Origin of the sequence: Paenibacillus terrigena DSM 21567 (assembly GCF_000374845.1) — a bacterium.
GTDB classification, from domain to species: domain Bacteria; phylum Bacillota; class Bacilli; order Paenibacillales; family Paenibacillaceae; genus Paenibacillus_K; species Paenibacillus_K terrigena.
Map to the genome: position 1 here is coordinate 1 of NZ_KB895422.1, position 57,671 is coordinate 57,671.

Below are 57,671 nucleotides of genomic sequence, written 5' to 3' on the forward strand. Positions count from 1 at the left end.
GGAGAAGCCATTGCTCTCCGGGCGGATGTTCGTGATTCACACCAATTTACAAAGCTCGTAGACGCTACTTTAGAAGCTTTTAAGAAAATTGATATATTGATCAGCAACGCGAATATGAGTTTCACTGCGAAGCCCTTTGCCGAAATGAATTGGCAGGAGTTCTCTCAGAAATTAAACGATGAACTAAAAGCAGCATTCGTGACGACTAAATCCGTTATTCCATTCATGATCGAACAAAAGTTCGGACGTATCATTTATGTATCCAGCAGTTTAGGTAAGGATCCCTCGCCTTACATGATCGCTCATGGAACGGCAAAAGGAGGGTTGAATACCTTTTCCGACTATATTGCCCAAGAATTCGGTCCACAAGGGATTTCAGCCAACGTGGTTGCACCCGGATTAGTGCAAACCGATGCGACGGCCTTTTTGTCAGAGGAAGAGAAACAAACCATTAGTAGCTTCACACCACTGAGGCGTGTGGCGGAACCTGATGATATTGCAGGTGTTATTTCGTTCTTGGCAAGCGACGATTCGCGTTTTGTTACCGGATCGTATACCCCTGTTACTGGGGGGCTGTAACTGGAGCTCAGTGTCATCTGATACTACCAATGCCAAAGTACGTTTATGAGACACCCGAGAGAATTTGATAAAGTTAGTTAGCTAATCAACAGTTATTACGCTAACGGAGAACGATAGTTGAATAAAACTTATTGTTGAGTAGGCTACCGCAGTCTGCTCAAACTACCTGCGTACACTGTTGTTAGATCCTATTATGAGATTCGGAGACTTGGCACTGACAGAGGAGATCGACCCGTTTATGCTTTGAGCAAGAGCTGCTTAAGGAAGGCATGCCAAGCGAAGTTTTACATGTGCTGGGGTATATGATCAACTTAAAAAGCGAGATATCTACGACACAAAAGTTGTCTGTTAAACTAACATGTCCCCGCTTCAATCCGCGGGGGATTCATCTTCCCTATTCGCGCTACTCATGACGACACGTCTTAAATATCCGATCTAATACCTCCCTCAACCTACCACTTGGATCAACTTCAATGTCGATCATTATTTCTTTTTCTTGATTCCAGTGAAATGACAAAAGAAAGTCTTTTGAAAAAGTCAATACAAGCGAATTACTTCTTAAAGAATACGAAAGCTCGGTTGTCATGTGTCCATACTTTTGGTCTTCTGCCTCAATGTACACTGCATCCGGACTTTCAAACGCATCTCTCGATACAGCAATATACCTTGGCGGATCACTATCAACCCGCTTTCACCAAATCATCGCCTTGTCTACAAAGAGCAGTAATTTCGGAAGTGGAATCTGAAAGCTGCAATGCCATCTCTCCTGTTCTATTTGATTATTGTTTTTTGACTTTCATCAAAAATGATTGCGCTCCTCAACTGCTAATCCAATTCTGAAATTCTAGAGCAAGTTCATTTCTGTTCAATCGAGCAATCCAATCACATTCTAGAGCATTCGTAGCATCCGAAACAGTAAAGACCAGTACCCCCGATTCGTTCAAATCGAAGAAAAAGCCTTCTTCGTTCAGCGAATCAAGCGCTGCCACGCAACACTCATATACTTTTTCTTTAAACTGCCTGACGCGTGCCACCGATTTCATGCCCTTCACTTCGTTAAACAATAGAGATGATATTTCCGCAAAATATTCAGCACCTTCAAATTCATGATCCCATTCCCCTGGACTCCAGCGATAATAAATTGCATCTTCTGGATCGCCAGCAATCATGTTGTTCAAGTTATCGGTTGAGTTTACCGCCGGACAAACAGTGATTGCATCTGCATCGGAATACAAGGCGTAACCACAAAAACTTTGCCCAGGATATTGGTTTCTAACCCGTTCGAATGCGTCCATGGCGGCCGCTTTGATTTTTGCTTGAAGCAGTTGAAAATCCAAATCCATATCTCTCCTTTGTCCCTCGTATTTCCGTGGGCTCTCCTATTTCTTTCTAGAACTCCGATAGGAAGTGAAGTCACTATGATATTCTCCAACAAAGTCTAAAGTTTTGAGATTTCTAAGTATTGTTCTATGATAAACTTGATGCGATTATTTGATTCGAGCGATGGTATGGGACAGTGTCCCTTACGCTTACACAATTTAGAGAACAGTATACCTAAGGAGTGGTAGAAATGGCGCGTGTGTTATTTATTAATGGCGGATCAGAGGGACATATCAATCCAACGATTGGAGTTGTGCAAGAGCTTATTTCCCGTGGAGAAGAGGTCGTGTACTTTTGTATAGAAGCTTTTAGGGAGCGTATTGAGAAGACGGGAGCAACAGTTCGAACATTTGACGATCAAAAATTTATAAAAGCCTTTATCTCAGGTGGAAGAGATTATTTACTCGAAAGAGTTAACGGTCTTTTACTTACGTCAGATATCGTCATACCAAGCGTTCTTGAACAGATCAAAGGAGAGCATTTTGATTACATCATCCATGATTCCATGTTTGGTTGTGGACGATTACTTGCTCATATTCTTAAGCTTCCTGCAATCAACTCTTGTACTTCTTTTGCGCAGTCAAAAGATTCATTCGATAACATGTTAGAACAATTTTCTACCGAAGTCCCTCCAGAAATCGTTAAACCCATCAACGAAAAATTTCAAAGCCTGACGGCAATGGTGAAGGAAAAATATGATGTGGAGATCCAATCTCATTACGAAGTGTTTTGTAATCCAGCACCACTGACAATCGTATATACAACAAGAGAATTTCAACCTGATGGAGAAGCATTCGACCAATCTTATAAATTTGTAGGTCCATCCATCTCTTCACGATTAACACAAGAAAACTTCGACTTTACTGCCATCCAGGGGAGTAACCCCATTTACATTTCACTGGGTACAGTCTTTAACCAAGCAATGGATTTCTATAAGCTTTGTTATGAGGCATTTGGGAACACAGATCATACGATTGTTATGTCTATTGGGTATAGAGCCCAAATATCTGATTTAGGGGAAATTCCTAAGAACTTCATCGTAAAAAATTATGTTCAACAAACGGATGTACTGCAATACACGAAATTATTTATTACACATGGTGGAATGAACAGCACCCATGAAGGTCTCTATTACGGGGTTCCGCTAATTGTCATCCCACAAAGCGCGGATCAGCCGATCATTGCGGAGCAAGTCGCCAATATCGGAGCTGGCATTCAATTACAAATGCAAAGCTTGACTGCAAATCAACTACGTGAAGCCGTAGATCATGTGTTAAGCCTCTCATCTTTCAAGAACGCTGTAGCAAATATTGGTGAATCCTTTCGAAAATCAGGGGGGTATCATCAAGCTGTTGATGAGATATTCGAATTTTATTATCAATGAACAACTGCTCCATCTATCTCATGAAAAAAATCGCTTTTCCTCCCCCTTACAATCGGGAAAGAAAAGCGATTTTTCTCAAAAGATGTACCTCTTACAAATCTTCATCATCCTCATGCTCCATCCACTTCTTCTGGGACCAAGCCCACTGGAAGAAGTATACGAACGCGATGCCACCGACTAGGGCAGCAAAGACCATAGGCCACGCCCCACTCATTAGCAGCAATGGCAGCCATAAGATGATCGCGAGGGCAAGATGCGTCCGCCGTGCGACCTTCACAACCGCCTTTTTACGAAAATGATAAGGGATTGGATAGATCGACGCCCAGAACGAGTAACGATGGAACCGCCTGATTGCGGTCAGCTGTGTTCCTATGATCAACAGCATGAAGGCATAGAGCGGAAGTGCCCAATTCGAGCTACGTACCCAATATAAGATCAACATGCCGAGCGCGGTCAGACGAAGGACCATGCCGAGCACATCACTGCGCAGCAATGTTTTCAAATATAAATATTCGTAAGCAGAATCCTGCTGAAAACGAATCCGCCTGCCAAGTACGTTCAGCCATGTACGCTTATACACCTTCTGCGGCATGGACGGCACATCGACGAACCAGTTCAAGAAGATCATGAACCGTCCGCGCTGATCTCGCTCTGTTGCAATAAGCAATTCCCACGGTACGGCATGTTTACGCGGTACACGGAGAGCAACCACATATGTAATAATAACAATCAAGCTGAAGATCACGGCTTTCCAAGTCGGCTGCCACAGCCATACGGCGAGCAGCACTATCGATATCAGACAACGTGTCAGACGATAACTCCACCGTACTCCAGGCCGGCTCATGCGGCGCTCCTGCCAGCTGCCATAACTGTTCATAATATTGAGCGCCAACAACACGCCCCATAAGAGCAAGAACGGCTTCGGATCTTGATCCGCTCGAACATAGAGCAGCCATAGAATGCCGTATACTATACTTAAAAGGATAAGCTTTGGCTTGACGCTATACCCGATGCTTTTTCGAAAATATTCCTTCATCCTCGGTTCTACCCGAAGCAAATAGACTAGGTCCGCAGGCTGAAGGAACGTCCGAAAGCTGCTCCACAGGATAAACGGCAGCAGTACGATAAGGCTCACCGTTCGAATTGGGAAATCCGCCGGGATCCGCCCTAGAAATCCGACATACCCCGCAGCACCACCGATGAAGATGAATCCAAGGAACAATAGAAATCCGCTCTGTCCCACATAGCGGAAGTACGGGAAGACTTCCTGCCAGAAGGCGTTTTTTCGCCGTCGCCATAAGGATTGAAGATCCATCATCTACGCCCCGCCTTTAACGAGCTGATAGAAAATATTCTCCAGCGATGTATCGCCAAGATAGCGGTGCTGCTGTCTTAGTTCCTCCAACGTCCCTTGTGCAATCACACGCCCATGATGAAGCACGATGAATCGATCACAATAGTTCTCGATCGTCGATAGAATATGGGAGCTTAGTAGAATCGAAGCGCCGCGTGATTTCAGTTCCACCATGAAATCCAGCAAGTTCCTGATCCCAAGCGGATCAAGTCCTAGAAAAGGCTCATCGATCATATAGAGCGGCGGATGAACGAGAAATGCGCTCATGATCATGACCTTCTGCTTCATCCCTTTGGACAGATGCATGGAGAAGGTATTGTATTTGTCGTTCATCTGGAACAGTGTCAACAAATGCTCTACGCGTTCCTCATAGTCCTTCTTCTCGACGCCATACGCCATCGCCGCCAGCTCAAGATGCTCCTTCACGGTCAGTTCCTCATAGAGCATCGGTGTCTCAGGAACGAATGCTAACGACCCGCGGTACACTTCGGGTGCTTCCGCTAATGTCTTCCCTTGCAGCGTAACATCGCCCTTATGCGGCTGCATCAGGCCTAGGATATGCTTCATCGTCGTGCTCTTGCCCGCGCCGTTCAATCCGATCAAGCCCACCATCTCGCCTGCCTTAACATCAAAATTCACATCATGAAGCACTGGCTTTCCAGTGCTGTAGCCGCCCGTTAATTGATTGACCTGCAATATCGTCTTCATGGCCTGTCTCACCTCTACCCTTATTATAGCGAAGCGATGAGGAAGTTGCGAATGGGATGTATGACGACCACAGGATCCATTCACCCTCGAACATCACCCACGTTGAACAAAGGAATTTCGTGCGACGCGACAAAAGCAACCGCCACCATCACTAGGATGATAACCAAGAAGAAGCCATCACGGCTCGTAACCGATGTCTTATAATAATAGGTCCGTGTGGCTGTACTGGACTGAGCTGCGAACCGCTTGGATTCCATCGCGACGGCGACCCGCTGCGCACGGCGAATACTCTGCGCAAGCAGCGGAACCGCATAATTCAGCAGCCGTTCCTTCCATCCTCGAATGGAATGCGCCGAGCGCACACCACGTACGGCTAGGGCCTGCTGCCGAATCTGGAGCTCTTCCCACAGCATGGGAAGCATTCGGAAGGAAGCCATAAATGCGTAGGCGTATTTGGGCGGCAGGCGCAGCTGCTGCATCATCGCGTAGAACAGTAGGGTGGGACGCGTCGTTAACGCAAATAACAATCCCGTTGCCGCACAACTTAATGTTTTGAACCCGATGTGAATACCTCGGAAGAAGCTCTCCTCCGTGATGCGGAAGAGTCCCCAAGACCACCATAAGGTCTCCCCTTTGCCGAATAGAATCATGGTCATGGAAGACGATACGAAGATAAAGATGAACGGCAGTGTCATTAACATTAATTTACGCAAGGTATACCCACTGCTCAGGAACAACAAGGCGGCATACCCGAGGAACTGATAGAGAATAAAATCCAACCGATGCGTAAATAAAATGATGATGAACAGGCCAATAAAGACAAGGAACTTGATCGCCGGATTCACGCGATGCATCCATGTCACCCTTTTCGGCGAGAACCAGTTGTTCATACGTTCACCACCATCTTCCTCTCGGTCCGGGTCGTTATTGCCGTGTCGACACCATGCCCTTGTTCAATACGCCAGATTCTCGTAGCAAAATGCTCCGCAATCCATCGATCATGGGTGACCATCACAATCGCCATCCCGCGCTGCCGCCATTGTTCAATCATCTCGAGCATCGCGAATGTGCTGCGTGCATCGAGCCCGAACGTAGGTTCATCCAGCAGCAATAACGGGCGCTGATGAATCAGCGCCGTGGCTACGCTCAACCTGCGTTTCTGCCCCATCGACAGTTGATACGGGTGACGATTGCGTTCTGACTCCAGCTGAATGTGACGCAGCATCTCGCATACCCGAGGGTCCTCAGCCGCAGTAGCCGCATCTGACTTGTTCAGTCCGATTGACAGACCCAGCTCTTCCTGGACCGAATTCGTCACGAATTGCAGCTCCGGATTCTGAAATACGAATGCCATTTGATCCGAGAGCACTTCCCCTCGCCGAAGTTGTACATCCTTTCCTTGTAAGCGATAGATGCCCTCCGTCTTCAGCAATTGCATCAGGGAAAGCAGCAAGGTACTTTTCCCCGCACCGTTCTCGCCGAGTAATGCAATCCACTCGCCCGATCGGATCTCTGCATGCTGAATCAATATTCGACTTTCTTTTCCCCGTTTGCCCTGAAAATTCCGTAATTCAACCAAGGGTGCTGCATCGTCATGTCGTTGAGCTATTGCGTACATGTCATCCTCGTCCATAAGATTCCGATAGCGAGATGAGGCGACATATTCATCCCATACGCCCGGATACCAGATGCCATATTCGATTAACCGAGACTTCTCTTCACGGAACAGCATCTCAGGCGCGCCATCGGCGATAATCTGACCCTGATCATCGAACATGACAACCCGATCAATGAGTTCCAACACGTGATCCAGCTTATGCTCTACAATCAGGAGCGTTCGATTCGCCCCGATCTGATGGATTGCATCCCATATTTGTACCGTGCCTTCCGGATCGAGCAGCGCGGAAGGTTCGTCGAGCAACAGCACATCTGGTTCGAGGAGCAGCACCGCCGCAAGCGCTAGACGCTGCTTCATCCCTTGGGACATGCTATGGATCGGCGTATGGAGGTCACCCAATTGGAGCCCTACTTCCGCCAACACCCGCTTCATCCGCGCCTCCATTTCCTCGCGTGGAACGCATTGATTCTCCATGACAAAAGCTAACTCTTCGTCGACAAAAGGCATCCCGAACTGCGTATCCGGATCTTGAAACACCATCCCCCAAGACGATGGTAATCGCAAGGATTCGGATTGCATTGGAACTTCAATCGAGGTCGGTATAATCCCGCATAACACCTGAAGGAGCGTCGATTTCCCGCATCCGCTCGGACCGAGCAGCAGCACCTTTTGCCCCTTTTTCACAGAAAAGGAGAGATCCTTGAACTGTAGATTCGGCTCTCCTGGGAATTTCAATCGGAGTCCGGTCACCCCCAGAACTTCTTCTGCTTCCGCCTTGTCTATCATCGGTCTCTCTCCTTTTTCACTGCTCATTCTATTTGTTCAACGCATCATATTCGGATTTCGATACAGGTCTTACTAGATTCGTCACGCCTGTCGCTTCAAGTGCTCTGACCAAGTAATATGCGAATAAGCCCGTAATCACGACCCCACTGACGCAGCGCAGACCATATTTCACGAAGAACATCCAAGGCTCGTAATCCGCAATATAGCCATATACATAATCGACCCCCATGGAACCAAGCGCAACAGCGAGCCCCGCCAATGCCGCCGTTCCGGCAGAATAGCTGCGATAGCGGAATAAGGCAAAGATAATTTCAGCGCAGAGACCTTGAATAAGGCCATATAAGAACAGTTGAATCCCCCATTCGGCCCCGAACAGCAACGAGACGTGCGCCGCCGCAAGCTCTGCCAATAAGGCTACCCCAGGTTTACGAATTAGCAGGAACGCAACTGTAGCCGCAATGAACCACATCCCGTACACCAACTCATCCGCTTGAAAGAACAGAGGTTTGAATACATCGTATACGCTGCCCCACAACTTATAGATGACCCCAAACACCAACGCGAGTAAAATCGTGATGAGAATGTCTGAAAACTTCAATCTCAACTTGCCCTGCACAACCATCAACTCCCCATCCTAAATGATCTAGAGCAACAAAAAAACCGCCTGGCAGCATGCACAGACGGTGAGAAAAGTCTCGATCGTAGTTGATTCGATGATATACGTCATAAGCTAGGGTATTTGATCGCCAAATAGATTAGTCTGTTTCGCTACATTGAAACATAAACTCCATCTATTGTGGTCAGAAAAGGTCCCTATTCATCGATTAGATTCTCTCCGCTGGCATTATCCAGATCAGATTAACGGTCAGTAGTGGTGGTGAACGACTACAATCTCAGCCTGACTCCTCAAGCCCCCGTATCCCATATTCGGTTTTTTCATTTACAATATCTTCACAATACAATACACGGCCAATTGTTTCAAGAGAATTCTCGTTCAACCATCAAGGTCTAGGATCGAGATCCTCTTCGAACATTTCCTCAATCCCCCGTTGCTTTTTCCCTCCGAATAGCAGCTTCACGCCGCCGCCAATGAAGAGTACCGCAATGACAAGCGTCTGGAAGTATTGCTGCACTTGATAGCGAACAATCCAATTCGGGAAGTAGTTCTCAAGCATCGGAAGTGCAATCTGATCGAACATATAGTAGGCTCCGATGACAATTAATCCGAATCCCATCCAACGGTTATGTGTTGGCAGCCATCTGACAATCGGCGTATCGCGTAACAAGTCTCCGCGGCTATACCGGTTCAATTGCTGCAGCGTATCAAAGAAGCTGAAGCACCAGATGAGTGGGATGAAGAAGAAGAACAACGACAGTCGCATAAAATCAAGGATATAAATGGAGCCGAGGAACCCCACCATCAATTGTAACCCGCGCTTTTGTAACCCAAGATACATATGCCCGGCTCCTGGCAGGAGCGATAAGACCATGGCCAACATCTTGCTGCGTCTGCCGTCTTCACGGAATGAATCAAAATCATCGAATAATGTACGATCCAGCAGCAAATCGCCTTGCTGCTTGCGATGAGCCGCCTGCACCGCATCGAACATACAATAGAGCCAAATAATCGGCAATAATCCTAAGAACACCGCAAATCCGCCTTGATTCGTAACGGCTGTCACGAAGATCAGCATCGTCCCTAATCCGAAGAAAGCAATTAGGAATGACAACCCACGATGCATCAGTCCAAGATAGAAATGGCCCAACCCGGGAACGAAGGACAAGAGAATCGTGAAGAATCGCTCTGATTCCTGTCTTGGCGTTGGTTGCATGGGACCATGCGGTCCGTAAGGGCCGTATCCCCCAAGACCTGCATCTTGCAGGAATTGTTCGCCATATGTGCTTGGAATGTAAGGCGTACGAACTAAATAAAAGATCATATCCAGCATGTTAATGCTGCCGACGACAAATGCGACAATAACTCCCGAGACAAACGGTGCATCATCGTTGGTCGCGATAGACCCCAATACGCCAAGCCCGAGCGCTCCGAAGAATAACATCACGTACAAGACTGCTCTGACCTTTTTGCCCACATAATAATGACCTAATCCAGGGATAAAGCTCGCGAAGAACGCGATCCCTTTACTACGATATGGTTGCAATGCATATCCACTCCTTTACAATATTTCCGATTTATCATTTCAAGGCATCGAGCCAACTAAAAGCTTTCTGAATAATGGAATCCGTAAATGATCCGCTCGGCTGATCGAGCAGCGCATGGGATCCGCCCGACAAGTTCTGGAATACACCACTTATCAATAGGATAAAGGTGATGGATGCCGCAATCGAATAGTGGAACATCGGATGCTCATACCAATACTTGCTACGCGGCTGTACCCTATCCTTCGGAGAATGCTGAACTGGCTTTCCGTACAATTGCTGCATCATTCGATCTGTAAAAGCATCGTGATCTTCGGGTTCAGGGAGCTCCCCTTCAAGCCCATCCATCGCGAGCAAATACTGCTCCATCGCTTCTTCGGATTGCAACAACAGCTCTTCCATTTCAAGTTGTTCCTCTTCACCCAGCGTTCCTTGAATGTATGCCACCCAATATTCCAGGTTGTACTTCTTCATCGCCAATCTTCCTCCTTCCAGTGGGTTCGAAGCCATTGTCTAGCACGGTATAAGCGAGATTCAACCGTCTTTAGCGAAATGTCACATTCCAGCGCAATTTGGTCGTAGCTTTTTTCCTCCAAATAAAACGATTCGATCATTTGGCGATGCAGCTCGGGAATGTGCTCGAGTTGTTCCCGAATTCGCGCCTGGCGATCCCGGTGAATAACCTCCGATAAGACGTCGCTCTCCATACTGCTGGCCACGAACGGACGATTACCTTCCACCACCTCGACATCTTCCACAACGTCCTCCCGCCTTCGATTCAACTTCCGTTTATAATCAATTGCCTTATTCATCGCAATTCGGGATATCCATGTCTTCAATCCTTTGGACTCATATTGGGGGAGAGACCGGTGGATCTGAATGAATACATTCTGCGCGATATCTTCTGCATCCGTGCGATCACGAACGACGGAATACGCGATTTGAAATATATGTCCGTGATATCGGTCGATCAGCTGACGGAATGCAGCTGAATCGCCTCGCCGAATTCGCATCACGAGTTCTTCATCTTCGATGTGACTCTCCCCCCTCCTGCCTATATAGACGCATGTATGATCATTACCCCCTGCACATTCTAACCTACTTTTTTCAATAAAAAAACAGAGACACTGTCATATGTCTCTGCTAATGTATGGTAGATTTATAAGACTTCTTCATTATCTGCGCTCCGGCTCCGATCTGATACCTCGTACGCCAGTATGGATCCAGCATCTCATCTACTCTGACGCAGGCATACCCCTGCAGCCTTACTTCCTTCAATACGGCATCCAGACCTGCTATCATCTGCAGCGGTGCATCCACGTCAGCGCCAAATGTCTCGCCTGAATCATGCAATACAACGATAGCGCCTGGCGTGATTCGTCGCATCAGCTTGCTTCTCAGCCTTTCTGCCGTCGTGGATCGCTTCCAATCCCCGACCATGACCGACCACAGCACGATGCGATAGCCGCTGCGCGAGCGGAAGCTGAAGAGATCGCCTAAATTCAGAATCCCCCATGGCGGCCGATAGCACGTAGGCCGTTCGCCAATAATCCGTTCTACAATGTCTGCCGACATGTCAACCTGCTCCCGCTTCACTTCGCCCGGTGTCATGACCCAGTTCGTGGTATGCGTATAATTATGAATGCCGATTTGATGACCTTCCTGGTGCATTCGCTGAATGATGTCCGGATATTTCTCAGCCTCACTACCGAGTACGAAGAAGGTTGCTTTCACCCCATGTGCTTGCAGCAAATCCAGCAATCTAGGCGTATACGTCGGGTTAGGCCCGTCATCAAAGGTAAAAGCCACCTGGCGAGTCGCCTTTCCTCTGCGCACAACGACGAGTCCGCATATTCTAGTGATCACAAACGGTGCCAGCATATAGATTACAATAAATAGTATGACAAGTTGCAAGGCTATCATTAACATGATGTGCGCCCCTCCTCAGCTACAAATGACTCTTAAAATGTGTGTTCAAAAAGTCGGCTTTTCAGCACCGAGAAGGTTGCGAGAATCCGAAGAAGGAGGAACGGAGTTTAGGCAAAACCTAAATGAGTACCGGACTTCAAGGGTGAACGCTAGATTCGATGTTGAAATATGCTACTTGAAATACTTCGTGATCAAAAGACGACTTTTTGAACAACCTCTTAAATGTAAATCGTTCTTAGATCCTTATCCTTTTCCTTATCTTCCACTGTCCAACGGTCGAATAGCGCTTGCTTCGAAATAACGAGCATCCTGGGCTCTAACTTCTCCCCCGCTTGCTTCACGCGCTGCTTCCCTTCAGGATGCAATATACGAAGCAAGTAACTGAGATAGATCTTCGCAAATCCCTTTGCCCATTTCGAGGGAAGCGGATGCTGTTCGAATCCTAATCCATGAATAATCCCGCGATGGAGAAGCGTAATCCCCGTGATGGCTTGAACTTTCACAAGCTCTGGTGATGTCTGCATGGCATGGCTAATCTGCTTCATCCCACGGCGCAGCATACGTGCTGTCATGATCCCCGCTCGGTCCGCTCCGACGGCACGTGAAAGCTCTATCACTTGTTGATTATCTAGATGAAGCTCTCCGATCCAATCCCCATTCGCGATCTGGTGACCGTCGTGGCATGCAATGGTTTTACCATTATGTCTTCGGATCACTAATTTACATATCCCAAATCGCCAGATGGATTCACTACGAAATCGCGTAAATAGATCAAAGATATTCTCCCACACCATCCACATGGATTGTGCAACGATCTTCGCATACGAAGTTCCCATATCCATCCCACCTCTCGCTAGCTTAATTGATATCGATCTGATCGATTTTTCGAATGGCCATGTATCCAATCGCCGCACCAGCAAATGCTAGTAGAATAGGAATGATAATAAAGTCATTCAAGTTAAAACCACCACCATTATTCGAACAGGTCAACATTACGATGATGACAGAAGATACAATGGTCGTCGGAAGTGAATATTTACGCATGCCAAAGTAAAGCGGAATAAGTGCCATAAAGCATGCAGATAAGGCATTGAAACCGAGTTTAACGACCTGCTGCATCACCAGCGTCATGGTCAGTTCCCCAGGTACAAAGTGCGTAAACGCGTTAACGATGAGAAACACTGTACTCAAGAATGCCATGGAAATTACAATACATATGAATGTGAAAATGATAACGACCATAAGTTTGGCAGCAATGATTTTTTGACGTTTGATCGGGTACATGAACAAGACGGTAATGGTCTTATGATTGAATTCATCAATCACGAACCGCCCCAGCAAGACGGCGGCGAATATAATAAACGTCCCTCTCGTAAATACATCGATCATTGAGAACACGGTGCTATAGTCTCGAAAAACTGTCGTACCATCCAGCTCCGGCGTATAGCTCATCAGCATCATGAACCCAAAAATAATCACATTGGCGATAGCGGCCCCTCGAATATATCCCATGATCTTGAATTTTCTCAGCTCTAGCTTCATTAGTTTAATCACGTACTCCGCCTCCGTTCAGCACTTGCATGAAGTAATCCTCTAACGAGCTGCTCCGCTTATGAATCGAGTCAATCACAACATCGTTCAGGACCAATGTCTTGGTGATTTCACTTTGCGCAATATGCTGGTCATAAATCCGTACGAATTGATTATCGATCACCTTGATATTGTTCAGTTGAAGTTTGTCGGTCAATACGTAAGCTGCTTTGCTACAGTCGGATGTGATAATCTCAATGTAATTCGTCGTCTCTTCATGAATTTCGGCCATCGTAATTTCCCGCAGCAATCGTCCGCTCTGAATGACGCCAATCGTATCCGCAATTTGTTCAATTTCGCCCAGAATATGGCTGGAGATCAATAAGGTCGTTCCATATTCCTTGCACAGCATGCGGAACACATCTCGTAATTCTTTAATCCCTAATGGATCTAACCCATTAATCGGTTCGTCGAAAATAAGCAGCTCCGGCTTCGTCGTAATCGCACGGGCGATACCCAAACGTTGTTTCATCCCGAGGGAAAAACTCTTTACTTTCTTCTTCCCTGTATCGATTAGATTCACGAGCTCCAACGCTTCATCAATCGATTTCTTATTGTAATAGCCCATATAATCACAATGAAGTTCCAAGTTCTCGCGGGCTGTAAGCTTATCATAAAATACGGGGTATTCAATAATCGTCCCCATCCGCCCTAAGAAATGATAGGAATCTGGCGTTAACTTCTCCCCGAAAATCTCGATTTCACCACTCGTGGGCTTAACGAGATTCGTCATCATCTTCATCATCGTCGTTTTCCCTGCACCATTAGGCCCGAGAAAACCATAAATTTCGCCTTTCCTAATATTCATGCTGACATTTGAGACGACTTCTTGTCCTTGAAAAGCTTTGGTTAATCGATTCGTTCGTACAATATGCTCCATGTCTTCTTCCCCTCTCGCTCTCTCTTATAACTCTATCTTACAAGACGTCATTTTCTTTTTTCTTACTTCAATCTTACGAAATTCTTAAGCTAATTCCGTGCACCCGCTTTCCGTGCACCCGCTTGCTCAAGAAAAAACCCATGAAATGTGAGCGTTCATCATTCCATGAGTTAGTACTTCACCTTTTTCAATTGTACGGTAAACACCGTAAGCTCATATGGCTTACTGCGAAGATGGATCGATCCGCCCATACTCTCAACTAATCGCTTGGTGATCGTCAGCCCGAGCCCGCTGCCTTGATACGATTTATTACGCGAATCTTCCAGCGTATACATGCGTTCGAATACATGATCAATATGCATCGCATCAATGCCTTTCCCCCGATCCCATATGTCCACATAGACGGATGCGTCATCTTCTCGCAGGGTCAAACCGAGCTGCTTGCCAAGACTTCCATATTGAATGCTATTCGAGATCAGATTATTAAGTACACGATGCAGCGCCTCATCATTCCCAAATCCATAGATCGGATGCTCCGGAATCTCAATATGAACTTGATAGCCTTGCTCGGTAAGGATATCGTAATAGTCCAGAATCGTGGTACTGCATCGTTCATTCATCAGGATCCTTGCCATCGGAATCTCTTTATCCCCTGATTCCAGCTTGGCCAAGTCGAAGAAATCATGGATTAACGCTAGTGTCTCTTTGGTTTTGGCATGAACCTTATCTAATAGACGCTGACGTTCATCCGCTTGCATATTCGGATCAAGATGAAGTATTTCTATATAACCGAGTACGACGGTTAACGGTGTCTTCAGATCATGCGAAATATTCGATACCATTTTCTTCATCGACATTTCCATTTTGGCATAGTCCGAATACATCTGGTGCTGCGCCTCCAATAGCCGATTCATCTCCATTAGTAACGATTGAAGCTCGCGATCATCCGTCATGAGCAGTAGCTTCTCATTGGTAGCAAGCGAAGAAATACGTTCGATCTCGGAACGCAAGTGCCGCAGTTGCTTGCTGTGGCTCCTTCGGGAGTGAAATTGAAAGAAAATGACTCCGACTAAAATGACGATAACAACCGAAAGGGCAAGAATCATATTAACCGCCTTCCCACTTGTAGCCGATGCCCCACAACGTCTTAATATATCGCGGTTCAGACGGGTTATCTTCAATTTTGTCTCGTAGTCTGCTCATATGTACATTAATAACATTCTCGTCTCCGTAGTAGTCGTCATTCCATACCTGACTGTAAATATGCGCCTTCGTATAGACGCGATTCGGGTGCGCGGCGAACAGCTTGAGAATTTCAAATTCTTTGGAAGTCAGCTTGATCGGCTTATGATTCTTGAAGACCGCATAATTATTCAAATCGATCCGCAAATCGCCCATCATGAGCATCTGCTGCTCAGGCTCCGCCTTGGGCTCGATGCTCGCATACTGGGTCGCACGCCGAATAATCGCTTTAATTCTCGCAGACAATTCAATCATCGAGAAAGGCTTCGCAATATAATCGTCAGCTCCGAACCCTAATCCTAACGCCTTATCAATATCGCCATCCTTCGCGGACATAATGAGAATAGGAACGAGGCTATTAACCCGAATCCGCCTGATCACTTCCATACCATCAACCTTTGGCATCATGAGATCCACCAGTACTAGATCAAATTCCCCCTGAGCTTGCTCGAATTTCGCTAACCCTTCTTCCCCATCCCCAGCAACGGTAACGGTATAACCTTCCTTGATCAAATAATTCTCGACCATCTCCACAATCGCTTGGTCATCTTCAATAATAAATACAGAATGCTTCATCGCGAACGACCCTCTCTACTCCATGCTAATCTTATCCATTCATTAAGTATAGCAAAATAACCCACAAAGTGGAGCTTTGGCTTCGAGACGAAAACATCTGAAATCTTATCTAACAAAAAAACAGGGACATGTCATAATCAACATGTCCCTGCTATTTATCATGAAATCTTATAATACTTCCGCAATTTCCGGGAATGATTCTTGTACAAAACGCTCAATCTCTTCAGCCGTCTGCATATCAAGAGCTTTTGCTGCTACTTCCTTCGCATCAGCCAAGGAAATCTTGTTCATCAATACCCGTGCAGGCAATATGGAGCTTGCACTCATTGAGAACTCATCAAGCCCAAGTCCGAGCAAGAGCGGAACCGCGACCGGATTCCCTGCCATCTCGCCGCACATGCCAACCCATTTGCCTTCTCGATGTGCATTCTCGATGACCATACGGATTAGGCGAAGCACCGAAGGATTCATCGGCTGCGTCAAATGCGATACCTTCTCGTTCATCCGGTCAGCTGCCATCGTATATTGCACGAGGTCATTCGTACCGATACTGAAGAAATCTGCTTCTTTCGCGAGTTGATCCGATACGAGTACAGCTGCAGGAATTTCGATCATAATACCAACTTCAAGCTCTTTATTATAAGCAACACCTGCTGCATCGAGTTCTGCCTTCACTTCTGCCAAAATCGCATTCGCTGCACGAAGTTCAACGATCGTCGCAATCATCGGATACATGATCTTCACATTACCGAAGGCACTCGCACGAAGAATAGCACGAAGCTGGGTCTTGAACATTTCATGTTCATCCAAGCACAAGCGAATCGCACGGTAACCTAAGAATGGATTCATTTCCTTCGGCAGTTCAAGATAATCAAGCTCTTTATCTCCACCGATATCAAGCGTTCGAATCACAATGGGATGATCCTTGCCGAATGTCTCAGCGACTTCTTTATAGGCTGCGAATTGCTCTTCTTCTGTCGGGAAGTTCTGGCGGCCCATGTACAAAAATTCGGTACGGAACAAGCCGATGCCTTCTGCGCCATTCTTATGCGCATTGTGTGCATCCCCGGGGTTCCCGATATTCGCAACAAGCTCAACTTGATGACCATCAGATGTTACTGAAGCTGCATTCAGATAGTTCTTGAATTCGGATTTACGCTTCTCGAAGTTCACTTTCTTCGCTTCGTATTCTGCGATTTGCTCCGCCGTCGGCTTCACAATCATATCACCTGTCGTACCGTCAAGAATGACCATATCTCCGTCTTGAAGACGTTCCGTAACATCCTTCAAGCCAACAACCGCAGGAATTTCCATCGATCTCGCCATAATCGCGGAGTGTGATGTTCTTCCTCCGATGTTCGTTGCGAATCCTGCAACACGATCGCGGTCCAATTGTGCGGAATCGGAAGGCGTCAAGTCATCCGTAATGAGGACCACCGGCTCTTCGAAATCCGATAACGATGTCTGCTTCACACCGGTTAACAGGTTGAGCAATCGTCTGCTGAGATCGCGGAAATCGGCTGCGCGCTCATTCATATACTCATTATCCATACTTTCGAAGAAGGTTACGAGCTCTTCTGTCACTTCAGCAAGGGATGCTTCCGCATTGATCGATTTCTCTTCGATCAATTCTTTGGTACGACCTACAAATTCATCATCATGCAGGACAAGAATGTGCGATTCGAAGATCTCAGCTTGCTCTTCGCCCATCTTGACGCGTGCTTGCTCTTGAATTTCTTTGACTTGTTCGATCGCTTGTTTGACAATTTCCGAGAAACGTACGACCTCTGCCTTTGCTTCTGCTGCCGATAATGTTCTACGCTCGATTTTGACACCGGTGTCTTTCATAACGAACGCAGGCCCGATTGCGTAGCCAGGTGCTGCAGCAATACCTTTTAAATTCATTGCTATTTCCCCTTTTCAGGCTTATTCAAAAACAGTCTCGAGCACTTCGCCTACAGCTTGCAATGCTTCAACTTCGCCGTCTCCATCGGTAATCACTGTCACTTGATCGTTTTGTTTAAGTCCCAATTTCAGAAGTCCTACCATCCCTTTAGCACTTACGCGTGTGCCGTCAGCTTTCTCAATCTCAACTTTGCAAGCAAATTGGCTTGCTTTCTTCAAGATCGCGCCAGCGGGTCTTGCGTGAACACCTGTAGAGTTTTTGATTGTAAATGTTTGTTGTTGCATATTGTTCCACTCCTTTTATGTTTAAGTCCACATGTTGTTTTCTCTTTTTATTTACAAGCCAAGGGTGATCAGCAAGCTTAGAGGCTAACGGAATCACCCATGATTTATCCTATTGTATGGTTTCTCTGATGTGGCTTGTTCACTATTCTACAGTTTATTGATTTCATCTTTCAACATTTCGGACTGCGTCCCAAATACGACCTGAACGGCACCGCCGCCAAGACGCATAACACCTGCTGCCCCTAATTTCTTGAGTTCAGCATCGTTCACTTGTTTATCATCTTTTACGACAAGACGTAGACGCGTGATACAAGCATCCGTGCTGACAATGTTCTCTTTACCGCCAAGATTGCCCAGAACTTTTACAGCTTTTTCAGACAATGGCGTCTTGCCGCTTACTGGCGCATCCGCATCTCCTGCTTCTGTACCATCGTCATCTTCGCGGCCAGGTGTCTTCAAGTTTAACTTCACGATCAAGATGCGGAACAAGAAGTAGTACACCAGGAAGAATACGATACCGACTGGAATTAAACGCAATGGATTCGTGGACAACTGGTAGTTAACTAAATAGTCGATCAATCCGGCTGAGAAACCGAATCCAAGCTTCACATCAAGCATGTACATCACGACACCGGCTACACCAGACAGAATGGCATGCACAACATATAGAACTGGCGCAATGAACATAAATGCGAACTCAATCGGCTCTGTAATCCCTGTCAAGAATGAAGCAAAAGCAAGTCCTACGAATGTAGAAGCAACGAGTTTTCTTTTCTCCGGTTTTGCTGTGTGAATAAACGCTAGGGCAGCACCCGGAAGTGCGAACATCATGATTGGGAAGAAGCCTGTCATGAACATCCCTGCTGTTTTGTCTCCTGCGAAGAAGCGGTGCAAGTCACCACGAACAACTTCGCCCGCTGCGTTCGTAAAGTCACCGATCTGGAACCATACGATGGAGTTGATAATATGGTGTAATCCGAATGGTACAAGCAACCGGTTCGCTAGACCATATACGCCTGCGCCTATTGCTCCAAGGCTAACGATCCAACGCCCAAAATCATCAAGTGCAAGCTGAACAGGTCCCCAGATAAGACCAAATACAATACCCACGATAACCATCGTAAGCGATGTAATAATTGGAACGAACCGCTTACCGCTGAAGAATCCTAACCAGTCCGGTAGTTTAATGTTGTGGTATTTGTTATAGAAGTACGCTGCGATACCCCCGGCGATAATACCGCCGATAACACCCATATCGAGCTTCGTATCTTTACCGATGAACGTGAATGCTCCTGGCATTTTGGTTAGAACATTCGTAAGTACAAGGTGCGAAATAACCGCAGCGAGCGCAGCAACCGCGTCGCCTGCAAAGCCGATCGCTACCCCAATCGCGAAGATGAGCGGCAAGTTATCAAAAATCGCTGAGCCGCCGGCCGCGAGGAAAGGAGCAATGTATTGGTTAATGAATCCCCCAACCGAGTCTCCCATATGGAAATCTTTAATGTAATCGACATTACCGAACCGAAGTAAAATGGCTGCAGCTGGAAGCGTTGCCACCGGTAGCATCAAGGACTTACCGATTCTTTGTAAGAATGCAAGCATGAAACGTAACCTCCTGAAAATTAAAATTTTAAGGCTGTGCTTTGTTACTTCTTCACTTCAACATCTAGAACCGTGTTGTCCCCTGCTTTTACTTCCCCCGTATGCTTCGTCACTTGCTCGACTACTTCACCGTTCGCCATAATCACAGGCGTAATCACGGGATACCCTTTGGATTCAATAAACGCCATATCGAACTCGATCAAAGGCTGTCCTTGCTTGACAACATCCCCTGTCTTGATCAATGGCTTGAATCCTTCGCCTTTCAATTGCACCGTATTAACACCGATGTGCATAAGCACCTCTACACCTGAATCATGACCGACAATGCACGCATGATGCGTATCAATCAAATGTGCAACGATACCGTCACATGGTGACACGAGAACACCATTTGTTGGCTTTATAGCAACGCCGTCACCTAGAAGCGCTTCAGCAAATGCCGGATCCGGCACTTCACTTAGTGACACCGATGTTCCTGTTAATGGAGAAACCAAAGATACAATTGTTTTTTTCTTTTTGAAAAACATAAAATCCACCTCTTAAAATAATTTTAGGTCCTTGTGTAGCATGCCCCAAAAAGAGCACAAAAAAAGCATGAGTTAAGGAGAAAGAGGGTATTAGAACACTCTTGTCTCACTTAGCTCATGCCTATCACTAGTCGCACGCTAAATAACACAATATTATGGACTTGGGAAGTAAGAATGCTTCGAATTCAAATGATTCCGCTTACTTCTCGTTATAGTCTGTATTATAGGACAGGATTCTGAAACCGTCAACGACAAAACTCGATCCATTATCTTACAATTCGTCATAAATCGTCATTAAACGACAATATTCATAGAGTTTATCATTGAATCGGATTTCCATAATGCTGAAATAAACGGTACAAATGCATTACCAAGTATCCGATTTCATCCTCTGATACGGTTACACCAAGATTCGCTTCCATCATGAGCGCAATTTTTTTCCCTAAGGTATACTCATCCTTCAGTGTTTCACGAAGTTGGGTCGCAAATGGATTCGGTGACTTCTGCCCTACGGTTAGCCGTTCAATCGCAAAGCGCAGATGAGTAATCAGTCTTATGTAATCGAGACTATCACGAGGCACCTTAAATCCACGTTCCGCTTCAATCATGGCAACAGCTTCTTGGATCAAATGGGTCCATTTCACAATATTGCCGACCGATATATGACATACGGCGGACTGAATGTGCATGGCTAGAAATCCAACTTCGGTCTCAGGGATCTCGATATTGAACTTCTTCTCGATCAAGACTGCTGCTTTCTTCGCCAAGGCGAATTCTCGCGAATGCAGCGCTTGAATCTCATAAATAAATGGATTTGCAATATCGATGTTATTCTCAAGTCGATACAGCGCAAATTGAATATGACTCGGGAGCGCAATGAAAATTTGCTCATTCAGCGAGGTGTCGAATTCGTCTCCGACCATGGAGATGATTTCTTGTGAGACGTCAAGCACTTTGGGATCAACTTGTTCCGTTAATGCTCTGAATTGATTGCGCGAATCGGAACCGGCGAGATTAAATTTCTTCTCGATGCGAGGGTCTGAAGGAAGCACTAACATGCCGGCTTTTGCACCAAATCCGAGCCCTTTGCCCATGAGGACGAGCTCACTATCGGATTTCTCTATGGATACCAATATGGCGTTGTTACTAATCACCCGTTGAATGAGATATGCGGCTGATTCGCTCATTATTTCCTTCACCCTTTTTCGATCATCATTTATTTGTCCTCATTGTAGGGTCGATCCCACACCTGCGTCAATGGAATATTATTTCGGATCCGATTTGGCCTTCAGCCATTTCGGTGCTCCCGCATTCTTACGATCACGATCACGGTCTTGTTTAGGCTTAGATAAGAGCGGCTTAACAGGCGGTTTCACCGCTGCCTTTTTCACAGGTGCCTTCGTTTTCGTTACCGGATATTGGCGATTTGATGTCTCCATTGAACTCGCTGCTTCCGGATTGAATACTTTCCCTTGATACATCGATTGGGGTTCAATTACAATATCCAACTGACGCATGAATTTCTCTATAATGAACATTTCACGAGGGGTAACAATTGAAATTGCGAGCCCTTTTTGCCCCATACGCCCAGTACGCCCAACGCGATGCACATAATGCTCACTGCTAATTGGCAGATCAAAGTTAATGACCATCGGGAGCTCTTTAATATCCAAACCACGCGCAGCCACATCCGTTGCGAGCAGTAACTGAATCCGCCCTTCCCGGAAACGGCGCAGTACATTCATCCGCTCTTGTTTGTTCGCTTCTCCGTAGAGCGGCTCAACAGACAATCCCACAAACTGCAGCTTCGCAATCCACTCCGCAATCGATTCGATCTCGTTCACGAATACAATCGCGGATTTGGGCTTGTATGATCTAACAATCCGGCGAAGCGTGTCAATCTTATTCCGTTCTTCCGTCTCAAAATAGAAGTGGGACAAAGTCGACGAAGTCTTCTGCTCCGGCTTAATCCCGATCTCTATGGGTTCATTCATCCATGCGTCCGCAATATTCCGTACTTCTTCTGGCATCGTTGCTGAGAAGAACAGTAATTGTCGATCACGAAGGGCCGACTTGAATATGGCTTCCGTATCGCCGGCTGCACCAAGCTTGAACATTTGATCCACTTCATCGACCGTAATTGTACGGACTTCGTGCATTTTGAGCTTGCGCATCCCAATGAGTTCAAGCACGCGCCCTGGCGTTCCGACAACAAATTGCGGATGGAGTCTTAATTTCTCGATCTGTCTTTTGCTTGCTGCCCCGCCGATTAGAGATTGTACCGTAATGCCAAGCGACTCTCCGTACATCTCGGCTTCGCGGAAAATTTGCATTGCGAGCTCCTGTGTTGGGGCAAGAACAAGGGCTTGTACCTGTTTGAGCGCTGGATCAATCCGCTGCAACATAGGCAGCAAATAAGCAAGGGTCTTACCTGTTCCTGTCTGGGACTGCGCGATCAAGTCTTTACCTTCAAGGGCAACTGGAATTGCCTCTTGTTGGATGGGTGAAGGCGTCTCGATTCGTTCTGCGAGCAATCGCTCGACGAGCCTAGCGTCAATATGTAAATCTGTAAATGAAGTTGTCATGGTCTAGCATTTCCTTTCTTTGGCCCATTGGGCATTTGTATGGTACACTGAGATGCAGTTATTATCATTTATTGGAAAGGGGGTTCTATCGATGGATCAAGCCTTTATGGAACAGTTCGATGGCCTACTTGAAAAATACGCAGAACTGCTATTAGGTGATAACTCACCAGAACAAGTGGAGAAGATTAAAATTTGGGCCCTCTACAGCCATATGCATAAGACGATGCCGAACCTTACACAACACTGGACAGCGAGTCATCCTGAGGCTAAAGCGACTGTTCGCGCGCTCTTCGAAGAAGTGAAGCAGTTGAATGAGGCGCACCGAGCTAAGGCAAAGCCGAAGCAGGAACCTTAGGGCTTCTGCTTCGTTACCGTTATTTCTTGTTGATTAGCCGGTAAGCCAATTTATCCGCAAGCCTTGGGAACAGTTGATACAGCTTAATCCCGATGGCTGCGGCGAACGGTAAATTCACTTCCGCTTTTCGCTTCACGATAGCTGTTATTATTGTGTTCACGACTTGCTCCGGTTTTAACAAGAACATTTTAACATTATTGACGTAAGTCCCGCTCGGGTCTGCCTTCTCAAAAAACGGGGTATCAATAGGTCCCGGATTAATCGCCGTTACACCTATGTTCTTGCCGACCATTTCTTGCCGCAGCGCATTCGTTAAGCCTAGTACGGCATGCTTTGTCGCGTTGTAGGCGCTTGATTTGGCTGTACCGATCTTGCCTGCAAGTGATGCGATATTCACAATATGACCTTGCCCTGCGGTCAACATATGCGGGAGCACGGCTTTGGTACAACGGACGATCCCCATATAATTGACATCCATCATCGCATTGAACTCCGCTGTATCCGTATCCAGGAAAGTTTGAAACACACCGTATCCAGCATTATTAATCAAGATATCGATGCGTCCAAATTCAGAGATGATCGATTCCACCGCGTCATTCACTTGTTGCTCATCCGTTACATCCATCGGGATCACATGACATCGTCCTGAGATTTGTGACCGCAGCGCCATAAGGCGTTCTGTAGAGCGTGCCGTTAAGATCGGAATGGCTCCGAGATCCGCAAGCTTCTGTGCGGTTAATGCACCAATCCCACTGGAAGCTCCTGTAATCAGCACGATTTTGTCTTGGTACGTATACACCGTAACACTCTCCTTCTATGTTGCGATGATTTGAAAACTCCCCACAAAACTTTCTTTACGAAAAAAGAATAGCCCCGTAAGCGGAGCTATATCGATTCGAAATTCATTATGTATTCACGAAGCTGCATCGTTGCTACTTCTGTTATCCAACAAGTACCTGAATATCTAAATGCCCGATCCCTTCCATCATGAGCGGAACCGTTAAGGCCTGTTTAGCTTTGAATTGTCCTGCAGCTGATTGTACCACTTTCGGCGGGGTAATATCAACTTTTACACCTTGGTTAAATAAAATCGTGCTTGCATTGCCGCTAATCATATTCCCGAGTTCCGAGATCGCACTATGTCCCATCTCACCCAGCTCCGTCATGACGAAGCCACCCATCATCGCTGAGACGATCTTCAGGGCTACAGACTCATGTAGACCAAAGACAATATTCCCATTCATCTGTCCTGTCATCCCGATTTCAATCCATATATATTGATCGAAGAACTGAACTTCTTTTATTTGAAGTTGGCCAGTCGTGGGGCGAATCTGTATCAATTGTTCAATTACATTACGAGCTGCATCCAAAAACGGATTAATATATTCCGCTTTCATGAATAGATTCTCCTCTATAATTCGACATATATTTATTTCATTCGACATTATTCATTCTAATTCTACGATAAATGATTGACTACATTATACGTCATGCGTCTTAAAAAATCACCTCAAAAATATACTTTTTTTGGTATTTCCGAACGATACCTCCTTCATCTCCTAGTCATTTGGGCCGATACACGTACAAATTCAACTAGTTCTATACGATTATATCGGTATTCGGTACAATAATTTTATACTTAGGAAGAAAGTTTCATAGTGTAACATTTGTGCAGAAGGATGTGCGAAATCTTGCCTAACATTTGGACTCATTTTATTTTTGGTGAAGAAGTATTGAAAGATGCTGATCTTACAGCGATGATCACACGCCCCGAGGATCTTCGAATGTTCCGTATGGGCTGTCAGGGCCCGGATTTTCTGTTCTATCATCACTTTTTGCCGTGGCAAAAAGATAAGACGATGAATGATATCGGTTCTGTGATGCATAACGAGCATTGCGGTCCGGTGATTATGGATCTGATCGAAGGTGTCGCCCATCGGGCGCTGCAAGATCCCGCCGTTATTTATGTTCTTGGCTTTGTCCTGCACCATGTACTCGATCGGAATATGCACCCTTATGTATTCTATCGTTCGGGATTCAAGAAATGGGACCATCAGCGGTTCGAGATCTGGATGGATACACTGGTCGTACAGAACAAGCTAGGGCTTGAGACATGGCGGACGCCGGTATGGAAGGAGTTCGAGACTGGCGGGAAGTTCCCGGATGGCATTGTCGATTTGTTCGAGCAAGTCACGGTGCGTTATTACCCCGAGCTTGCGAAGCGTGTTCGCCGTGAAGCGTGGGAAGAAGCCAATCGGCACATGACGGCTGCGCAGCGGCTCTTCCATGATCCAACAGGGCTCAAACGGCTGCTGACCTTCGGTCAGATTGAGCCGTTCGTCTTCAAGCGGCCAAGCAAGCCGCTTGATATCTTGAACGAGTCGCGCAAGCCATGGCGCGACCCAACAGGCCGAGACGCCTCGTATACGACGAGCGTCTGGGACATGTGGGCCGCTGCCCGCGAAGACGCGGCGGCTGTGGTTGGCGCTGCTGCCGCCTATTGGGCGGCTGTGCGCGAAGACGGCGCCGCGAGCGCAGCTGCGGCGCAGGCGCGAGAGCGATTGGCCATCGTCGTGGCCAACCGCTCTTATGAACATGGCGAGCCGTGTGACAGCGGCTTGCAAATTATCGTGGCAGACCCCATCATCTGATGGGGGGCTGTCCACGACACACCAAGGGCTGCCTCCATTCGGGGCAGCCCTCATCCTTATGCCTTGGCTTCGTTAAGTCCCTTCACCAGGTTCACCCGCGTCAGCATGATGATGCCGACGATGAAGAAGACCAGCAAGGACAGAATTGCGAGACGCGCGGAGCCTGTGAGCAGTGTGACAAGTCCGAACAGCGCCGGACCAAGCGATGCAGATACTTTATCCGAGAGGCTCAGAAAGCCGAAGAACTCCGATGTACGGCCCGCCGGAACCAGCTTGCTGTAAATGGATCGAGCAATCGACTGGCTTCCTCCCTGCACCATCCCTACGACGAATGCGAGCACATAGAAATGCAATGCATTCGTCATGAAATAGCCTAGGAACACAACCAATACATAAATACATAATGACATATAGAGTGCACGCTTCGAACCGATCTTCGAAGCCATTTTACCGAATAAGAACGTAAATGGAATTCCTACAAATTGCGTAATCAGCAACGCAATGATTAAATGACTCGTGCCAATTCCAATCGTCTTCCCATAGATCGTCGCCATACTGATAATGGTCGAGATCCCATCATTGAAGAACCAAAATGCGACTAAATATTTGAGCAGTTCCGGGTATTGCCGAATGTGTCTGAACGTCGTAAAGACACGGCGGAACCCTTCTTTTGCATAGAAGCTCACGGGCTGCTTGCGCTCTGCTCCCTTATCCTTCACATGGCGGAAGATAGGTAACGAGAAGAGAAACCACCAGAGTGCTACCGTCACGAACACCGCTTGCGTAGCTACGAGTTTATTGGGGAAGCCGACTTTGTCCCACATCTCGAGCATCACGATGTTGACCGCGAGCAGTACGCCGCCTCCAATATATCCGAACATATAGCCTTTTGCAGAAATTTCATCTCGCTGATCCAGCGGGGCAACATCGGTCAAGATCGAATCATAGAACGTATTACCGCCGGAGAATCCGATCACCCCGAGAATATAGCAGACCGAGACGAATAGATACGTCCCATTTCCCGTAAAAGCCATCAATAAACATGCAAGTACGCCCATATAGGCGAATACGCGAAGAAACCGAACCTTACTTCGAGAAGAATCCGCAATCGCGCCAAGAATTGGCGAGATCACAGCCACGATTATCATTGCAATCGTCTGGGTGAAGCCCCAGTAGCTTGTTGCAAGATGTTCCGGCAGATTGCTAGCAGCGACCGTTAAATAATAGATCGGAAGCACCGCGGCCATCATCGTTGTCGCAAATGCTGAGTTGGCCCAATCATACATCATCCAACTGCGCACAATTTTTCGATTCAAATAAGAACCCTCCTTTTGAAATATGTACCTCCACTGCCATGGAACATAAACCTATTTTTTTCGACAAACACCCCCTGCTTTCCTCCTTGATGACTTGCCCAATATTGATCATTGCTGAAAGTTCACCTATAATGTGAAATAAACCTTTAATTAGATCGTCTAATGTTGAACATATATTTTTACAGCCAAGGAGGGATTCTGTGAACATCAGTCAACTTGAGACACTCATTACCATTTCCAAGACGACGAGCTTTCGAAAAGCAGGGGAGCTGTTGAATTTAACGCAACCCGCTGTGTCCGCACAAATCAAAAGCTTAGAAGATGAATTCAAGACCGTGTTAATTGATCGGAACCAGCCCGTCACACTTACGGATCAAGGCCACGTCTTTCTTGATCATGCAGAGCGTATTCTGAAGATTGTCGCAGAATTGAAGCAGCGTCTGAGTGATCTGAGTAATATTCCACAAGGTCATATTACGATCGGCACCACAACCTCCATCGCGATTCAAATTTTACCGCGCGTTCTCTCTTATTTTCAGAACCAATACCCGCTTATCAAAACTTCAATCTTAACGATGTCTTCCGCGCAGATTATGGCGCAAGTGGAGAATGGGACCGTCGATATCGGCATCGGTTACTTATCGGAGAGTACACCGAACCTGAAGTCCAGCGTATTGTACTATGACACCTTCGAACTTGTCGTTTCACCTAGCCACCCCTTGGGTACACTAAAGCACACGACCGTTGAAGCATTGCGTGATGTTCCGTTCATCGTCTTATCTCCTGACACGGTCGGCCGTCGATTCGCAGATCAAGTCTTTAAAAATTACAACATTCAACCACATATCGTGATGGAGTTATCCAGTAGTGAAGAGATCAAACGGATGGTAGAGCTCAATCTCGGTGCCGCGGTGATCTCGAAGCTATCGATCGGAAGCGAGCTGCGACGCGGTACCTTGAAAATGATCAAAGTCAGTGAATTTGAGACTGCACATCCTGTCGGTGTCGTCTATAAATCCGGCAAATATTTAAATTCGGCTATGCAGCAATTTCTCAGCGACTTAAAAGGCATGCCTGAAACCCAATTTATCAGTTCAGAGTAAGGAGCGTAACCAGATGACTACGAAATTTGATTTGCATACACATCATTTTCGCTGCGGGCATGCGGATGGCAATATTGAAGACTATATCCAAGCGGGTATCCAAGCCGGGCTTCAAGTCATTGGAATTTCGGATCACTCGCCTTACTTCGGCAGCCCCGAAGATCAAGCTCAGCCTCGCATTGCCATGGCCAAAAGCGAATTTGCGAACTATATTCAAGAGGTTCTACGTCTTCAGGCGAAATACGAGGGGCAAATCGATGTCCTGCTCGGCGTTGAATCGGATTTTTTCCCAGAACATGCTTCCCTCTACCAACAAATATATGCGGGATACCCCTTTGACTATGTAATCGGTTCCGTTCACCAGACGGAGGGCGTTAGTATCTTCAATAAGTCCCGTTGGAAAGGTCTAACGTCTGCTCGGATGATTGAGGCGAAGAACATTTATTACGGCATGATTCGGGATTCCGCGACGAGTGGGATGTTCCAAATTCTTGGGCATATCGATGCAATGAAAGGCAATTATCCTGAATTTTCAACGATTGAAGCATATGAGGCGATTGACGAGACACTTCGCGTAATCGGCGAGTGCGGCATTGCAATCGAAATCAATACATCAGGGAAAACAAAGCTGAGTGGCGGTTGGTATCCTTCGGATGACATCCTTGAACGCGCCCTGTTCCATCACGTGGATGTTACCTTCGGCTCTGACGCGCACGTTCCAAGCCGTGTTGGCGACGAATGGGAACAAGTTCGCGACCGTTTGAAACAGATCGGATTCACATCGTGGGTCTATTACAAACAGAAGCAGAAGCAAATCGTGCAACTCTAGAACATGAATCCAACGCATATGACACCAAAAAAAAGGAGGACCTGCCACGTCGGTAGGTCCTCAAGTTTATTTATTAAAAGGGGGTCTTGAGTACATCTTACCCCTTTAACATTATGGTCGTATCACAGAACCATTTCATTTGTGTAACAAATGAACAAAGCTGCAATCCGCAGCAGTTTATTGCGCTATTTCTAGGTCTGATTCTCTTACGGCTTTCGTCGTTGCATGCGAGCGGTTCACGATAATAATACCGGAGACCACGCTTGCTAGTGCTAGAACAACCCAAATGTGTATCGTCTCGCCAAGAATGATGGAAGACAAGATCACGCCGAATACTGGAATCAGGAAAAGGTACATTGAGACTTTCCCGACTTTATTATATTTCATGACCATATTCCAGAGTCCGAACGCCGCAGCCGAGACGAACGCAAGATAGATGAAGATGACCCCTGTCTTCATATCGAAATGAAACGGCATGAATCCTCTACGAACGACACCGATCGCCGCGAGGCCTAGCCCCCCGATCAGCATTTGCTTGGCGGTAAGTTCAAGCACAGATACTCTGCCCGATTCATGCCGCGCGAGCACATTCCCGAACGCACCAAACGCAGCCGATAAGAGTAAGCAAATTTCACCGAACCCGAATTGGAAATGCAATCCGCTCTGCGTGAATCCGACGGCAAATACACCCACGAATCCAAGGAACAAGCCCGTAATCTTAGCTGATGTGAACGGTTCATTCCGGTACATCGCTTGCGCGAATAACATTTGGAAGAATGAAGCCGAACCCGATATAATCGCCCCTTGAATCCCAGACGAATGCATAAGACCGATATAGAAGAATAGGTATTGTAAGAAGGTCTGTACAAGTGCAAGCCGCGAGAGACGCCATACACTTAACTTCCCCGTAAACTCACTCGCCTGCTGACTGCCTGCTGATTTCCCGATGGACGCGAGCTTCAGCAGCAAATATAACAACAAACCTGCGAGTGCGAATCGATAGCCCGCAAATATGAGCTGCTCGAACACATCTTGCTTCGAAATTTGAAGCTCCACATAGCTTAATTTCACAAAGGGAACAGCACTGCCCCAGAGTAAGGTAGCAGCAACAGAGCTGACGATAATACCGATTGGATGCGTAAACCAACTTTTTGCTTTCACAGGATGTATGCCACCTTTTTGAATTAATCCTTGGTGTGATATTAGACACACGTATCCCATTATGCTCCTAATCGACATGATCATCAACAATTATTTTTCAGCCTATTGCTGCAGCCCACGATACACACCAGTCCGTAGTTCCCGTATGTACATCTCCATCTCTGGCACACTTGCTTTGAGTGCATGCTGCACAGCGAGCTCTATATCATAGGGTACGCGTACAAGCTGTATGGAGAACGGTTCAAGTGCACTTCCACCCTCCGTGCCTTCCATGATCGCGTAGGACGCTTGGATCATATCCAGTGCATTCCCGACGCTGCCCACATTGAACAGCATCCGGCGCTCCATATGCTGTACATAGACATTGTGAATATCTCCGTAACCGACAACTTCTGGCTTCGGGTCTTCCTCCGATTTACCTGTCTCCGGCGTATTGTCGAACATTCCGAGTCTACGTTCCTCACTGTCCCAAGGCTGAACCCGATGGTAGACACTCTGCGGAGAAGCATGAACAAGACGTATTCGCTTCCCACTCATCTCCATATCGTAACTGAACGGGAGATTGGCCAAATATTGCAGTCTCTCTGCTCCGAGTCGATCTTCATGCCACGTAAATGGCAGTTTATCTGTCAGCTGACGCCCGATGAGCTCATCCCAATTGCCTCGAATAACGATCTCGCAGCAATCGCGAATCCGATCGACTGCTTCGATGGGATTGGGCCCTTTACCTGCCAAGTCTCCTAAGCAAATAATCCGCTTAATTCCCCGTTTACTAATATCTGCGAGCACGGCTTCCAGTGCAGGCATGTTGCCATGAATATCTGATAGGATAGCAATTCGTTGCACAATAAATCCTCCTTGATTACTGCCTGCGGCTATGTTACTTGCCGCCTTAACGTATGGACCGTAATTTCCGGTCGACATAAGAAGCGGACGGGAAGAAAGGTCATTCCCAGCCCGCGGTTCGTATACACTTTAAATTCCGTATTCGGAAATGTATAGAGGCCGTCCGGGTATTTCTGTCCCATCTCTGGATTCCACTTCACAGGAACGCCCGGAATGCGCACTTGCCCCCCATGACTATGCCCCGATAACTGAAGATCTATCGCATATTTCATGGCCTCGTCAGCCAGATCCGGTTCATGTGCTAACAGCAGCGTATAGCGATCCGCTGGGATCCCTTTCACAGCCTCCCTAACATTCGGAAAACCGCCGAACCAATCTTCGAGCCCCGCCACCGCAATTTTTTCACTGCTGCGCACCAGATCTACATGTTGATTTTTGAGCACCCGAAATCCAGCTTGTTCTAAGGCATTCGTCGATTTGGACTCCGGCGCATGGCGGAAATCATGATTCCCGAGTACAGCGAACTTCCCAAGCGGTGCATGAAGCTTCTTCAACGCTGGGATGACCTGATCCACTTTTGCAAGCCCATTATCGATCAGATCCCCCGTGAAAAGGATGAGGTCCGCCCGTTCTTCATTCATCTGCTCTACGATGCTAAGAAGCCGCTCCGCATTCATATGATATCCAAAATGAAGATCGCTAAAATGAATTATTCGCAGGTTATGAAACGCCTCCGGCAGCCGGCTGCTATAATGAATCATTCGCTTCCACTCGATCCATCCCGGTTCGATAAACCGCGTATATGTCCCCCCAGCCACTGCCATGCCCAGAAGCGTTAACGCACTCCGCTTCAAGAATGAACGTCGTGTCATCTTTCGCTTTTTCCCCATTTTTCCTCCCGTACACCCATGTGCTACCTCATAGTATACCATCTTCATCCATTCAAAGGAAAATCGAACTATCGGGCAAAAAGCTCTATATCTAGTAGCACAACCTTTCTTGCAACCGTTGGTTTTCGCGGTGATACAGGAACAGGATGTCCTCACTGTATTGCTTTACAGATATAAATCATTAAAGCTTCACACGAGCCTATTGCATATTTCAGATCATCGGATTACAATCTCTATTAACCGGTTTGAATTTGAGGAATATGATACTTATTACAGACGATGACGGAGAAAAGTAAGCGAAAGACAGCCTTACAGGGACTGTGTGCCGACCGACTGAGAGCACACGGAAGGAAATGATTTGCTGAAGTTCACTCCAGAGTTGACACCTGAACGAGGAAGAATGTTATTCATCCTTCACTAGGGAGGTCCGTCCGCATGACGTTACCATGCATTGAGCGAGAAAGCTGAATTTACGGCTGTCTAACAAGGGTGGTACCACGGAGTTTCACCGTCCCTTGATTAGGCAGTCTTTTTGCGTTCTAAGGGCCCTAGAATACAGGAGCATGGAATTCGGCGATAATCTGAGTAGAGAATAAAAGGAGCGATTTGAGATGAGTCAGGACAGAGATTTAGACCAGTTACGTAATCAATTAGATGAAATTAACCTAAAATTACTATCCCTATTAAGCGAGCGCGCGGTTATTGCCCAAGAAATCGGTATCGTGAAGCAGAAGCAAGGGATTCCCAAATATGATCCAGTACGTGAGCGTGAGATGCTCGAAGAGCTTGTCGCACGCAACGATGGTCCATTCGAGGATGCGACCATCAAGCATTTATTCAAGCAAATCTTCAAAGCATCACTTGATCTGCAGCAAGATGATCACAAGAAAATTCTGCTCGTCAGCCGGAAGAAGCAGCAAGAGAATACAATTGTTGATGTGAAAGGCGTACCGATCGGAGGATCTGCGCAAGTGATGATCGCCGGACCATGTTCGGTGGAATCCTATGACCAGCTCAAGACCGTTGCGACGGCACTGAAAGAATCCGGTATCCGCGTTCTTCGCGGCGGCGCTTTCAAACCACGGACATCTCCGTATGACTTCCAAGGTCTTGGCATTGAAGGATTGAAGCTGCTGAAGCAAGTTGGTGAAGAACTCGATATGGTGACGATCAGCGAAATTGTACACCCAGGACATATCGAGCTGGCCGCAGAGTATATCGATATCATTCAGATCGGCGCACGGAATATGCAGAACTTCGAGCTCCTTAAAGCCGCTGGCCAAGTAGGCGTTCCCATCGTACTCAAGCGCGGACTTGCAGCAACGATCGAAGAGTTCATCCTCGCAGCAGAGTACATTGTTGCTGGAGGCAATCCGAATGTCATCATGATCGAACGCGGCATTCGTACCTATGAGAAATGGACACGGAATACGCTGGACATATCAGCTGTTCCAATCTTGAAGCAAGAGACACATTTACCCGTGCTCGTCGATGTCACGCACTCGACAGGACGCAAGGATATTCTCGTTCCTTGTGCAAAGGCAGCACTCGCCGCAGGTGCGGATGGCATTATGGTCGAGGTACATCCAGACCCAGCAACCGCTCTGTCCGATGCGCAGCAGCAGCTCAATATCGAGCAATTCCATGATTTCTGGCACCGTGTCAAATCTTCCGGATTGTTCAACGAGTAACATACCCCACAAAGTGATGCTTTGACTTCGAAGCGATTCAGGTACTTTGCGGGGCCCCCAGTAAATGCTATACGAACAAGAAAAGGCATACCCCGAAGCTACAGGCGGTTGATTCATTCAACCGATCCAGTGCTTCAAGGTATGCCTTTTTATGATGCTGCTCTTCACCTAACACACCTTTTGCTCATTTCACTTTTGCTAAAGTTGTGTTATACGCCTAACCATTTCTTGAACATATGCTTCGTTGTCGCCTTGTTCATCTCAGCGATCGAAGTTGTGAGTGGAATGCCCTTCGGACAAGAACGCACACAGTTCTGCGAGTTACCGCAGCCTTCGATTCCGCCCTCTTCCATCAAGGCATCTAGACGCTCATCCTTGTTCATCTCACCTGTTGGGTGCGCGTTGAACAAGCGAACTTGTGAGATCGGCGCAGGTCCGATAAAGCTTGTTTTTTCGTTCACGTTCGGACAAGCTTCTAAGCAGACACCGCATGTCATACACTTCGACAATTCGTACGCCCATTGACGTTTGGATTCTGCCATCCGTGGTCCAGGACCAAGGTCATACGTCCCATCAATCGGAATCCACGCCTTCACTTTCTTTAAGGCGTTGAACATCCGGCTGCGGTCAATGACAAGGTCACGAACGACTGGGAAGGTGCTCATCGGTGCTATACGTACCGGCTGCTCAAGTTTGTCGACGAGCGCCGAGCAAGCCTGACGCGGTTTGCCGTTGATGACCATCGAACATGCCCCGCATACTTCCTCCAAACAGTTGGATTCCCAGCATACCGGCGATGTCGATTGACCATTCGCGTTCTTCGGATTCCGCTGAATTTCCATTAAGGCACTAATCACGTTCATCCCTGGACGGTAAGGCACTTCGAATTCTTCTGTATAAGACTTCGCATCCGGTTTATCCTGACGCGTGACTATGAATTTAACGGTTTTGGATGATACTGTAGTCTCCGCCATCGTTATTCTCCTTTCTTCTTATCTGTCGAATAATCGCGTTTACGCGGTTTAATAAGCGATACATCTACCTCTTCATACGAAATCGTTGGTCCGTCTGGCGTCCATGCTGCTTTCGTCGTCTTCATGAAATCTTCATCGTTACGATCCGGGAATTCCGGTTTGTAATGCGCACCACGGCTCTCATTACGCATTAATGCACCTAATGTCATCGCTTCGGATAACTCTAACATGTTCCAGAGTTGACGCGTAAAGGCTACTCCTTGGTTGTTCCAACGCGCCGTATCGGTCATATTGATGTTCTGGTAACGCTGCTTTAATTCTTTGATCTTGGCGATTGTCTCTTCAAGCTTTTTGTTATAACGAACCACGGTCATGTTATTCGTCATCCACTCACCAAGTTCTTTATGCAATACATAGGCATTCTCTTTGCCTTCCATCTTAAGCAAGCTCTCGTACTTGTCCGTCTGCTTCTTGCTCTCGCGATCGAATACGGAGGAGGAGATATCTTCAGCTGATTTCTTCAAGCCGCGGATATATTCAACTGCCTTCGGTCCGGATACCATCCCGCCGTAGATGGCGGACAAGAGCGAGTTCGCGCCCAGACGGTTCGCACCGTGATATTGGTATTCACATTCGCCGGCTGCGAATAATCCAGGAATGTTCGTCATTTGATTGTAGTCGACCCACATGCCGCCCATCGAATAATGGACTGCCGGGAAGATTTTCATCGGAATTTTACGAGGGTCATCACCCATGAATTTCTCATAAATCTCAATAATGCCGCCGAGCTTCACATCTAGTACTTTCGGATCTTTGTGCGACAAGTCAAGGTATACCATGTTCTCGCCGTTAATCCCCAGTTTCTGATCCACACAGACGCTGAAAATTTCACGTGTTGCAATATCCCGCGGCACAAGGTTACCGTATGCCGGATATTTCTCTTCAAGGAAATACCAAGGCTTACCGTCTTTATATGTCCAGATCCGTCCACCTTCACCGCGTGCAGACTCCGACATTAAGCGAAGCTTATCGTCCCCAGGAATCGCCGTCGGGTGAATCTGAATGAACTCCCCGTTCGCGTAATGAACACCTTGCTGATACACTGCGCTCGCTGCTGTTCCTGTGTTGATAACCGAGTTCGTTGTTTTACCGAAAATAATACCAGGACCGCCTGTTGCGAGAATAACCGCATCCGCTGCGAATGTAACAACTTCCATTGTACGAAGATCTTGCGCAGTAATCCCGCGGCATACGCCCTCGTCATCGATGACCGTCGATAAGAACTCCCAATGCTCGCGTTTTGTTACAAGCCCTGCTGCCTCATGACGACGAACTTGCTCATCGAGTGCGTACAAGAGTTGCTGTCCTGTCGTCGCCCCCGCAAAGGCTGTACGGCTGTATTTCGTTCCACCGAACCGGCGGAAATCAAGTAATCCCTCTGGTGTACGGTTGAACATGACACCCATGCGGTCCATCAAGTGGATAATCCCTGGCGCTGCATCACACATCGCTTTGATTGGAGGTTGGTTCGCTAAGAAGTCTCCCCCATATACCGTATCGTCAAAGTGCTCCCATGTGGAGTCGCCTTCACCTTTCGTATTTACGGCACCGTTAATTCCGCCCTGTGCACATACGGAGTGAGAACGTTTCACCGGTACAAGCGAGAATAGTTCTACATGTACATCCGCTTCTGCTGCTTTGATCGTGGCCATCAGACCTGCTAGTCCGCCGCCTACGACGATGATTTTAGATTTCGACATTCCATTCCACCCCTTAACCGTTAATCATGCCAGTTGCCAAATTTACAAGCCCTGCTGCTTCAAACTCACTGCCTGTGAACGCAACCAGTGACAGAATGAACAAGAGCGATACAAGAACGAATACGCCCATGCAAATATAAGAAGATACACGTTGTGCGCGTGGTCCAACGGTAATCCCCCAGCTCACAAGGAACGACCATAGTCCGTTGCTGAAATGGAATACCGCGGCTACAACCCCAATGACGTAAATAATAAAGTAAACAGGTTGTGATAAAATATCATTCATGTGCTGACCAAGTTCTTCATGCGTCAAATTGCCAAGCGTAACTTGAAAACGCGTGGTATATAGATGCCATACAACGAAGATGAACGTAATGACACCCGTTACCCGTTGCAGCATGAACATGATGTTGCGACCGTAGCTGTAATTGCTAACATTATTTCTAGCTTGATAGGCAATATAGAGACCATATACACCGTGATAGAGCAGCGGCAAGAAAATCCCGAAGATTTCTAAGAAAGTAACTAACGGGAGATCGTTAAGAAATTTAACGCTGCTATTAAAACCTTCCTTGCCTCCTTCGAACGCGGAGTAATTCGTCAACATGTGCTCCAGGATAAACAAGCCCAGCGGAATAATCCCGAGTAGCGAGTGCAACTTCCGTGAATAAAAAGAAGTCCCTTTCATAAGTAAGCGTTTCCCCTTTCAATCGTTGCCATTGATTAGTTTCCATTTTTCATGTGAACAAGTTGTGAATGGTTTATACCATCTATCATGTTACTCCTTTTTCGCTTATAATGGAAATGCGTATTTTCTATTAGTTTTTATAACTAATTTGCATAAGAGGTGTCGAAATGTTAGAAATGATGCAATATTTTGCAGCAGTCGTAGAACAGTCGAGTCTGAACAAAGCCTCTCAGCTGTTGAATTTATCACAACCAGCCCTCTCCAGAAAAATTACCAAACTGGAAGACCAGCTTGGTGTACAACTCTTTACTCGAAATGGTAAGAAGCTCGAACTGACGAGAATCGGCCAGCTCACCTATGAATTCGCACTCGAAATGCGGCAAATCGAACGCGATCTGCTGCAGACCATCGCTGAATATAAAGCAACGGATAAAAGTATGATTACGATCGGGGCCAGTCTAACGACCCTGCAATCCACACTCCCCGATCTTATTCATGTCTTCCTGAGCAAGCATCCCGAGACGGAGATGAAGGCGATCACGGGCAAAACCCACGAGATCGTCACCCTCGTACGGGAGAAGAAGGTCGATATCGGTCTTGTTGCTTCTTTAATTAATGAACCGCCGCTCCAGTGCCTTCCTTTATTCGAAGACCATCTGGATCTCGTACTGCCGAAGCACCATGTGCTGCATGCCAAGAAAACGATCGATATACAAGATTTGAACGGCCTCCCGATGATCCTATTCTCGAGAGGCACCTGGTACCGTATACTAACCGATGATCTATTCCATCGTTGCCGGGTTATTCCAGATGTTCGCATGGAGATTGACTCCTTTGAAGCCATCATTCGCTTGCTCTCGACTGGGAAGTCAGCAACTCTTCTGCCTCACTCATATCTTAGACCGCAATTATTAGCTGATAACGAGCTAACGGTCGTCCATTTACGTGAATTGGAGCAGACCAAGCGTACGACATCTTTGATCTATTCCGACCCTGCATCCCTAAGCACTTCGGCGCAAATGCTCATTCAAGAAGCCTCTTCATATGCGAAGCTGCAGTCTTTTACCGCAAAAGCAAAAAGCCATGGAAACTAAACATCCATGGCAAGGCCATCAGCATTAATTATTCGGTTTCACTTCAAGTCCCAGCTTCCGCGCGACCCAGGCCGTTGTGCTTGCCTGTACCAGAATCGTGAGCATGATCGCCATGAAGGTAACGGATGCAATAATATCCGCATGCTCCACACCTGACGCGACAATCATCCCCGATAACGCGGCCGGAATGACGCCCGTCTCACGTACCCATACCATGAACGCCATCTCGCGCCACGTCCATTTCGCTCTTCGATCAGGGAGTGCACAAGCTATGACGGTGAGCGGTCTCGCAATGAACATCAGCACCAACACAACGGCAAGACTTGGCCAGAAATATTCGATCAACACCTGGAAATTGACTTGACTGCCAAGCAGAATGAAGATCAGCATACGCATCAATACCGTAATATTATCTGCGAAATGATCCATCTCTTGGCGTTTCTCATGCATCGATAAGCCGAATGTCTTCTCATTGCCCCAGATTAAGCCCGCAACGAATGTCGCCATAAAGCCGCTAACATGCAACAAATCCCCAATCAAGTACGCCGCAAGCGCGACAACGATCATCGCAATCGTCGTATACTCACGCAAGACTGCAAATCGATGATGTCCTGTCAAATACGAGAATGGGATTGCGACGACCACCCCAACAATAATTCCACCAACTGCTGTCTTCAAGAAATCAAAAATCATCGGACCTGCTTCCAGACTCCCTTGGCCTAAGACCACAGCGAGTAAGGTAAAGGTAATAATAGACCCCGTCGCATCATTAAATGCCGACTCACTCTCAACCGTCTCACGTACCTTGTCCCGAATCTTTACCTGCCTGAAGACCGGAATGATCGATGCTGGGTCTGTCGATGCGATGACTGCACCTACCAATAGCGACAAAATCCATCCAAGCCCGAACAAATAATGCACAGCTACACCGACGACGCCGACAGTGATCAACACCCCTGGCACACTTAATAAGGAAATCGTGATCCAGACTTTACGGAGCCCATGAAGTCCAATATTCCGCCCGCCATCGAACAGAATTAATGTAGAACCAGCCGTTAAGATCGTCTGATTGAGCACCGAACTGCTCGTCTCATGAATCCAATGCAGTCCTTGACCGAGCACCATACCGATCAGAATAAAAACGACCACATCTGGGAGCTTCAGCCATGCAGCAATTTTGCCGGACACCATGCCTGCTATGAAGATTAATACAAGTACAATCAATAGATGCTGAATGATTTCTCCCGTTGCTGTTCCCAAGTCCACCACGCCCTTGAATGATCAATTCATTAATGTATTATGCCAAAACTTGTCCATCCGTCATTCGCTCTTCGAAGGCGTCGATTTGCTCATTCGTCCCAATGATGACCATAATGTCTTTCTCAGAAAGCACTTGTTCTGCCGTAGGTACGATGATAACCCCTTCCTTCTTATTGATCGCAACAATACTGCAGCCAAAACGGGATCTCGGATTGAGATCTTTGAGCGAGATGCCATCCAGACAACTAGGAACGGTCAACTCCGCAATCGAATAATCTTTAGACAGTTCGATGTAATCGAGCAAGTTCGGAGACACCAGTTGATGCGCCACCCGAATCCCCATATCCCGCTCTGGGAAAATCACACGGTCAACGCCGATCCGCTCAAGCACGCGACCATGCAGATCAGAGATTGCTTTGGCAACAACCTTCTTCACACCAAGCTCCTTCAGCTGAATCGTTGCCAGAATACTCGTCTGAATATCGTCCCCAATCGCGACGACTCCGCAATCGAAATTGCGAACCCCTAAAGAACGCAGCGTATCCACATCCGTCGCATCCGCAACGACCGCATGGGTTATCTTACGGCCTATCGCATCGACTACCTCTTCATCTTTATCAATCCCCAACACTTCGTGCCCTAGCTCAATCAATTCCTTCGCAAGACTTGAACCAAATCGTCCTAATCCGATCACTACAAATTGTTCTGTTTTCATCTCTTTCTTCCGATCTCCTATCCAATAATCATTTTGCCTTCAGGATGGCGGTACAATTCTTTCTCTGTCTTTGGTCCAATCGCATAAGCTAGAGTTAATGGTCCAAGTCTTCCCATAAACATCATCAGGCTAATCATAATTTTTCCGAATACGGTTAAATCCGCCGTCAATCCCATCGTTAACCCTACCGTTCCGAAGGCCGAGGTCGTCTCGTACAGAATCATTAAGAAATTATGGTCTTCCGTCGTAGAGAGCAGCATCGAGACGAACACGACGAGCATCAGAGACAAGAACGTGATCGTTAATGCTTTGAATATTCGCTCCTTCGCCAGACGATACCGGAACATGACCACATCTTCTTTACCGCGAATCATGGAAATGACAGCCATGATCAAAATGGCAAAGGTCGTCGTCTTAATCCCGCCTCCCGTCGATCCGGGGGATGCACCAATAAACATCAGAATGATCGTAAAGAACTGCGACGCCTGCCGCATGCTGCCGAGATCGAGTGTGTTCGCACCTGCTGTACGCGGGGACACCGATTGGAAGAAGGAGGCGAGTATTTTACCTGACCAATCCAATGGAGCTAATGTCTTATTATTCGTAAATTCGAAGACGAAAATGACTATCGCACCAAAAACGATCAAAAAGCTCGTCATCGATAAAACGACTTTTGTATGTAAAGACAATTTTTTTCGATTTCTAAAATCCACCAAATCCGCCATAACAATAAATCCGATGCCACCGAAGATAATAAGAAGCATGGAGACAATATTGACAAGCGGGTCACTAACATAGGCTGTTAAGCTCGAGAAATGCCCGAATAGATCAAAACCAGCATTATTAAAGAAGGATACCGCATGGAATATACCGAAATAGAGTGCACGGATGAACGGCATATCGAAGGACCAACGGATCGTGAACAATAATGCAGCGGCTGCTTCGATCGAAACCGAATAAATAAGGACCCTTCGAATCAATCGAACGATGCCTTCCATACTCGATTGATTCATCGCCTCTTGTAAAATCAAGCGCTCCGACAAGGAGATCCTTTTCTTCAGGACAAGAGCGAATAAAGTAGCCATGGTCATGAATCCAAGCCCACCAATCTGAATAAGGAACATCAACACGACTTGCCCAAAGACGGTGAAATGCGTTCCTGTATCCACGACGATCAGTCCCGTCACACATGTGGCTGATGTCGACGTGAACAATGCATCTACGAAGTCAAGTTGAACGCCGTCAACATTCGAAATTGGAAGCATCAACAGAAAAGCGCCCAGCAGAATTATGCATGCAAATCCAAGGGATAAGATACGAGGTGGCGTTAGCGCAAAAAATTTCTTTTTCAAAAATACCCTTCCCTTCACTAAAATACCAAAGCAAGTATACTTGATCTCCATCATTTTGTCATACAATGTTTTTAGGGCATTCTTGATCATACGCTGGTACTCAGCAGATGAACTATGATATTTTTACTAGTATCATCCTGTAGACCTTAATTTTCGGTGCTCAACTCAATTTGTCATGATTAGGAGGAACGTAATGAATCATCTCGGCAATCGCCTTCAGCTACAATTTAATCGCAAGATACTACTAACGTTGGGAACCATAGGACTCATCATCTTCATACTCCTGCAGGTGTTACCAGCATTCTTCTCGCCGCAAGCGAGCGAGGCTCCGAATCAACCTGCCATCTCCAAAGAAGCAGCAACGGACAAGGCGCTTGCGTTCGTGAAGCAAAACTGGCCTCAAGCAAATCCGAATGCAGTTGAAGCTTCCATCTCTTACGCGACCAATTCTAACCTATATGGTTATCTTGTTTCCAATAAGCTATTAGATAAATATCATAAAACATTTGTCCAAAAATATCCTTATGAATATTATCGCGTTGAGATCCCAGAACGAAATGTACCCAGCAAGGCCTACTATATTTACTTGAATATGCAATCTGGTGAAGTCATTTCGTGGAAAATGTTCACGCCGGAGGATACGCCATCCCTTCGAACAAAGGATGAATTGATCGATGCAGCCAAGCAGCACTTGGCAAAGGCCGGGTATGATATCAACTTGTTAACCGTGCAGAAGACGACATCCGAGAAGAATTTCCCGAATCACACGAATATTGTCCTAGAAGATACATCACGTAAGATCGGTGAATCTACACTGCTCATCACTGTTCAATTCATCCAAGATGAGATTTCATCCGTGACACCTGCTTTCTCTGTACCGGAATCACATCTTCTCTATGTTCAGCAGCAGCAACGAAATGCCAACTGGATGACAGGACTCGGTTACTATCTGTTGACCGTGGCACTCGCTGTGTTAGCCATCGTCTACAGTATCCTTAAACGACGTCACACCTCATTCAAACGCGGTATATTCCTTGCATTGCTCTATACAGGTCTCAGCATTTTCTCGTTCTTCAACATCATGCCGGCCATGAAAGCCATGTCTGGGGATATGCCAGTCGATAATACGTTGTTAATCGCTACGGCATTATTACAATGTGTCGTCACGGTCATCATGGGAGTTGCTACTTATTTCTCTTTTGTCGGCGGCGATGCGTTATGGCGGGAGCGAGGACTAAACCCTTGGCCACGATTCCGTGAGCCTGGTTACGGCGATTATGTTTTTCGTAGTATGGGAATCGGCTACATTACCGCCTTTTTCCTACTCGGATTACAGGTGATCATCTATATCGCCCTTTCCATAACGATCGGCACCTGGTCGACAACCGATGCCACGCAATCGACTTACAATATGATTTATCCACTTCTCTTCCCGCTCATGGCTTGGGTTGCAGGTATTGGGGAGGAAGCAACATACCGGTTGTTTGGCATTATTATGCTGAAGAAAATCGTGCGCAATACGTTTATCGCTTGTCTGATCTCCACGTTAATCTGGGCATTCGGTCATACGTTATACCCGATTTATCCAACGTATTCGCGACCGATTGAATTAATATTTTTAGGACTAGGATTCTCATGGATCTTCTTCCGATATGGATTTATTACAGCGGTCTTCGCTCACGTCATCTTCGACAGCATTGGAATGGGACTAAGTGTGATTCTGATGAAAAATGGAACCGCCTATACGTTAATTGGACTCGGATACATGATCTTGCCTGCCATCGTCGCTTGGGTGATCCGATGGTTCTATCGCATGAGGTACCCCCATGACCCAAATGAACCTGTAGGGCCTATTCAGCCAAAAGAAAAGGAGCCGTTAACTACGACTCCTCCTGAAGCGCTTGTATAATTTGTGAGGCGAGCTTCTCGCCAATCGACAGAGGCCTGAAATCTTCGATGGAGGCCTCTTTGATTTTCTTAAGGGAACCAAAATGTTTAAGCAGTGCCTTCCGACGCTTCTCTCCAATCCCTGGAATCGAATCCAGCTTGGATGTAATCATCGATTTCCCCCGTTGCTCTCGGTGGAATGTAATGGCGAATCGATGCACTTCGTCCTGGATACGCTGTAAGAGATAGAACTCTTGGCTATCTCGCTTGAGCGGAACAACCTCTGCTGGATCACCGACCATGAGCTGCGCCGTCCGGTGCTTCTCATCCTTCACAAGACCGCATACAGGGATAAATAACCCAAGTTCATTCTCTAGGACATCAACAGCTGCAGAAATCTGGCCCCGCCCACCATCAACGACGACGAGATCAGGCATCGGTAAGTTCTCCTTCAACACCCGCTCATAGCGGCGTCTGATGACCTCACGCATCGTGCCGTAATCATCGGGCCCGACGACCGTCTTAATCTTATACTTGCGGTATTCCTTCCTCGCAGGCTTCCCATCGATAAATACGACCATCGCGGATACCGGATCCGTCCCTTGAATATTCGAGTTATCGAAAGCTTCAATGCGATGCAGACTACCCAGTCCAATCCATTCTCCGAGGTTCTGTGCCGCCTTAACACTCCGTTCCTCATCCCGCTCGATCAATTTGAACTTCTCATCTAGCGCAATATGCGCATTCTGCATCGCCATCTCGACGAGCTTCTTCTTCGAGCCGCGCTTCGGAATATTCACCTTTAGCTTGAGCCAAGCTCCGAGTGCATCTGCACCATTCTCTGCGGACACTTCAGCAGCTTGTTCTGAATCGTCATCCGGCAAATAAATTTCACGCGGCAATGCGCTGTTCTCACTATAATATTGGCTTACGAAGGACATAAAATCATCATACGCCGTTCCATAGTAAGGGAAGGTTGAAGAGTTACGCTGGATCATTTTGCCTTGGCGCATATAGAGAATCTGCACGGACATCCAACCCTTATCGACGGCATATCCGAAGACGTCTCGGTCCATGTTATCGGCCGTAGTAATGTTCTGCTTCTCCATTAAAGCATCAATACTTATGATTTGATCGCGAAGCTCCTTCGCCCGTTCGAATTCGAGTGCTTCCGCCGCCTCGCCCATGCGCTGTTGCAAATCACGCTTAATCTCTTCATGTCCACCATTCAGAAACCGCGTAATCTCTTGGATCATCGCTTCATTCTGTGCTGCCGTGACGTCCTCAACACAAGGACCAAGGCATTGACCAATATGGTAATACAGACAAGCTTGGTTCGGAATGTTCATGCATTTGCGTAATGGATACAACCGATCAAGCAGCTTCTTCGTCTGCTGGGCAGCGAAGGCGTTCGGGTAAGGGCCAAAATATTTGGCTTTATCTTTCAATACACGTCGTGTCACTTCAAGACGCGGATGCGTGTCATTCGTAATTTTGATATATGGATAAGTCTTATCGTCCTTCAAAAGAACGTTGTATCTTGGATAATGCGTCTTAATCAGGTTGCACTCCAGGATGAGTGCTTCCATGTTGCTCGCCGTCACGATATATTCGAAATCACGAATATCCGTAACTAGGCGCTGCGTCTTACCGTCATGACTGCCCGTGAAATAGGATCGAACACGATTCTTAAGCACCTTCGCCTTACCGACGTAGATAATCGTGCCTTCACTATTCTTCATCAGATAACATCCCGGTTGGTCCGGAAGAAGTGCTAATTTGTTGCGTATATTCTCCATTGCTTTCTCGTAATCATCCGGATGCTCCGTCATCTGTATTCAACTCCCAATATGAAAACATAAGTTCGATATCCATTATATCAAACCTGATGCTTCGTGCCTATGAGGGATCATCGATTTCACTTCACAGATGCTGGCAATCGCACGCCGATCAGCCGATCTTCCGCTTGAATGATGACCGTCCGGCCTGTCTTCAAGGTCGGCCCGTAGTAATGGGCATTCGTGCGAACCTTGAACAGCGCCTTCGTCGTATCGACATCCAGCCCATACAAGATGCCATCGGTCTGCGCACGGTACATCACGCTGCCATAAATCTCCACTTGAGCTGCTGGATTGTCACCGGTCCAAGCCATCTCTTGGCTGTCCGACATCTTTATCCCTTTGATTTCTTGCGTATTGCGATCTTGGAACAAGAACTTCCCTTGGTGCATCGCGCCAATGAAGCTTACATTCTGTGTCATGACGGCCCATGTCTTAACCGGTTTGCTCGCACCTGCTTCCGACGAGAAATCATACTGCGCAATGCGCTGCCCCTGTTCCATATAGAGGTTATTGCCGTCTAATAATATGCGACCTCCTCCGGAAGAATACGGCGGCTGCCCGGCCAGCTTATAGCTATACTCTCTCGTCTCACGGGCTTTGCCCGTCTGCAGATCCAATCCTAGAATCGTAAGCTTGCGATCCGGCACCGCATCGTCCATATTCCATTCATCGGTCCGCGAGAAAGCCATGCCGTTCTTCACTAGGATCGGCATATCCTGCCGAGATTGGCCCCATTTCTTCTTGCCCGTCTTTAGGTCGAACGCATTCAATTGTACGGACGTCAACGCGCCTTGTACGGAAAACGTCGACAGCAGGACACCGTCCGCTTCCATCACGTCCAACGCATAATTGGCTTCCGGTTCTTCCGTGCTCCACAGCAATTTCCCTGTCGCTGCCGACAACGCATCGATTTTACGTTCATGATGCAGTACATAGACACGATCCCCTTGCGGAATCACATTGACGACTTCCGCATACTTCGCCGTCCATTTCGACTTGCCTTGGTTCGCGCTCACGGCATAGACTTGGCCTGCTTGCGAGACGCCGTAGACAACGCCTTGGTTCACCTTGATGGTCGACGTCAAATTCTGCCCATACGTCCACTGCTTCTTCCCCGTCGCTGCATCGATCGCGACCAGCTTCTTATCTTTCAAAGCAAACACTTGATTCCCGACCGCCTGCGCCGTCGTAATCGCATGCCACTGTTCATTGCGATCCACCGCGAATGTCCATGTCGGCTTCAGCTCTGGCATTTGTCCCATGACTCTACTATTCTGCATCACGTTCTCCGAGATGACGGGCTTCTCCACCTGACCCACCGTTCCTGCGGCTAGCGCCGTACCGAATGTTCCGGCCCACAACGTTAACGCGATTCCGCCAACCAATACCTGTTTCCATTTCGTATGTAGCAAATCTCTGCACTCCTCTTCCATATCATGTTAATCATAGATATAGACGGCTGACTGCCCAAAATGTTTCAAAATCTTACCAGGCAACAAAAAAAGCCCTCTCAGTTCACTCACTGAGAAGGCTTCTATGAAGATCAATCAATCTTATTGGTGTTTGCCAACCATGCTTTTCAAAGCATCTTTCGAGTTCAGACCAACCACTTTATCAACCGGTTGACCGTCTTTGAACACGATCAATGTCGGGATGCTCATTACACCGAAACGGGAAGCCGTCTCAGGGTTCTCATCCACGTTCACTTTTGCGATTTTCAAGGAATCGCCGATTTCCGCATCAAGTGCTTCCAATTCTGGAGCAAGACGTTTACAAGGACCACACCAAGGTGCCCAGAAATCTACTAGAACGACGCCTTGACCTTCAACCTCCGTATTGAATGATTGATCGGTTACGTTTACAATTGCCATGACAATGTCCTCCTTTATATAGAACCATTTTTTTTTAGGTACTCATCAATTGAAAGTATACCACAACCAACTTCATTTTGTGAAATATGACTAAACTTTGTCACTTTAGGCGACTTTACAAATAAACGATTCTTTCGTTATACTAATAGTAATATTTGGATTCATGAATTGTGATGCTTATCATTGCAATAACGGAACCGATAGTCAGGGGGCAGATCATGATGGAAGATACTATCAAATTATCCACGAACGATCCAACAAAACATGTGAATGAAGAAATTCGTAACGATTTCTCCGACGTAATGAATGGCTTCACTTTCATGTTTGGATTCATGTTCATTGTATTCTTCGCGATGGTGATCATTAAGTTCTTAGCGAGTTAAACCAAGCGAAATCAGGAAACGAATAAAGTCTGAACCGCTGTCTTCACTGACAATAAGGTTCAGACTTTTTTATTATTTACGAATTAATTCGAAGTTAATCGCTCAGAAGGAGACGGAGGTGGGGAATAATTCAGCTCAAATCGTTTGCGCTCCGTGCGCTCCAACTGAACAATTTTGCCATCATGAACTGTGATGAGTACAGAACCGAACTCCATACCATTCAATAACGCAACAATCTGATCACGCCAACGCTCATCAATCTCCAGCGTTCTCCCCATACACATCCTCCTTATTCCCCAAGAAAGAAATTCATTTCATTCCGACCTATTTACTGAGATTTGGTAATTATTATCTTATCATCTTACGCTTATGTCGTCAATTCATCCTATTTCTAGCAGCGGCACGCTGCTGTCGACGTTCAATCAGACTCTTCGCGACTAACGTCACGAGCGCTAAGGCCACAAGCAGCGATGCAACCGCAAATGCAGCGGAGAATTGATATTCGTTGTATAGAATTTCGATATGCAGCGGAAGCGTGTTCGTCTCGCCCCGGATATGTCCTGACACGACAGAGACGGCGCCAAATTCGCCAATCGCTCGCGCATTGCAGAGGATGATGCCGTAGAGCAGTCCCCATTTGATATTCGGCATAGTCACATGCCAGAAGATATGCCACCCTTTTGCCCCAAGACTTGCAGCCGCTTCTTCTTCCTGCTTGCCCTGTGCCTGCATGAGCGGAATCAACTCACGCGCAACGAATGGGAATGTCACGAACGTTGTCGCCAGAATAATTCCAGGCACAGCATAGACAATCTGCAGATGATTCGCCTCAAGAAATGGCCCGAACCATCCCCTTGCCCCGAACAATAGCACATACACCAGCCCCGATATAACTGGCGATACGGCAAATGGCAGGTCGATCAGCGTCAGCAGAATATTTTTGCCGCGGAACTGAAACTTCGTGATCGTCCATGCGGCAGCCACGCCAAATAATGTATTCAACGGTACTGCGATGAGTGCAACGAGCAGCGTTAACTTCAGAGCAGATATTGCATCAGGTTCGATTAAAGCCGTAAGATATAGCTCTACTCCCTTCTTCAACCCTTCATAAATCACCGTAACTAACGGCAATATGAGTATCAACCCGACGAATAATAAAGCGATCGTAATCCAGAGCCATCGAAACGGCAGCGACTCTGTCGCGTGTCTCGGCCTCACCTCCGAACTTCCAGCCAAGCCGTTCATTGTTGTTGAACCTGCCATACTTCACCTCCTACCTATTCTGAGATAGCTTGATGCTGACTGCGCCACTGCAAGAAGTTGATGACCAAGAGCATCACGAATGAACTGAGCAGCATCACGAGTGCAATAGCCGTGGCTCCCGCATAATCGAATTGCTCCAACTTCGTCATAATGAGCAGCGGAGCAATTTCCGTCTTAAACGGCATATTGCCGGCGATGAAGACAACCGAGCCATACTCACCTATCGCCCTCGCAAAGGCAAGTGCAAATCCTGTCCATAACGCTGGGGTCAATTCCGGAAGAATAACGCTTCGAAAGGTTCTCCAGCGATAAGCGCCAAGCGTCACCGCTGCTTCTTCTATTTCACGGTCCAGCTCCTGAAGGACGGGTTGAACTGTCCTCACAACGAAGGGGAGTCCGATAAATATAAGCGCAATCGTAATCCCGATTTGGGTGTAGGCAATTTTGATACCAAGCGGCGCGAACAGTTTCCCGATGAACCCATTCTCTGCATAAATGGCGGTTAATGCGATCCCAGCGACGGCTGTTGGCAGAGCAAAGGGAAGATCGATAATCCCATCAATCAGCTTCTTGCCTGGGAACTTATATCTGACAAGTACCCAAGCAAGTAAGAGACCGAAGATTACATTAATGACCGCAGCATAGAATGCGGATAAGAAAGTGACGCGATATGAAGCGATAACCCGCGGATCCGATATCGTCTGCCAGATTTTATCCCAGCTCGCATTGGCCGTCTCCACGAACAGACTGGCGAGCGGGATCAGAACAATAATGCTCAGATAGAAGATCGAATAACCTAAGGTGAGGCCAAACCCCGGCAGTACTCTGATACGTTTGGATTTCAGCTTTGTCATTTTTATTTACCTGCAGCATATATCTGATCGAACAATCCACCATCTGCGAAGTGCTTCGCTTGCGCAGCGCTCCAGCCCCCGAAATCTTTATCAATCGTTAAGAGCTTGAGTGTTGGAAACTGGTCCTTATACTTGTCAGCCACATCCTTCAGAATCGGACGATAGAAGTTCTTCGCAACAAGATCCTGCGCCTCCGGTGTGTAGAGATACTTCAAATACTCTTCGGCTACCTCCCGCGTGCCGTGTTCATCTACAACTTTATCAACGACCGCGACAGGCGGTTCTGCCAGAATACTCAGCGAAGGATAGACAATTTCGAATTTATCTTTACCCAGCTCATTGGTCGACAACAAGGCTTCATTTTCCCAAGCCAGCAGCACATCACCAATACCACGCTCCACAAAGGTCGTCGTCGAGCCGCGTGCGCCGGAATCCAGAACCGGTACGTTCTTGAACAATTTCGCGACGAACTCTTTCGCTTTATTCTCATCGCCGCCATTCTGCTCGAGCGCGTAGCCCCATGCTGCAAGATAGTTCCACCGTGCTCCGCCGGATGTTTTCGGGTTTGGTGTGATAACCCCTATGCCGTCTTTGACGAGATCACTCCAATCATGAATGCCTTTCGGATTGCCCTTGCGCACCAGGAAGACGATCGTCGACGTATAGGGCGCGCTGTTATCCTCGAATTTCTTCTGCCACCCTTCTTGGATAAGGCCTGCCTTCTGAACCGCATCCACATCATAGCCCAGCGCGAGCGTAACCACATCCGCTTTGAGTCCATTCACAACGGAGAGGCTTTGCTTCCCAGAACCACCGTGCGATTGTTTAATCGTAACGGTCTGACCGGTTTTCTTTTGCCAATAGTCACTGAATAATTTGTTATAAGCCGCATATAATTCTCGAGTCGGATCATAAGAGACATTCAGCAGTTCGACTGGTTTTTTGGCTGGCTCCGATTTGGGTGCATCGGCCGTCTTGGATCCGCACGCTGCCGCGGTTACGGCTAATAATAATAAGACGACGATGGTGGTTACTCTCTTCTTCATACGATTTTTCCCCTCTCAACATGCAAAATGAAAAGGACAGCGGGAAGAAACGAATACGATGTGCAAATAAAGGTTGTAAATATCTACAATCCCTTTTTGAATCGCATCGTTTCCTCCGGCTGTCCGGTCGAAAACTTATAATTCCTATTTAATTACTTGGTTTAAACGTAATATACCAACTGCCTAGAGAAATGTCAATCCTTATTTTCGAGGAAAATAACAAAAAAGCCAGCTGACTCTCCCGAAGGAATCACACTGGCTTGTCGCTATGTTTTAGTTCTTTTTGCGTCCGCGTTTGTTCTCGCCATTCACCACAATGACATCGACGAATGGCCGAATACGATCCATTAGCCTCTGGCCTTTGTAGGCCTCTTCACCGTCTTTGCTCGTGAAGCTAAAGTGCTTCTCCAGCGCATCCAATTCATAATTCGAGGTATAGAAGGTTGGCTTGCGGTTCATCCGATAATTCAGAATTGATCCGAGCACATGGTCCCTCGCCCAAGGATTCATGTTCTCAGCACCAACGTCATCGAAGATCAGAATGTCCGTCTCCTTCAAGACTTCCATCGTCTCCTTTAATTTGGCCCCGTCTAACATCATCGATTTCAAATCCTCGACGAACTCTGGCATATAGACGATCGCACCTGTGAATCCTTCCTTCGCAAGCTCATACAACAAGTAACACATCAAGAAGGTCTTCCCTGTACCGAATTTCCCGACCAAGTACAGTCCGTTCGTCTGAAGCCCCTCTTCCTTCGTCCGTAAAATATACGTCAACACTTGGTTCGCAGCCGAAGCCCGCTCCAAGTCTTTCACGAGAATCTCATCAGCTGAATAGCCTTCCTTAAGAGCCCGATCGTCCACGTAGAAGCTCCGGATCCGCTCACGAACTTGATCTTGTCGTTGTTGACCAAGGAATTTCTTGCAAGATACTTTGCTATCATAGACTTGGGTCAATCCATTGACGGTGTCGCAGGAGATTTTGGTATAGTGCCCTTGCATATCATTCGGACATTGATCTAACCCTGGGCATTGCGAGCAGTTGTTGTACTCCGTAACGTATTGATACAAGCGATTCATATTCTGTTGAAGAACTTGTTCCGTGATGTCCGGGTATTTCGCACGCAGCTTCACAATCAGCGGATTCGCAATCAGCTCCGCCTTCTTCCGTTCTACCTTTTGCCACATTTCTTGACTTGGAATTCGTTTTAATAGATCTCCGAGTGAGTCCATGACACAATACATCTCCTCTCTTCTTAGGATTTACCATCTAGTTTCCGCGCAACTTTGCGCATTTCTTCTAATTCTTCTGGAGTTACGGCCATACCTTGCGGCACATCTTGAATAATCGGAATGCTCGGCTTCTGCTTCGCAGATCTCGAATACCCTGATCCGCTGCGCCCGCGTGAGCCCGATGCGGCGGATTTGCTGGTCCGCTCTTGCTCCAGCCGCTGCTTGAATTGACTCTGATCTCGAATATGTTGTACAGCGAGTTCATAAGTGGTAATCTGCTTCATCAGCATCGTGGATGCAATGGAATCCACAAAATTCCGGTTCAAACGTTGATCCGTGCCTGAGACGAGCAACGTCATCAGGTAGTGAATTAAAACATTGATAACTTCTTCAGGCAATTTATAATTCAAATCGATTTTCTCGAACATGTCCATCATATTATCCGGTACGGAGCCCGGGAAGAACTTCTTGAGCAACATCGTATAAGGTTCATTACGAAGCATCATATTATATTGATGGATATCGCATTTCCCCTGGAATTGCGGCGGCACATCCAGATAGAATTCCATCTCCACGGCATATTCTTCCTGCGGTTGATCCTCTCCGGTAAGGTCTACTGAATCACGAAGTGCGATGACCTTCTTCGCATACCGATCACTCGTCTCACTCCGTTTCTTCCCTTGACGGAACTGCAGGTTCGCCCGGTGCTGCAGCTCATCGAGCAGGACTTCGCCTTGATCAGAGAAGACGCCTTCCTCATCCAATAGTCCACAGATGTCTTGCAGACTTAGTTGATATTTGTGAACGATGTAATTGATCATACCCATTTGTTCATGCTCATAACGCAGCCGCTCGACGAATGCGCGATTCTTCGAGATGCGTGGGAACCGTGAAATAATATCCGCATAATTCAGCGTCTCCTCCGAGCCTATCGCCTGATACCCCGGATGCCGGGAAGGAGCAACCTCGGATAACGCCTGTTCCAGCTCATAATCTATCACATGTGTGTTCAATTGGAACAGTTCATAGAATGGGATCGATAGATCTTCTTTATGAACGGCCTTATGAGCAATCTCGGCAGGCTCTTCTGTGCAGAATTCCTCACGAAGTGATAGGACCGAGAACTTTCCTACTTTATCCCGTAATAACAGCGTGAGGTGCTGTGTCTTAAAAAATTCATTCGGTGACAACGGCGCGTAGAGCTCATATTCATACAGACTATCATCCTGCTCGGGTATGTAGATCCGCGACGTATGCAATAACCCTACCGCTTCGAGCTTCGATGTGATCTCGATCAGCTGCTTACGGCCTTTCTCACTTGGGTCGATCCCTAGGGTGAGGAAGAGACGGCGCTGCTGTTCAATCCGCGAATATCCGACACGATCACTCGAAATATGTTGGTAGAGAAATTGATAGAAACTAATCGCAAGTCCACCAACCATCGGTTGATAAATATAGGAGAGCATTTTCGAATCCATCCCGCTGAGCGAGAAGTCCCTGAACGTACAATACCGATGATGTTCGGTAAACTGCATTAGATTTGAAATACGCACCCTTCACTACACCCCATTTTTCCCCATTAATTCCGTACTTCAAGCATCCTTTTATTCTATCATAAAAAAAGAGCCAAGTCTGTCTCTGGAGAACTCTACCACGAATATGATCAATAACTCGACAGGTTCTATCATCGAAAATTCGACAGTGTTATCCATATTGCGTATAATACGTAATGGACAACAAACTAATGGATGGTGATCGTTTTGATATACGCGCTCTCATTTTTCATTTCGTTTCTCATTGTATATGTACTCATTCCACCACTCGGCAAGATGGCTTTCCGCATCGATTTTGTGGACAAGCCACGGAAAGACACGGAGCGCAAAATCCATCGCGAGCCAATCCCGCTGACAGCCAGCTATGCGATATTTATCGGATTCTTCGTTACATACTTGCTCGTCACACGTGAATTCAATTGGGAGACTGGGGCACTCTTTATTGGCGGTGTTCTCTTACTGACGATCGGAACCATTGATGATTGGTATAAGACGAAGGGGAAAGATTTCCCGGCATTGCCCAAAATGGTTATTCAACTCTCCGCAGCTGCGCTCGTCTTCTTCTCGGGCAACGCCTTTACAGGGTTCTATAATCCCTTCAGCAATGAATATGTCTTGCTGCCGATTTGGCTGCAATTTATACTTACCATTCTTTGGATCTTCGGCGTCACAACGGTCATTAACTTCTCAGACGGCATGGATGGCCTCGCAGGCGGCTTAGCCACGATATCAGCGGTGACCCTCTTTATCGTAGCGCTCACCAAAGGTCAGACCAATTCAGCGATGATGGCGATTATCTTGATTGGTGTGACGGTTGCTTACTTACGATACAACAAGCCGCCGGCCAAAATATTCATGGGCGATGCAGGTGCGACATTCATCGGGTTCATCCTTGGTGTGATCGCGTTAGACGGAGCGTTCAAGCAAGCGACAATTCTCTCGCTCTTCATTCCGATTCTAGCGCTCGGGGTGCCGATCTTCGATAACATCTTCGTCGTCATGAAGCGAATGATTCAAGGCAAACCGATCTATCAGGCTGATGCCAGCCAAGCGCATTACCGACTGCTTCGTTCAGGACTGAATCACAAGCAAGTGCTGATGTTCTTATGTCTGATTGGGACATGCTTCGGACTATCTTCGATCATCTTATTATTAATTCAGACGTAAATGCACAAATCCCCCATGCCATGGAATTATCCACGGCATGGGGGATTTCTTATGATTTGGGGTTAGCTCGCCGCCTCCACAGGGACTTGAATGCCCCGATAGAGCAGCTTCTGCCCCCACTTCGTTCGGTACACGAGCTTCTCCATCAAGGCGAACACCGCGCTCGACGCATAATATAAGCCGATAGCGATCGGCGACCGCCACAGAACGAAGAGATAAATTAAATTCATTACGATCGAAAGGCCGGCCTGCTTCTTGGCCGCTTGCAGAATCGTCAGCTCCATCGTAATGGGGATGAGCGCAGTGGCCAGCGTTAACAATGCGCTCAGAATCGGCAGCACATGCAACGGGTCTGTTTGGGACAACGTGTCCACCCAAGATACAATCGTCGAGCTCATGTCGCCCCCATGCGTTCGAAAGAGACCAAAAAGACTCATGAAGATCGGAATTTGAGCAAAGCTGATCAATAGCATATTGAACGGCTTAATGCCATGCTCCTTGTTAATTCGAAGCGTCTCTTCGAGCAATCGATCCTGCTTGTCTTTATATTTCTCACGGGCTTGTTGAAGAATGGGCTGCACGGCCTTCTGGCGGACCATCTGCCGGTAGTTCATCAAATTCAACCCCGTGAATAACAATCTAACGATCAGGGTTAATGCGATAATCGCAAGTCCCCAGTCATGCGTAAGCTGGAAGAGATCGGTGAGCAATGTGTTGAATACAGATACGATTGGTGATAACCAAGAGATCATGGATAATTCCTCCTATAGGTGTTTGTTCTACTCTGTCCTGTACACCTACAGCGGAATGCATCTCATCATCGGTTGGCTTTTTGCGCGGCTTGCGGCTCGGTATTTTCCGACGTATCCATCCTAATCGCAGCACCATGCTCTGCGCATGTGTCGGATAGTCATCCGTATGCGATTGCAGAGACACGATTACAACTGTACGAATCGGCATGCCGATCGGGGACTGCAAATAGAAGTAGCCTACCAACACTGCAGCGACCGCAATCATCGACCATAACAGCACACCATAATCCACGGATATTTCCATTGTCTCACCTCCCTCTCTGTTGATCATCTTCTAACACAACTATACCATAGTACGTTCGAGGCGTGGAATCGTCTCATTTTTATTAGAAAGCAGAAAGGTCCGTCGTTCCTAGGAACGACGGACCTTTCTTTTGGGAATTCGATGCTTTACAGCGGGGCAATATACCGAGACGAATGCTCGACTTGACGCAAGCTTTTCCCGTTCTGCTGCAATACAGATAATCCATTGCTTTCGTAACCGTACCATTCGAATCCGACGGAATAGCCCGAAGCGGAGCGCGTTAAGAAAATAACACGGAAAAATGAGGGATCCATTTCGCCTCCGTCATCTACGCGCCAGACCGAATTATCACCTTCGTTCCCTTCATAGTCATCAAAGAGAATACCGTTCTTCGTCACGAGAACGAAGCTCGCGAGCGGCTTCTTCCCCTTCACGCGCTCAAATTCAATGATGCCCACTTGCACTTCCGATGGGACTTCACCGATTTTCCAATGCTTCAACACTTTACGCTTCTTCGCTTTCTCAATTGCCTTAACCGTCTTCTTATCTAAACCCTTGATCGACACCGGACGATAAGCTAGAAACGTATGGCCTTGAAAAGCATCCTTCGCTGCGAGCACAACGCTCTCATTCTCCGGTAATTTCCCTTTGACCACCTTATAAATCTCGCCTTCGTCCTTGTTGAAATTATACATATTGTTTCGGCCGTTGCTCTCGTCCGATTGCTTCTGATGTTTCACATATTGGATCGGAATACCCCGTCCAGGAGCAGAGATCGCTTGCGTGTATTGCTTAGGATGCTTTTGATCGAACCCGAGCAATCGAGTGCCAGTCGCATCTGCATACGCAAAGGTGAGCTTAGAGTCGGATAGCTGATCTGTTAGCTTCGCTTGGGCAGCGAAGGAATGAGGAGTAGCCCCCAGTCCTAGCGCAAAAGCCATCATGACAACGATTAACTTCTTCATCCTTCCACTCCCTATATCATTTATCTACCCGCTTATTTCGTCGATTTGATCCACTTTGCAATGTCGGTAATCACTTCTTGCGGTGCATTCCCCGGAAGCATATACTCTTCGCCTGTTGAAGGTTTGTCAGATGAGACGAACACATGGTTTAGTTTCGGATACAGCTTATACGTCACATCTGTTCGCGAAGCAAGACCGGATTTCCAGCCGTCCAAGTTCGATGCTTCCACTTGAATATCATTATCGCCTTGGGCAATAAAGAGCGGCACCTTCTGCGACTTCGCAATCTCTTGGCCACGATAGTTCCGAAGGTCGAACCACCAATAGGCATTGCCTGCTGGAAATTGCGGCGGCAAATTCGATACCGAGTATTTCGTATCCTTCAGCAGCGTCATACTCTGCTCCCAGATTTTAAGCTGTGCTTCAACCTGCGCTAAGAGTTCTTGAGGTAATCCTGCTTTTTTCACACGTTCAAGGCCTTGCTGGTATTGCCAGAGCAAGATGTCTTCGAGCGGCTTCGAAGGTCCAGCGAAGACCATGGCACCCGCAATCTGATGTTTCGAATCCTGCTCAATGATCCGAGGGACCAGCATTGCGCCTTGACTATGTCCAAGGACATAGATTTGCTTGGCATCGAATCGCTTATCCGTCGCTAACATCTGCACTGCAGCAATCGCATCATTCGTTGTCTCTTCTTTGACAGTAAATGTAGGAGATTGAGACTTAAATGTATGCTCAAAAGTTCGTTTGTCGTATCGGAGTACAGCTACCCCTTCA

57 protein-coding genes, 1 riboswitch and 1 other annotated feature (1 of these 59 running past the window's edge) are annotated in these 57,671 nt (G+C 47.0%); of the genes, 11 read left to right on the top strand and 46 right to left on the bottom strand.

From position 1 onward, the window contains the following. Window positions 1-579: SDR family NAD(P)-dependent oxidoreductase (locus C558_RS0123740; RefSeq protein WP_018758810.1), on the top strand; the 579-nt coding region annotated here is incomplete at its 5' end. 818 nt (window positions 580-1,397) lie between these two features. Here C558_RS0123740 and C558_RS0123745 read toward each other — a convergent pair. Next, window positions 1,398-1,922, bottom strand: a complete 525-nt coding sequence (locus C558_RS0123745; protein WP_018758811.1) for a DUF4303 domain-containing protein — start codon at window positions 1,920-1,922, stop codon at window positions 1,398-1,400. Between the two features lie 227 nt (window positions 1,923-2,149). Here C558_RS0123745 and C558_RS0123750 point away from each other — a divergent pair, with 227 nt between their 5' ends. Further along, window positions 2,150-3,343 carry a macrolide family glycosyltransferase gene (locus C558_RS0123750; protein WP_018758812.1) on the top strand — a complete coding sequence of 398 codons (1,194 nt, stop codon included), beginning with the start codon at window positions 2,150-2,152 and terminating at the stop codon, window positions 3,341-3,343. Between the two features lie 91 nt (window positions 3,344-3,434). Here the strand turns inward: C558_RS0123750 and C558_RS0123755 are convergent, their stop codons facing one another. The 20 genes from C558_RS0123755 to C558_RS0123850 all read right to left on the bottom strand — a co-directional run bounded on the left by C558_RS0123755 (window position 3,435) and on the right by C558_RS0123850 (window position 23,090). Beyond that, entirely contained in the window at window positions 3,435-4,661 is a 1,227-nt protein-coding gene (locus tag C558_RS0123755) for an ABC transporter permease (RefSeq protein ID WP_018758813.1), read from the bottom strand. After that, entirely contained in the window at window positions 4,662-5,405 is a 744-nt protein-coding gene (locus C558_RS0123760) for an ABC transporter ATP-binding protein (RefSeq protein WP_018758814.1), read from the bottom strand. Window positions 5,406-5,485: 80 nt separating this feature from the next. Then, window positions 5,486-6,295: an energy-coupling factor transporter transmembrane component T family protein gene (locus C558_RS0123765; RefSeq protein ID WP_018758815.1), complete on the bottom strand. Its 810-nt coding sequence runs from the start codon at window positions 6,293-6,295 to the stop codon at window positions 5,486-5,488. Then, window positions 6,292-7,836, bottom strand: a complete 1,545-nt coding sequence (locus tag C558_RS0123770; protein WP_245583865.1) for an ABC transporter ATP-binding protein — start codon at window positions 7,834-7,836, stop codon at window positions 6,292-6,294. Before C558_RS0123770 ends, C558_RS0123765 begins: the two co-directional genes overlap by 4 nt. Window position 7,837: 1 nt before the next feature. Beyond that, the gene (locus C558_RS0123775) at window positions 7,838-8,431 is read right to left on the bottom strand and encodes an ECF transporter S component (protein ID WP_018758817.1); all 594 of its coding nucleotides are present in this window, start codon (window positions 8,429-8,431) and stop codon (window positions 7,838-7,840) included. A gap of 191 nt (window positions 8,432-8,622) precedes the next feature. Then, window positions 8,623-8,737, bottom strand: a riboswitch (TPP riboswitch). Between the two features lie 73 nt (window positions 8,738-8,810). Then, window positions 8,811-9,971 carry a hypothetical protein gene (locus C558_RS0123780; protein WP_018758818.1) on the bottom strand — a complete coding sequence of 387 codons (1,161 nt, stop codon included), beginning with the start codon at window positions 9,969-9,971 and terminating at the stop codon, window positions 8,811-8,813. Between the two features lie 34 nt (window positions 9,972-10,005). Continuing rightward, window positions 10,006-10,443 carry a hypothetical protein gene (locus tag C558_RS0123785; RefSeq protein ID WP_018758819.1) on the bottom strand — a complete coding sequence of 146 codons (438 nt, stop codon included), beginning with the start codon at window positions 10,441-10,443 and terminating at the stop codon, window positions 10,006-10,008. Continuing rightward, on the bottom strand, window positions 10,440-10,982 hold the full coding sequence (locus C558_RS0123790) for an RNA polymerase sigma factor (protein ID WP_018758820.1): 543 nt from the start codon (window positions 10,980-10,982) through the stop codon (window positions 10,440-10,442). The genes C558_RS0123785 and C558_RS0123790 overlap by 4 nt, the downstream gene beginning before the upstream one ends. Before the next feature lie 130 nt (window positions 10,983-11,112). After that, window positions 11,113-11,898, bottom strand: coding sequence for a polysaccharide deacetylase family protein (locus tag C558_RS0123795; protein ID WP_018758821.1), 786 nt, complete (start codon window positions 11,896-11,898; stop codon window positions 11,113-11,115). A gap of 218 nt (window positions 11,899-12,116) precedes the next feature. After that, window positions 12,117-12,734 (bottom strand): YkoP family protein, encoded by a 618-nt coding sequence (locus tag C558_RS0123800; RefSeq protein WP_018758822.1) that lies wholly within the window; start codon window positions 12,732-12,734, stop codon window positions 12,117-12,119. A gap of 22 nt (window positions 12,735-12,756) precedes the next feature. Beyond that, window positions 12,757-13,452, bottom strand: coding sequence for an ABC transporter permease (locus C558_RS0123805; RefSeq protein ID WP_018758823.1), 696 nt, complete (start codon window positions 13,450-13,452; stop codon window positions 12,757-12,759). Next, the gene (locus C558_RS0123810) at window positions 13,445-14,368 is read right to left on the bottom strand and encodes an ABC transporter ATP-binding protein (protein WP_018758824.1); all 924 of its coding nucleotides are present in this window, start codon (window positions 14,366-14,368) and stop codon (window positions 13,445-13,447) included. Before C558_RS0123810 ends, C558_RS0123805 begins: the two co-directional genes overlap by 8 nt. 170 nt (window positions 14,369-14,538) lie before the next feature. After that, window positions 14,539-15,474, bottom strand: coding sequence for a HAMP domain-containing histidine kinase (locus tag C558_RS0123815; RefSeq protein ID WP_018758825.1), 936 nt, complete (start codon window positions 15,472-15,474; stop codon window positions 14,539-14,541). A gap of 1 nt (window position 15,475) precedes the next feature. Continuing rightward, window positions 15,476-16,186, bottom strand: a complete 711-nt coding sequence (locus C558_RS0123820; protein ID WP_018758826.1) for a response regulator transcription factor — start codon at window positions 16,184-16,186, stop codon at window positions 15,476-15,478. Between the two features lie 168 nt (window positions 16,187-16,354). Continuing rightward, window positions 16,355-18,097: a phosphoenolpyruvate--protein phosphotransferase gene (gene ptsP / locus C558_RS0123825; protein WP_211220796.1), complete on the bottom strand. Its 1,743-nt coding sequence runs from the start codon at window positions 18,095-18,097 to the stop codon at window positions 16,355-16,357. 15 nt (window positions 18,098-18,112) lie between these two features. After that, window positions 18,113-18,376, bottom strand: a complete 264-nt coding sequence (locus C558_RS0123830) for an HPr family phosphocarrier protein (protein ID WP_018758828.1) — start codon at window positions 18,374-18,376, stop codon at window positions 18,113-18,115. 147 nt (window positions 18,377-18,523) lie between these two features. Continuing rightward, complete coding sequence (gene nagE / locus C558_RS0123835; RefSeq protein ID WP_018758829.1) at window positions 18,524-19,978, bottom strand: N-acetylglucosamine-specific PTS transporter subunit IIBC; 1,455 nt, start codon at window positions 19,976-19,978, stop codon at window positions 18,524-18,526. A 44-nt stretch (window positions 19,979-20,022) separates the two neighbouring features. After that, window positions 20,023-20,505 carry a PTS sugar transporter subunit IIA gene (locus C558_RS0123840; RefSeq protein ID WP_018758830.1) on the bottom strand — a complete coding sequence of 161 codons (483 nt, stop codon included), beginning with the start codon at window positions 20,503-20,505 and terminating at the stop codon, window positions 20,023-20,025. Window positions 20,506-20,825: 320 nt separating this feature from the next. Then, window positions 20,826-21,692, bottom strand: a complete 867-nt coding sequence (locus C558_RS0123845; protein ID WP_018758831.1) for a BglG family transcription antiterminator — start codon at window positions 21,690-21,692, stop codon at window positions 20,826-20,828. 78 nt (window positions 21,693-21,770) lie between these two features. Then, window positions 21,771-23,090, bottom strand: coding sequence for a DEAD/DEAH box helicase (locus C558_RS0123850; RefSeq protein WP_018758832.1), 1,320 nt, complete (start codon window positions 23,088-23,090; stop codon window positions 21,771-21,773). A 91-nt stretch (window positions 23,091-23,181) separates the two neighbouring features. Between C558_RS0123850 and C558_RS0123855 the strand changes: the two genes are divergently transcribed. Further along, complete coding sequence (locus C558_RS0123855; RefSeq protein ID WP_018758833.1) at window positions 23,182-23,445, top strand: YusU family protein; 264 nt, start codon at window positions 23,182-23,184, stop codon at window positions 23,443-23,445. A 19-nt stretch (window positions 23,446-23,464) separates the two neighbouring features. Here the strand turns inward: C558_RS0123855 and C558_RS0123860 are convergent, their stop codons facing one another. Both C558_RS0123860 and C558_RS0123865 read right to left on the bottom strand, forming a co-directional pair. Further along, entirely contained in the window at window positions 23,465-24,244 is a 780-nt protein-coding gene (locus C558_RS0123860; protein WP_018758834.1) for an SDR family NAD(P)-dependent oxidoreductase, read from the bottom strand. Between the two features lie 142 nt (window positions 24,245-24,386). Then, a complete protein-coding gene (locus C558_RS0123865; protein ID WP_018758835.1) occupies window positions 24,387-24,842 on the bottom strand; it encodes a chemotaxis protein CheX in 456 nt (151 codons plus the stop codon). A gap of 294 nt (window positions 24,843-25,136) precedes the next feature. Here C558_RS0123865 and C558_RS0123870 point away from each other — a divergent pair, with 294 nt between their 5' ends. Continuing rightward, window positions 25,137-26,096 carry a zinc dependent phospholipase C family protein gene (locus tag C558_RS0123870; RefSeq protein ID WP_018758836.1) on the top strand — a complete coding sequence of 320 codons (960 nt, stop codon included), beginning with the start codon at window positions 25,137-25,139 and terminating at the stop codon, window positions 26,094-26,096. A gap of 56 nt (window positions 26,097-26,152) precedes the next feature. On the opposite strand, the gene C558_RS0123875 is transcribed toward C558_RS0123870, so the two are convergent. Continuing rightward, complete coding sequence (locus C558_RS0123875; protein ID WP_018758837.1) at window positions 26,153-27,412, bottom strand: MFS transporter; 1,260 nt, start codon at window positions 27,410-27,412, stop codon at window positions 26,153-26,155. 200 nt (window positions 27,413-27,612) lie between these two features. Here C558_RS0123875 and C558_RS0123880 point away from each other — a divergent pair, with 200 nt between their 5' ends. Both C558_RS0123880 and C558_RS0123885 read left to right on the top strand, forming a co-directional pair. After that, window positions 27,613-28,515 (top strand): LysR family transcriptional regulator, encoded by a 903-nt coding sequence (locus C558_RS0123880; RefSeq protein WP_018758838.1) that lies wholly within the window; start codon window positions 27,613-27,615, stop codon window positions 28,513-28,515. A gap of 13 nt (window positions 28,516-28,528) precedes the next feature. After that, window positions 28,529-29,344, top strand: a complete 816-nt coding sequence (locus C558_RS0123885; RefSeq protein ID WP_018758839.1) for a histidinol-phosphatase — start codon at window positions 28,529-28,531, stop codon at window positions 29,342-29,344. 177 nt (window positions 29,345-29,521) lie between these two features. Here C558_RS0123885 and C558_RS0123890 read toward each other — a convergent pair whose 3' ends face one another. The 3 genes from C558_RS0123890 to C558_RS0123900 form a co-directional block, all read right to left on the bottom strand. Beyond that, a complete protein-coding gene (locus C558_RS0123890) occupies window positions 29,522-30,505 on the bottom strand; it encodes a DMT family transporter (protein WP_018758840.1) in 984 nt (327 codons plus the stop codon). A gap of 102 nt (window positions 30,506-30,607) precedes the next feature. Further along, window positions 30,608-31,351 (bottom strand): metallophosphoesterase family protein, encoded by a 744-nt coding sequence (locus tag C558_RS0123895; protein ID WP_018758841.1) that lies wholly within the window; start codon window positions 31,349-31,351, stop codon window positions 30,608-30,610. A 29-nt stretch (window positions 31,352-31,380) separates the two neighbouring features. Further along, entirely contained in the window at window positions 31,381-32,241 is an 861-nt protein-coding gene (locus tag C558_RS0123900) for a metallophosphoesterase (RefSeq protein ID WP_018758842.1), read from the bottom strand. A 270-nt stretch (window positions 32,242-32,511) separates the two neighbouring features. Next, window positions 32,512-32,760: a binding site (T-box leader), on the top strand. A 92-nt stretch (window positions 32,761-32,852) separates the two neighbouring features. Here C558_RS0123900 and C558_RS0123905 point away from each other — a divergent pair. Further along, window positions 32,853-33,932 carry a bifunctional 3-deoxy-7-phosphoheptulonate synthase/chorismate mutase gene (locus C558_RS0123905; RefSeq protein WP_018758843.1) on the top strand — a complete coding sequence of 360 codons (1,080 nt, stop codon included), beginning with the start codon at window positions 32,853-32,855 and terminating at the stop codon, window positions 33,930-33,932. Between the two features lie 209 nt (window positions 33,933-34,141). Here the strand turns inward: C558_RS0123905 and sdhB are convergent, their stop codons facing one another. From sdhB to C558_RS0123920, 3 genes are read right to left on the bottom strand one after another with little or no spacing between them, the layout of a single operon-like run. After that, entirely contained in the window at window positions 34,142-34,906 is a 765-nt protein-coding gene (gene sdhB / locus C558_RS0123910) for a succinate dehydrogenase iron-sulfur subunit (protein ID WP_018758844.1), read from the bottom strand. A 2-nt stretch (window positions 34,907-34,908) separates the two neighbouring features. Continuing rightward, the gene (sdhA, locus tag C558_RS0123915) at window positions 34,909-36,666 is read right to left on the bottom strand and encodes a succinate dehydrogenase flavoprotein subunit (protein ID WP_018758845.1); all 1,758 of its coding nucleotides are present in this window, start codon (window positions 36,664-36,666) and stop codon (window positions 34,909-34,911) included. Window positions 36,667-36,679: 13 nt separating this feature from the next. Then, window positions 36,680-37,354 carry a succinate dehydrogenase cytochrome b558 subunit gene (locus tag C558_RS0123920; protein WP_018758846.1) on the bottom strand — a complete coding sequence of 225 codons (675 nt, stop codon included), beginning with the start codon at window positions 37,352-37,354 and terminating at the stop codon, window positions 36,680-36,682. Window positions 37,355-37,521: 167 nt separating this feature from the next. Here C558_RS0123920 and C558_RS0123925 point away from each other — a divergent pair, with 167 nt between their 5' ends. After that, on the top strand, window positions 37,522-38,448 hold the full coding sequence (locus C558_RS0123925) for a LysR family transcriptional regulator (RefSeq protein ID WP_018758847.1): 927 nt from the start codon (window positions 37,522-37,524) through the stop codon (window positions 38,446-38,448). A gap of 24 nt (window positions 38,449-38,472) precedes the next feature. Here the strand turns inward: C558_RS0123925 and C558_RS0123930 are convergent, their stop codons facing one another. Genes C558_RS0123930 through C558_RS0123940 form a run of 3 tightly spaced genes read right to left on the bottom strand, consistent with a single transcriptional unit; the run spans window position 38,473 to window position 41,826 of the window. Continuing rightward, window positions 38,473-39,708, bottom strand: a complete 1,236-nt coding sequence (locus C558_RS0123930) for a cation:proton antiporter (RefSeq protein ID WP_018758848.1) — start codon at window positions 39,706-39,708, stop codon at window positions 38,473-38,475. A 37-nt stretch (window positions 39,709-39,745) separates the two neighbouring features. Next, window positions 39,746-40,423 (bottom strand): potassium channel family protein, encoded by a 678-nt coding sequence (locus C558_RS0123935; protein WP_018758849.1) that lies wholly within the window; start codon window positions 40,421-40,423, stop codon window positions 39,746-39,748. 17 nt (window positions 40,424-40,440) lie between these two features. Next, window positions 40,441-41,826, bottom strand: a complete 1,386-nt coding sequence (locus C558_RS0123940; protein WP_156826253.1) for a TrkH family potassium uptake protein — start codon at window positions 41,824-41,826, stop codon at window positions 40,441-40,443. 142 nt (window positions 41,827-41,968) lie between these two features. Between C558_RS0123940 and C558_RS0123945 the strand changes: the two genes are divergently transcribed. Continuing rightward, on the top strand, window positions 41,969-43,684 hold the full coding sequence (locus C558_RS0123945) for a CPBP family glutamic-type intramembrane protease (protein WP_018758851.1): 1,716 nt from the start codon (window positions 41,969-41,971) through the stop codon (window positions 43,682-43,684). On the opposite strand, the gene uvrC is transcribed toward C558_RS0123945, so the two are convergent. The 3 genes from uvrC to trxA form a co-directional block, all read right to left on the bottom strand. Continuing rightward, window positions 43,656-45,494, bottom strand: a complete 1,839-nt coding sequence (gene uvrC, locus C558_RS0123950; protein ID WP_018758852.1) for an excinuclease ABC subunit UvrC — start codon at window positions 45,492-45,494, stop codon at window positions 43,656-43,658. The genes C558_RS0123945 and uvrC overlap by 29 nt on opposite strands. Before the next feature lie 86 nt (window positions 45,495-45,580). Then, window positions 45,581-46,915, bottom strand: a complete 1,335-nt coding sequence (locus tag C558_RS0123955) for an outer membrane protein assembly factor BamB family protein (RefSeq protein ID WP_018758853.1) — start codon at window positions 46,913-46,915, stop codon at window positions 45,581-45,583. A gap of 141 nt (window positions 46,916-47,056) precedes the next feature. Further along, on the bottom strand, window positions 47,057-47,374 hold the full coding sequence (gene trxA, locus C558_RS0123960) for a thioredoxin (protein WP_018758854.1): 318 nt from the start codon (window positions 47,372-47,374) through the stop codon (window positions 47,057-47,059). 218 nt (window positions 47,375-47,592) lie between these two features. On the opposite strand from trxA, the gene C558_RS33970 reads away from it, so the two are divergent. After that, window positions 47,593-47,757: a hypothetical protein gene (locus C558_RS33970; RefSeq protein WP_018758855.1), complete on the top strand. Its 165-nt coding sequence runs from the start codon at window positions 47,593-47,595 to the stop codon at window positions 47,755-47,757. A gap of 83 nt (window positions 47,758-47,840) precedes the next feature. On the opposite strand, the gene C558_RS0123970 is transcribed toward C558_RS33970, so the two are convergent. The 6 genes from C558_RS0123970 to C558_RS0123995 all read right to left on the bottom strand — a co-directional run bounded on the left by C558_RS0123970 (window position 47,841) and on the right by C558_RS0123995 (window position 53,706). Continuing rightward, complete coding sequence (locus tag C558_RS0123970) at window positions 47,841-48,035, bottom strand: YezD family protein (protein WP_018758856.1); 195 nt, start codon at window positions 48,033-48,035, stop codon at window positions 47,841-47,843. Window positions 48,036-48,132: 97 nt separating this feature from the next. Then, on the bottom strand, window positions 48,133-49,020 hold the full coding sequence (gene cysW / locus C558_RS0123975) for a sulfate ABC transporter permease subunit CysW (protein WP_018758857.1): 888 nt from the start codon (window positions 49,018-49,020) through the stop codon (window positions 48,133-48,135). Between the two features lie 14 nt (window positions 49,021-49,034). Then, entirely contained in the window at window positions 49,035-49,874 is an 840-nt protein-coding gene (gene cysT / locus C558_RS0123980) for a sulfate ABC transporter permease subunit CysT (protein ID WP_018758858.1), read from the bottom strand. A gap of 2 nt (window positions 49,875-49,876) precedes the next feature. After that, a complete protein-coding gene (locus tag C558_RS0123985) occupies window positions 49,877-50,920 on the bottom strand; it encodes a sulfate ABC transporter substrate-binding protein (RefSeq protein WP_018758859.1) in 1,044 nt (347 codons plus the stop codon). 273 nt (window positions 50,921-51,193) lie between these two features. Then, entirely contained in the window at window positions 51,194-52,153 is a 960-nt protein-coding gene (gene dnaI / locus C558_RS0123990) for a primosomal protein DnaI (protein ID WP_018758860.1), read from the bottom strand. 23 nt (window positions 52,154-52,176) lie between these two features. Next, window positions 52,177-53,706, bottom strand: coding sequence for a DnaD domain protein (locus C558_RS0123995; protein ID WP_026264111.1), 1,530 nt, complete (start codon window positions 53,704-53,706; stop codon window positions 52,177-52,179). A gap of 195 nt (window positions 53,707-53,901) precedes the next feature. Between C558_RS0123995 and C558_RS0124000 the strand changes: the two genes are divergently transcribed. Next, complete coding sequence (locus C558_RS0124000) at window positions 53,902-54,873, top strand: MraY family glycosyltransferase (protein ID WP_040675774.1); 972 nt, start codon at window positions 53,902-53,904, stop codon at window positions 54,871-54,873. A gap of 62 nt (window positions 54,874-54,935) precedes the next feature. Here C558_RS0124000 and C558_RS0124005 read toward each other — a convergent pair whose 3' ends face one another. The 4 genes from C558_RS0124005 to C558_RS0124020 form a co-directional block, all read right to left on the bottom strand. Next, complete coding sequence (locus tag C558_RS0124005) at window positions 54,936-55,625, bottom strand: YidC/Oxa1 family membrane protein insertase (RefSeq protein ID WP_018758863.1); 690 nt, start codon at window positions 55,623-55,625, stop codon at window positions 54,936-54,938. Continuing rightward, complete coding sequence (locus C558_RS0124010; RefSeq protein ID WP_018758864.1) at window positions 55,552-55,929, bottom strand: hypothetical protein; 378 nt, start codon at window positions 55,927-55,929, stop codon at window positions 55,552-55,554. The genes C558_RS0124005 and C558_RS0124010 overlap by 74 nt, the downstream gene beginning before the upstream one ends. 146 nt (window positions 55,930-56,075) lie before the next feature. Next, window positions 56,076-56,894 carry a hypothetical protein gene (locus tag C558_RS0124015; RefSeq protein ID WP_018758865.1) on the bottom strand — a complete coding sequence of 273 codons (819 nt, stop codon included), beginning with the start codon at window positions 56,892-56,894 and terminating at the stop codon, window positions 56,076-56,078. Window positions 56,895-56,926: 32 nt separating this feature from the next. Beyond that, window positions 56,927-57,671, bottom strand: the final stretch of a protein-coding gene (locus C558_RS0124020) for an alpha/beta hydrolase family protein (protein WP_018758866.1). It continues 905 nt past the right edge of the window; the window shows 745 of its 1,650 coding nt (coding positions 906-1,650); the start codon falls outside the window, past its right edge; its stop codon occupies window positions 56,927-56,929.

Excerpts from the sequence above, each read along its gene's own strand:
- C558_RS0123830 (WP_018758828.1), bottom strand. The coding sequence starts at position 18,376 with ATGCAACAACAAACATTTACAATCAAAAACTCTACAGGTGTTCACGCA.
- C558_RS0123765 (WP_018758815.1), bottom strand. The coding sequence starts at position 6,295 with ATGAACAACTGGTTCTCGCCGAAAAGGGTGACATGGATGCATCGCGTG.
- C558_RS33970 (WP_018758855.1), top strand. The coding sequence starts at position 47,593 with ATGATGGAAGATACTATCAAATTATCCACGAACGATCCAACAAAACAT.
- C558_RS0123815 (WP_018758825.1), bottom strand. The coding sequence starts at position 15,474 with ATGATTCTTGCCCTTTCGGTTGTTATCGTCATTTTAGTCGGAGTCATT.
- C558_RS0123850 (WP_018758832.1), bottom strand. The coding sequence starts at position 23,090 with ATGACAACTTCATTTACAGATTTACATATTGACGCTAGGCTCGTCGAG.
- C558_RS0123770 (WP_245583865.1), bottom strand. The coding sequence starts at position 7,836 with ATGAGCAGTGAAAAAGGAGAGAGACCGATGATAGACAAGGCGGAAGCA.
- C558_RS0123970 (WP_018758856.1), bottom strand. The coding sequence starts at position 48,035 with ATGGGGAGAACGCTGGAGATTGATGAGCGTTGGCGTGATCAGATTGTT.
- nagE (WP_018758829.1), bottom strand. The coding sequence starts at position 19,978 with ATGCTTGCATTCTTACAAAGAATCGGTAAGTCCTTGATGCTACCGGTG.
- cysT (WP_018758858.1), bottom strand. The coding sequence starts at position 49,874 with ATGACAAAGCTGAAATCCAAACGTATCAGAGTACTGCCGGGGTTTGGC.
- C558_RS0123925 (WP_018758847.1), top strand. The coding sequence starts at position 37,522 with ATGTTAGAAATGATGCAATATTTTGCAGCAGTCGTAGAACAGTCGAGT.
- C558_RS0123810 (WP_018758824.1), bottom strand. The coding sequence starts at position 14,368 with ATGGAGCATATTGTACGAACGAATCGATTAACCAAAGCTTTTCAAGGA.
- C558_RS0123945 (WP_018758851.1), top strand. The coding sequence starts at position 41,969 with ATGAATCATCTCGGCAATCGCCTTCAGCTACAATTTAATCGCAAGATA.
- C558_RS0124000 (WP_040675774.1), top strand. The coding sequence starts at position 53,902 with ATGGTGATCGTTTTGATATACGCGCTCTCATTTTTCATTTCGTTTCTC.
- C558_RS0123920 (WP_018758846.1), bottom strand. The coding sequence starts at position 37,354 with ATGAAAGGGACTTCTTTTTATTCACGGAAGTTGCACTCGCTACTCGGG.
- C558_RS0123885 (WP_018758839.1), top strand. The coding sequence starts at position 28,529 with ATGACTACGAAATTTGATTTGCATACACATCATTTTCGCTGCGGGCAT.
- trxA (WP_018758854.1), bottom strand. The coding sequence starts at position 47,374 with ATGGCAATTGTAAACGTAACCGATCAATCATTCAATACGGAGGTTGAA.
- C558_RS0124005 (WP_018758863.1), bottom strand. The coding sequence starts at position 55,625 with ATGATCTCTTGGTTATCACCAATCGTATCTGTATTCAACACATTGCTC.
- C558_RS0123935 (WP_018758849.1), bottom strand. The coding sequence starts at position 40,423 with ATGAAAACAGAACAATTTGTAGTGATCGGATTAGGACGATTTGGTTCA.
- C558_RS0123905 (WP_018758843.1), top strand. The coding sequence starts at position 32,853 with ATGAGTCAGGACAGAGATTTAGACCAGTTACGTAATCAATTAGATGAA.
- C558_RS0123940 (WP_156826253.1), bottom strand. The coding sequence starts at position 41,826 with ATGGAGATCAAGTATACTTGCTTTGGTATTTTAGTGAAGGGAAGGGTA.
- C558_RS0123820 (WP_018758826.1), bottom strand. The coding sequence starts at position 16,186 with ATGAAGCATTCTGTATTTATTATTGAAGATGACCAAGCGATTGTGGAG.
- sdhA (WP_018758845.1), bottom strand. The coding sequence starts at position 36,666 with ATGTCGAAATCTAAAATCATCGTCGTAGGCGGCGGACTAGCAGGTCTG.
- C558_RS0123750 (WP_018758812.1), top strand. The coding sequence starts at position 2,150 with ATGGCGCGTGTGTTATTTATTAATGGCGGATCAGAGGGACATATCAAT.
- C558_RS0123760 (WP_018758814.1), bottom strand. The coding sequence starts at position 5,405 with ATGAAGACGATATTGCAGGTCAATCAATTAACGGGCGGCTACAGCACT.
- C558_RS0123790 (WP_018758820.1), bottom strand. The coding sequence starts at position 10,982 with ATGCGAATTCGGCGAGGCGATTCAGCTGCATTCCGTCAGCTGATCGAC.
- sdhB (WP_018758844.1), bottom strand. The coding sequence starts at position 34,906 with ATGGCGGAGACTACAGTATCATCCAAAACCGTTAAATTCATAGTCACG.
- C558_RS0123755 (WP_018758813.1), bottom strand. The coding sequence starts at position 4,661 with ATGATGGATCTTCAATCCTTATGGCGACGGCGAAAAAACGCCTTCTGG.
- C558_RS0123775 (WP_018758817.1), bottom strand. The coding sequence starts at position 8,431 with ATGGTTGTGCAGGGCAAGTTGAGATTGAAGTTTTCAGACATTCTCATC.
- uvrC (WP_018758852.1), bottom strand. The coding sequence starts at position 45,494 with ATGACGGAGCATCCGGATGATTACGAGAAAGCAATGGAGAATATACGC.
- cysW (WP_018758857.1), bottom strand. The coding sequence starts at position 49,020 with ATGGCAGGTTCAACAACAATGAACGGCTTGGCTGGAAGTTCGGAGGTG.
- C558_RS0123855 (WP_018758833.1), top strand. The coding sequence starts at position 23,182 with ATGGATCAAGCCTTTATGGAACAGTTCGATGGCCTACTTGAAAAATAC.
- C558_RS0124015 (WP_018758865.1), bottom strand. The coding sequence starts at position 56,894 with ATGAAGAAGTTAATCGTTGTCATGATGGCTTTTGCGCTAGGACTGGGG.
- C558_RS0124010 (WP_018758864.1), bottom strand. The coding sequence starts at position 55,929 with ATGGAAATATCCGTGGATTATGGTGTGCTGTTATGGTCGATGATTGCG.
- C558_RS0123785 (WP_018758819.1), bottom strand. The coding sequence starts at position 10,443 with ATGAAGAAGTACAACCTGGAATATTGGGTGGCATACATTCAAGGAACG.
- C558_RS0123845 (WP_018758831.1), bottom strand. The coding sequence starts at position 21,692 with ATGAGCGAATCAGCCGCATATCTCATTCAACGGGTGATTAGTAACAAC.
- C558_RS0123865 (WP_018758835.1), bottom strand. The coding sequence starts at position 24,842 with ATGAAAGCGGAATATATTAATCCGTTTTTGGATGCAGCTCGTAATGTA.
- C558_RS0123840 (WP_018758830.1), bottom strand. The coding sequence starts at position 20,505 with ATGTTTTTCAAAAAGAAAAAAACAATTGTATCTTTGGTTTCTCCATTA.
- dnaI (WP_018758860.1), bottom strand. The coding sequence starts at position 52,153 with ATGGACTCACTCGGAGATCTATTAAAACGAATTCCAAGTCAAGAAATG.
- C558_RS0123985 (WP_018758859.1), bottom strand. The coding sequence starts at position 50,920 with ATGAAGAAGAGAGTAACCACCATCGTCGTCTTATTATTATTAGCCGTA.
- C558_RS0123800 (WP_018758822.1), bottom strand. The coding sequence starts at position 12,734 with ATGGGAACTTCGTATGCGAAGATCGTTGCACAATCCATGTGGATGGTG.
- C558_RS0123795 (WP_018758821.1), bottom strand. The coding sequence starts at position 11,898 with ATGTTAATGATAGCCTTGCAACTTGTCATACTATTTATTGTAATCTAT.
- C558_RS0123900 (WP_018758842.1), bottom strand. The coding sequence starts at position 32,241 with ATGGGGAAAAAGCGAAAGATGACACGACGTTCATTCTTGAAGCGGAGT.
- C558_RS0123745 (WP_018758811.1), bottom strand. The coding sequence starts at position 1,922 with ATGGATTTGGATTTTCAACTGCTTCAAGCAAAAATCAAAGCGGCCGCC.